At 49.5% G+C, this 57,671-nt stretch carries 53 protein-coding genes (1 of these 53 cut by a window edge); 13 read left to right on the forward strand and 40 right to left on the reverse strand.

What is annotated here, in order from left to right:
• Positions 1–77: 77 nt before the first annotated feature.
• The 6 genes from CWI84_RS00840 to bioB form a co-directional block, all read right to left on the reverse strand.
• Positions 78–1,436 carry a class II 3-deoxy-7-phosphoheptulonate synthase gene (locus tag CWI84_RS00840; protein WP_126840681.1) on the reverse strand — a complete coding sequence of 453 codons (1,359 nt, stop codon included), beginning with the start codon at positions 1,434–1,436 and terminating at the stop codon, positions 78–80.
• Positions 1,437–1,527: 91 nt separating this feature from the next.
• Positions 1,528–2,406: a protease HtpX gene (gene htpX / locus CWI84_RS00845; RefSeq protein ID WP_126840682.1), complete on the reverse strand. Its 879-nt coding sequence runs from the start codon at positions 2,404–2,406 to the stop codon at positions 1,528–1,530.
• A 51-nt stretch (positions 2,407–2,457) separates the two neighbouring features.
• Complete coding sequence (bioD, locus tag CWI84_RS00850) at positions 2,458–3,174, reverse strand: dethiobiotin synthase (RefSeq protein ID WP_126840683.1); 717 nt, start codon at positions 3,172–3,174, stop codon at positions 2,458–2,460.
• A 5-nt stretch (positions 3,175–3,179) separates the two neighbouring features.
• Positions 3,180–3,947, reverse strand: coding sequence for a methyltransferase domain-containing protein (locus tag CWI84_RS00855; protein WP_126840684.1), 768 nt, complete (start codon positions 3,945–3,947; stop codon positions 3,180–3,182).
• Positions 3,944–5,113, reverse strand: a complete 1,170-nt coding sequence (locus CWI84_RS00860) for an aminotransferase class I/II-fold pyridoxal phosphate-dependent enzyme (RefSeq protein WP_157980975.1) — start codon at positions 5,111–5,113, stop codon at positions 3,944–3,946. Before CWI84_RS00860 ends, CWI84_RS00855 begins: the two co-directional genes overlap by 4 nt.
• A 6-nt stretch (positions 5,114–5,119) precedes the next feature.
• Positions 5,120–6,160 (reverse strand): biotin synthase BioB, encoded by a 1,041-nt coding sequence (gene bioB, locus CWI84_RS00865; RefSeq protein WP_126840686.1) that lies wholly within the window; start codon positions 6,158–6,160, stop codon positions 5,120–5,122.
• Between the two features lie 114 nt (positions 6,161–6,274).
• On the opposite strand from bioB, the gene bioA reads away from it, so the two are divergent.
• Complete coding sequence (bioA, locus tag CWI84_RS00870) at positions 6,275–7,585, forward strand: adenosylmethionine--8-amino-7-oxononanoate transaminase (RefSeq protein ID WP_126840687.1); 1,311 nt, start codon at positions 6,275–6,277, stop codon at positions 7,583–7,585.
• Here bioA and CWI84_RS00875 read toward each other — a convergent pair.
• Complete coding sequence (locus CWI84_RS00875) at positions 7,561–7,932, reverse strand: hypothetical protein (protein WP_157980976.1); 372 nt, start codon at positions 7,930–7,932, stop codon at positions 7,561–7,563. The two genes, bioA and CWI84_RS00875, sit on opposite strands and share 25 nt — an antisense overlap.
• Positions 7,933–8,032: 100 nt before the next feature.
• On the opposite strand from CWI84_RS00875, the gene asnS reads away from it, so the two are divergent.
• A complete protein-coding gene (gene asnS, locus CWI84_RS00880; protein ID WP_126840689.1) occupies positions 8,033–9,433 on the forward strand; it encodes an asparagine--tRNA ligase in 1,401 nt (466 codons plus the stop codon).
• Positions 9,434–9,454: 21 nt separating this feature from the next.
• Here asnS and CWI84_RS00885 read toward each other — a convergent pair whose 3' ends face one another.
• Positions 9,455–10,030, reverse strand: coding sequence for an NAD(P)H nitroreductase (locus CWI84_RS00885; protein ID WP_126840690.1), 576 nt, complete (start codon positions 10,028–10,030; stop codon positions 9,455–9,457).
• Positions 10,031–10,135: 105 nt separating this feature from the next.
• On the opposite strand from CWI84_RS00885, the gene sppA reads away from it, so the two are divergent.
• Both sppA and ansA read left to right on the forward strand, forming a co-directional pair.
• On the forward strand, positions 10,136–11,989 hold the full coding sequence (gene sppA, locus CWI84_RS00890; RefSeq protein WP_198674460.1) for a signal peptide peptidase SppA: 1,854 nt from the start codon (positions 10,136–10,138) through the stop codon (positions 11,987–11,989).
• A gap of 53 nt (positions 11,990–12,042) precedes the next feature.
• The gene (gene ansA / locus CWI84_RS00895; protein ID WP_126840691.1) at positions 12,043–13,056 is read left to right on the forward strand and encodes an asparaginase; all 1,014 of its coding nucleotides are present in this window, start codon (positions 12,043–12,045) and stop codon (positions 13,054–13,056) included.
• Here the strand turns inward: ansA and CWI84_RS00900 are convergent.
• The 17 genes from CWI84_RS00900 to rluC all read right to left on the reverse strand — a co-directional run bounded on the left by CWI84_RS00900 (position 13,053) and on the right by rluC (position 26,439).
• Positions 13,053–14,546, reverse strand: coding sequence for a bifunctional 2-methylcitrate dehydratase/aconitate hydratase (locus CWI84_RS00900; RefSeq protein ID WP_126840692.1), 1,494 nt, complete (start codon positions 14,544–14,546; stop codon positions 13,053–13,055). The two genes, ansA and CWI84_RS00900, sit on opposite strands and share 4 nt — an antisense overlap.
• A gap of 312 nt (positions 14,547–14,858) precedes the next feature.
• A complete protein-coding gene (locus CWI84_RS00905; protein ID WP_126840693.1) occupies positions 14,859–15,650 on the reverse strand; it encodes a TatD family hydrolase in 792 nt (263 codons plus the stop codon).
• Positions 15,651–15,653: 3 nt separating this feature from the next.
• The gene (locus tag CWI84_RS00910) at positions 15,654–15,980 is read right to left on the reverse strand and encodes a hypothetical protein (protein ID WP_126840694.1); all 327 of its coding nucleotides are present in this window, start codon (positions 15,978–15,980) and stop codon (positions 15,654–15,656) included.
• Positions 15,981–16,001: 21 nt separating this feature from the next.
• Positions 16,002–16,868 (reverse strand): DNA polymerase III subunit delta', encoded by an 867-nt coding sequence (locus tag CWI84_RS00915; RefSeq protein WP_126840695.1) that lies wholly within the window; start codon positions 16,866–16,868, stop codon positions 16,002–16,004.
• Positions 16,865–17,485 carry a dTMP kinase gene (tmk, locus tag CWI84_RS00920; RefSeq protein WP_126840696.1) on the reverse strand — a complete coding sequence of 207 codons (621 nt, stop codon included), beginning with the start codon at positions 17,483–17,485 and terminating at the stop codon, positions 16,865–16,867. The genes CWI84_RS00915 and tmk overlap by 4 nt, the downstream gene beginning before the upstream one ends.
• Before the next feature lie 7 nt (positions 17,486–17,492).
• Positions 17,493–18,503 (reverse strand): endolytic transglycosylase MltG, encoded by a 1,011-nt coding sequence (gene mltG / locus CWI84_RS00925; protein ID WP_126840697.1) that lies wholly within the window; start codon positions 18,501–18,503, stop codon positions 17,493–17,495.
• On the reverse strand, positions 18,488–19,249 hold the full coding sequence (gene pabC / locus CWI84_RS00930; protein ID WP_126840698.1) for an aminodeoxychorismate lyase: 762 nt from the start codon (positions 19,247–19,249) through the stop codon (positions 18,488–18,490). The genes mltG and pabC overlap by 16 nt, the downstream gene beginning before the upstream one ends.
• Positions 19,250–19,389: 140 nt before the next feature.
• A complete protein-coding gene (acpP, locus tag CWI84_RS00935; RefSeq protein WP_126840699.1) occupies positions 19,390–19,629 on the reverse strand; it encodes an acyl carrier protein in 240 nt (79 codons plus the stop codon).
• A 119-nt stretch (positions 19,630–19,748) separates the two neighbouring features.
• Positions 19,749–20,483, reverse strand: a complete 735-nt coding sequence (gene fabG, locus CWI84_RS00940) for a 3-oxoacyl-ACP reductase FabG (RefSeq protein ID WP_126840700.1) — start codon at positions 20,481–20,483, stop codon at positions 19,749–19,751.
• 11 nt (positions 20,484–20,494) lie between these two features.
• Positions 20,495–21,424, reverse strand: a complete 930-nt coding sequence (gene fabD, locus CWI84_RS00945; RefSeq protein ID WP_126840701.1) for an ACP S-malonyltransferase — start codon at positions 21,422–21,424, stop codon at positions 20,495–20,497.
• 6 nt (positions 21,425–21,430) lie between these two features.
• Positions 21,431–22,390: a beta-ketoacyl-ACP synthase III gene (locus tag CWI84_RS00950; protein WP_126840702.1), complete on the reverse strand. Its 960-nt coding sequence runs from the start codon at positions 22,388–22,390 to the stop codon at positions 21,431–21,433.
• 8 nt (positions 22,391–22,398) lie between these two features.
• Positions 22,399–23,424: a phosphate acyltransferase PlsX gene (gene plsX, locus CWI84_RS00955; RefSeq protein ID WP_126840703.1), complete on the reverse strand. Its 1,026-nt coding sequence runs from the start codon at positions 23,422–23,424 to the stop codon at positions 22,399–22,401.
• A 7-nt stretch (positions 23,425–23,431) separates the two neighbouring features.
• Positions 23,432–23,602, reverse strand: a complete 171-nt coding sequence (gene rpmF / locus CWI84_RS00960) for a 50S ribosomal protein L32 (RefSeq protein ID WP_006955319.1) — start codon at positions 23,600–23,602, stop codon at positions 23,432–23,434.
• A gap of 16 nt (positions 23,603–23,618) precedes the next feature.
• Positions 23,619–24,146 (reverse strand): 23S rRNA accumulation protein YceD, encoded by a 528-nt coding sequence (yceD, locus tag CWI84_RS00965; RefSeq protein WP_126840704.1) that lies wholly within the window; start codon positions 24,144–24,146, stop codon positions 23,619–23,621.
• A gap of 50 nt (positions 24,147–24,196) precedes the next feature.
• Positions 24,197–24,793: a Maf family protein gene (locus CWI84_RS00970; protein WP_126840705.1), complete on the reverse strand. Its 597-nt coding sequence runs from the start codon at positions 24,791–24,793 to the stop codon at positions 24,197–24,199.
• Positions 24,783–25,469, reverse strand: a complete 687-nt coding sequence (locus CWI84_RS00975; protein ID WP_198674461.1) for an HAD-IA family hydrolase — start codon at positions 25,467–25,469, stop codon at positions 24,783–24,785. Before CWI84_RS00975 ends, CWI84_RS00970 begins: the two co-directional genes overlap by 11 nt.
• Before the next feature lie 10 nt (positions 25,470–25,479).
• A complete protein-coding gene (gene rluC / locus CWI84_RS00980; protein ID WP_126840707.1) occupies positions 25,480–26,439 on the reverse strand; it encodes a 23S rRNA pseudouridine(955/2504/2580) synthase RluC in 960 nt (319 codons plus the stop codon).
• A gap of 540 nt (positions 26,440–26,979) precedes the next feature.
• Here rluC and rne point away from each other — a divergent pair.
• On the forward strand, positions 26,980–29,973 hold the full coding sequence (rne, locus tag CWI84_RS00985; RefSeq protein ID WP_126840708.1) for a ribonuclease E: 2,994 nt from the start codon (positions 26,980–26,982) through the stop codon (positions 29,971–29,973).
• 43 nt (positions 29,974–30,016) lie between these two features.
• Here rne and CWI84_RS00990 read toward each other — a convergent pair whose 3' ends face one another.
• The 12 genes from CWI84_RS00990 to gyrA all read right to left on the reverse strand — a co-directional run bounded on the left by CWI84_RS00990 (position 30,017) and on the right by gyrA (position 43,552).
• Entirely contained in the window at positions 30,017–30,331 is a 315-nt protein-coding gene (locus CWI84_RS00990) for a ComEA family DNA-binding protein (RefSeq protein ID WP_198674462.1), read from the reverse strand.
• A 59-nt stretch (positions 30,332–30,390) separates the two neighbouring features.
• The gene (locus tag CWI84_RS00995; protein ID WP_126840709.1) at positions 30,391–32,142 is read right to left on the reverse strand and encodes a M1 family metallopeptidase; all 1,752 of its coding nucleotides are present in this window, start codon (positions 32,140–32,142) and stop codon (positions 30,391–30,393) included.
• Between the two features lie 114 nt (positions 32,143–32,256).
• A complete protein-coding gene (gene pyrF / locus CWI84_RS01000) occupies positions 32,257–32,952 on the reverse strand; it encodes an orotidine-5'-phosphate decarboxylase (protein ID WP_126840710.1) in 696 nt (231 codons plus the stop codon).
• Positions 32,953–34,110 (reverse strand): lipopolysaccharide assembly protein LapB, encoded by a 1,158-nt coding sequence (gene lapB / locus CWI84_RS01005; RefSeq protein ID WP_126840711.1) that lies wholly within the window; start codon positions 34,108–34,110, stop codon positions 32,953–32,955.
• A complete protein-coding gene (locus tag CWI84_RS01010) occupies positions 34,104–34,379 on the reverse strand; it encodes a lipopolysaccharide assembly protein LapA domain-containing protein (RefSeq protein ID WP_126840712.1) in 276 nt (91 codons plus the stop codon). The genes lapB and CWI84_RS01010 overlap by 7 nt, the downstream gene beginning before the upstream one ends.
• Positions 34,380–34,447: 68 nt before the next feature.
• Positions 34,448–34,738, reverse strand: a complete 291-nt coding sequence (locus CWI84_RS01015) for an integration host factor subunit beta (RefSeq protein WP_126840713.1) — start codon at positions 34,736–34,738, stop codon at positions 34,448–34,450.
• A 46-nt stretch (positions 34,739–34,784) separates the two neighbouring features.
• Positions 34,785–36,461: a 30S ribosomal protein S1 gene (gene rpsA / locus CWI84_RS01020; protein WP_126840714.1), complete on the reverse strand. Its 1,677-nt coding sequence runs from the start codon at positions 36,459–36,461 to the stop codon at positions 34,785–34,787.
• Between the two features lie 128 nt (positions 36,462–36,589).
• Positions 36,590–37,282 (reverse strand): (d)CMP kinase, encoded by a 693-nt coding sequence (gene cmk, locus CWI84_RS01025; protein WP_126840715.1) that lies wholly within the window; start codon positions 37,280–37,282, stop codon positions 36,590–36,592.
• 107 nt (positions 37,283–37,389) lie between these two features.
• Positions 37,390–38,676 (reverse strand): 3-phosphoshikimate 1-carboxyvinyltransferase, encoded by a 1,287-nt coding sequence (aroA, locus tag CWI84_RS01030; protein WP_241968694.1) that lies wholly within the window; start codon positions 38,674–38,676, stop codon positions 37,390–37,392.
• A 3-nt stretch (positions 38,677–38,679) separates the two neighbouring features.
• Entirely contained in the window at positions 38,680–39,783 is a 1,104-nt protein-coding gene (gene hisC / locus CWI84_RS01035; protein ID WP_126840716.1) for a histidinol-phosphate transaminase, read from the reverse strand.
• A gap of 50 nt (positions 39,784–39,833) precedes the next feature.
• Positions 39,834–40,919, reverse strand: a complete 1,086-nt coding sequence (gene serC, locus CWI84_RS01040; RefSeq protein WP_126840717.1) for a 3-phosphoserine/phosphohydroxythreonine transaminase — start codon at positions 40,917–40,919, stop codon at positions 39,834–39,836.
• The gene (gene gyrA, locus CWI84_RS01045; RefSeq protein ID WP_126840718.1) at positions 40,919–43,552 is read right to left on the reverse strand and encodes a DNA gyrase subunit A; all 2,634 of its coding nucleotides are present in this window, start codon (positions 43,550–43,552) and stop codon (positions 40,919–40,921) included. The genes serC and gyrA overlap by 1 nt, the downstream gene beginning before the upstream one ends.
• A 149-nt stretch (positions 43,553–43,701) precedes the next feature.
• On the opposite strand from gyrA, the gene ubiG reads away from it, so the two are divergent.
• From ubiG to CWI84_RS01075, 6 genes are all read left to right on the forward strand, one after another.
• The gene (gene ubiG, locus CWI84_RS01050) at positions 43,702–44,415 is read left to right on the forward strand and encodes a bifunctional 2-polyprenyl-6-hydroxyphenol methylase/3-demethylubiquinol 3-O-methyltransferase UbiG (RefSeq protein ID WP_126840719.1); all 714 of its coding nucleotides are present in this window, start codon (positions 43,702–43,704) and stop codon (positions 44,413–44,415) included.
• The gene (gph, locus tag CWI84_RS01055) at positions 44,415–45,077 is read left to right on the forward strand and encodes a phosphoglycolate phosphatase (protein WP_126840720.1); all 663 of its coding nucleotides are present in this window, start codon (positions 44,415–44,417) and stop codon (positions 45,075–45,077) included. The genes ubiG and gph overlap by 1 nt, the downstream gene beginning before the upstream one ends.
• A gap of 395 nt (positions 45,078–45,472) precedes the next feature.
• Positions 45,473–47,815 (forward strand): class 1a ribonucleoside-diphosphate reductase subunit alpha, encoded by a 2,343-nt coding sequence (gene nrdA / locus CWI84_RS01060; protein ID WP_126840721.1) that lies wholly within the window; start codon positions 45,473–45,475, stop codon positions 47,813–47,815.
• A gap of 21 nt (positions 47,816–47,836) precedes the next feature.
• On the forward strand, positions 47,837–48,967 hold the full coding sequence (gene nrdB / locus CWI84_RS01065; RefSeq protein WP_126840722.1) for a class Ia ribonucleoside-diphosphate reductase subunit beta: 1,131 nt from the start codon (positions 47,837–47,839) through the stop codon (positions 48,965–48,967).
• A gap of 5 nt (positions 48,968–48,972) precedes the next feature.
• Positions 48,973–49,233: a class I ribonucleotide reductase maintenance protein YfaE gene (gene yfaE, locus CWI84_RS01070; protein ID WP_126840723.1), complete on the forward strand. Its 261-nt coding sequence runs from the start codon at positions 48,973–48,975 to the stop codon at positions 49,231–49,233.
• 113 nt (positions 49,234–49,346) lie between these two features.
• Positions 49,347–49,613, forward strand: a complete 267-nt coding sequence (locus CWI84_RS01075; protein WP_126840724.1) for a GrxA family glutaredoxin — start codon at positions 49,347–49,349, stop codon at positions 49,611–49,613.
• A 76-nt stretch (positions 49,614–49,689) separates the two neighbouring features.
• Here the strand turns inward: CWI84_RS01075 and hrpA are convergent, their stop codons facing one another.
• Together hrpA and CWI84_RS01085 are read right to left on the reverse strand one after the other, a co-directional pair.
• Positions 49,690–53,595: an ATP-dependent RNA helicase HrpA gene (hrpA, locus tag CWI84_RS01080; RefSeq protein WP_198674471.1), complete on the reverse strand. Its 3,906-nt coding sequence runs from the start codon at positions 53,593–53,595 to the stop codon at positions 49,690–49,692.
• A 51-nt stretch (positions 53,596–53,646) separates the two neighbouring features.
• On the reverse strand, positions 53,647–54,063 hold the full coding sequence (locus CWI84_RS01085) for a CBS domain-containing protein (RefSeq protein ID WP_126840726.1): 417 nt from the start codon (positions 54,061–54,063) through the stop codon (positions 53,647–53,649).
• Positions 54,064–54,245: 182 nt separating this feature from the next.
• Between CWI84_RS01085 and sbcB the strand changes: the two genes are divergently transcribed.
• Together sbcB and CWI84_RS01095 are read left to right on the forward strand one after the other, a co-directional pair.
• The gene (gene sbcB / locus CWI84_RS01090; protein WP_126840727.1) at positions 54,246–55,682 is read left to right on the forward strand and encodes an exodeoxyribonuclease I; all 1,437 of its coding nucleotides are present in this window, start codon (positions 54,246–54,248) and stop codon (positions 55,680–55,682) included.
• A gap of 42 nt (positions 55,683–55,724) precedes the next feature.
• Positions 55,725–57,344: a GMC family oxidoreductase gene (locus CWI84_RS01095; protein ID WP_126840728.1), complete on the forward strand. Its 1,620-nt coding sequence runs from the start codon at positions 55,725–55,727 to the stop codon at positions 57,342–57,344.
• 4 nt (positions 57,345–57,348) lie between these two features.
• On the opposite strand, the gene CWI84_RS01100 is transcribed toward CWI84_RS01095, so the two are convergent.
• Positions 57,349–57,671, reverse strand: partial view of an efflux RND transporter permease subunit gene (locus CWI84_RS01100; protein ID WP_126840729.1) — the 3' portion only. The gene runs 2,008 nt beyond the window's last position; the window shows 323 of its 2,331 coding nt (coding positions 2,009–2,331); its start codon lies beyond the right edge, outside the window; its stop codon occupies positions 57,349–57,351.

A 57,671-nucleotide genomic window follows, 5' to 3' on the forward strand; every position in this document is an offset into this window, starting at 1 on the left:
TAACTCCTTTAACGATGTCGACTGTAGTTGTATAGACATCCGTTAGTGTAACCTAAACTATGCTGTTGCTCTAGTTCCTAACCCTTTCCAGCACGCGCTTTTTTTAATGATTCGGCAACCAAAAATGCCAGCTCTAACACTTGGTCAGCGTTCAAACGCGGATCGCACTGGGTGCGGTAACGTTGCTCAAGATCTTTTTCACTGATGCAATAGGCGCCACCGGTACACTCGGTGACATCCTCCCCGGTCATTTCTAGGTGAACGCCTCCCGGGTAAGTCCCTTCCGCTTCATGCACTGCAAAGAATTGGCTGAGTTCTCGATTAATGTTGTCAAATGAACGCGTTTTTAGGCCGTTATCGGCTTTTACCGTATTGCCGTGCATCGGATCGCTTGACCACACTACGTGGCGGCCTTCGCGTTTTACCGTACGTACCAATTTCGGTAGGTTTTCCGCTAATTTATCTGCACCCATGCGGGTAATCAGGGTTAATCGACCACTAATGTTTTCCGGGTTCAATGCGTTAATTAACTGCAGTAATTCCTGCTCCGTGGTTGTTGGCCCAATTTTTACCCCTATTGGGTTATGAATACCCCGCATAAACTCAACGTGGGCATGGTCTAATTGCCGCGTTCTTTCACCAATCCACACCATGTGCGCGGAACAGTCGTAAGGTAGACCGGTTAAAGTATCGGTGCGAGTTAATGCTTGTTCATAGGGTAATAGCAACGCCTCATGCGAGGTAAACAATTCGGTTTCGTGAATGGTTGCATTGGTTTCACTGTTTATCCCCAATACTTCCATAAACTTCAATGCCGACTGAATTTCTTCAGCAATTTGCAAGTAGCGCTCTTTCATCGGATTAGCCTGGATAAAGCTCATATTCCACTTATGAACTTTATGCAGGTTTGCTAACCCGCCCTGTGCGAAGGCTCGGAGCAAATTTAACGTTGCTGCAGAGTGGTGATAAGCTTGGATCATGCGCTGCGGGTCAGGTTGCCGAGCCGCAGCAGTAAAATCCGCTTGATTGATGATGTCGCCACGATAACTCGGCAACGACACACCATCGATGGTTTCTTCATCGCTCGAGCGCGGTTTAGCGTATTGCCCAGCCATCCGTGCCACTTTGGTTATTGGGCAGGATCCGGCGAAGGTCAACACAATCGCCATTTGCAAAATCACTTTGAAGGTATCGCGAATTTTTGGTGCGTTAAAGTCTTGAAACGACTCAGCACAATCACCGCCTTGTAACAGAAACCCTTGACCTTGTGAGACCGCGCTAAGGTGGCGTTGTAGTGCCCGAGTTTCTTCCGCAAAAACTAACGGTGGGAACTGTGCCAACTGTTGCTCAACGGCACGTAAATGCTCGGCATCGGGATATTGTGGCTGTTGTTGAATTGCTTTATCGCGCCAGCTACGCGAACTCCATTGCGTCATAACACATTGATCCAATCACATATTTCGAAGCTCGAATGTAGCGAGGATAGGCGCGCTTCGCAACGCCTATCCTAGACCTTTCGGGACTTACTTAATAACGATGTTGCTGTAATGCAGCAATACGTGCGGCTAAAGGCGGATGACTACTAAACCATTGGGCCAAGCTGGAACGCTTGCCATTAATGCCAAACGCCAACATGGTGCCGTCTAACCGCGATTCTTGAGCCCGTTGTAGGCGTTGCAATGCGGCAATCATTTTTGCTGGGCTTTCTAAATGTGCCGCTCCAGCGTCTGCGCGGAATTCTCGATAACGCGAGAACCACATAACGATCAGACTCGCTAAAATGCCGAACACCAGCTCCAACGCCATCACAATACCGAAGTAGGCAAAGGTACCAAGACCTTGCTGGCTATCGTTGCTACGCGTCGCATTATTAATAGCGCCAGCAATAACCCGCGCAAAAAACATCACAAAGGTATTCAATACGCCTTGAATCAAGGTTAGGGTCACCATATCGCCGTTAGCGATGTGTGAAATTTCGTGGGCGAGAACCGCCTCTACCTCATCTTCCGTCATCTGCTCAAGTAATCCGGTGCTCACCGCAACTAACGATGACGACTTACTTGCCCCAGTGGCAAACGCATTGGGCTCTGGAGACCGATAAATAGCCACTTGTGGCATCGGAATGCCAGCCTTTTTGGTTTGCCGAGCAACGGTGTTCAGCAACCAGCTTTCGCGAGCATCGCGAGGGCGTTCAATCACTTGTCCACCGACCGAACGCAGCGCCATCCAACGCGACATCAACAAAGAAATTAAGGCGCCGCCAAAGCCAAAAATGGCACAGAAAAACAATAAACCACCGGTGTTTTGCACAGAAAAGCCGAACCAACGGCTTAACACCGAATAAACCACGCTAAGTACCAACAATACTGCGAGGTTGGTTGCCACAAACAGCAGTATCCGTTTCATGGATTACACTCCTAACAACTGATAATAACTGGATATGGCGCTATTTTAGCCCTATTTCAATAGCGCTTGTCTAACTTTTTTTACATCGATTGCACGGCTGAACTCCATACTTGTCCAAGCCTCGTTAAAGTCCAATAAACCGATGTTTGGTGACGCTAAGCTGCGTTTTAGCGTCGCAATATTTTCCGCTTGATACGGCATTGGGTTGGGTGTCGTTTGCACCCCAATCCAGCCAATGCACTCAGCGCCATCGGCGGCGATGGCGAGCTCGGTTAATTTAGCATGGTTAAGGCAACCAAGTTTCAACCCGACAACCAGTATGACTTTTGCTTTCGCGGCGGCAACCACCTCAGAAAGGTAGCGTACTGGCTGTTGTTGGCTATGACTGAGCGGTAAGCGCCAACCTCCGGCACCCTCAATTAACGCGACGTCAGCCGTAGACTGTTGTCGCAGACGCTGAAACTGTTCAAGGACTTCGGCATTACTGATAGTGATTTGCGCTTCTTCGGCAGCAATATGTGGCGCAATCGCAGGGACAAATGCCCAGGGATTTACCGCTGTATAATCCATTGCTTCACTGCAATGTGCGCGTAAATAGCGCGCATCACTGTTTTGCCATTGGCCATCGATGTTTTCACAGCCGGTTGCCAAAGGCTTCATCGCCAAGGTGCGCAGTCCCGACGCGTTTAGTGCATTGAGTAGCGCTACGGCGGCTACCGTTTTCCCGGCATCGGTATCTGTTCCGGTTACAAAAAGTAATTCGGCCATGATTTTTAGTTAACCTTAACGCTGCCTGTAATGTCTAATATCTGCCACTCAAGAGAAATCTGATTATCGTTCCCGGCGGCCTTTTGGGCTTGCTGTTGCCAACGTTTTAATTGTCGAGGGGTGAGTAAGCCGCGCTCTGAAACACCATGATAGGATGCGCCAACGCCACGAATACTGCGCATGGCGTCAGTCAGTGTGGGGAAATGTTGTTGTTCAGTACGTAGATGCATTTCGACTTCTGGAAACACGGCTGCGACTTGCGCATGCAATAGTGAAACCTCAGCAAATCGCATCACTCGCGGACTGCCGGTGGCGTGCAGTGCACTGCTGCGCAAGCTACTAAATGTTCCTGCGGCCAATGTGTTTATGGTAATGCGCCCACCGGGCATAACTACTCGGCGAATTTCACGCAGGACTTGGCTAAAGTCTTCCGCCCATTGCAGTGAAAAATTGGCAAATACCCAGTCAGCACTGTCGTTTGCTAACGGTAAATCCTCAAAGTCGGCTTTCAGCCAGGAGCCACCATTATAGGTTTGCTGTGCTTGAGTTAGCATGGCGGCGGCGATATCAATGCCGGTGTAGGTGTTAGCTCGTTGCCGCAAGGTGAGAAACTGTGAGCCAGGGCCGCACCCCAAGTCCAACACATGTTGGGCATGAAAATCTTCGGGTAAATAGTTGAGGAGCTGCTGCGCCGCTGCTGCTTGTTGGCTGGCATGCTGCTGGTATTGCTGCGCGGCGGCAGAAAATCGCCGTTCAATAAGCTGCTTATTCAATGCTGAATCCCCTCATCACGCAAAACCTTGAAACCACGTTCTAGCGCAGCGAAAGCCTCGTTGCCGTGTGCAGCAGATACACAAAATCGCACTCGAGCGCTCCCCTCTGCAACGGTGGGTGGGCGAATAGCAACGGCCCAAACCCCTTGCTCACGCATCACCTCTGCGCAGCGGTTGGCGTTCTCGCTAGAGCCCATTATTGCGACCTGAATGGCAGATTCAGAGGCCACAGTCGCTATACCGAAATGCTCAAACAGTTGCCGCATGCGGTGAATGTTTTGTTGTAACCTTTGGCGCGCTTCGATACCTTCTGCGGTCACAAGCCAACTAATCACTTCAAGCAAAAACGCCGCTTGTGAGGCAGGCATCGCGGTGGAGTAAATGTACTCGGGGGCAAATTGTTGGATCGCATCAATGGTCTCTGCATCGGCGCCGATGAAGGCACCGTGGCAGCCTAGAGCTTTACCAAAAGTGGCGGTATAAACTGCATCGTTTGGCATTTTATGAGGGGCCACAATCCCCCTCCCAGCTTCACCCAGCGCTCCGATACCGTGCGCATCATCAAGTAACAAACGCGCTTGGTATTGGCGTGCTAGACGAATCAACTCAGCCACTGGTGCCTGATCGCCATCCATACTGAAAACGCCTTCGCTAACGATCCACTTACCAATATTCGACGGTTCTCGGTGCAACCATTGTTGTAACTGGCTGGTGTCATTGTGGCGAAAGCGACGAAAGCGCTTACCCGATTGTTGCATGCCGCTGATCAACGATGCATGTACTAAGCGGTCGGCAAAGATTTTTTCATCTGTTTCAGGTAGCAATGCTAAACAGGCTTGGTTGGCGGCAAAACCACTACTCATCAACAATACGTGCTCTGACCCTAGCCATTGCTGCAACCGTTCCTGCAGCGCTTGATGTGCTGTAGAATGGCCAGTCACTAAGGGCGAACCGCCGCTACCACTTCCCCATTGCAGGACCGCCTGCGCGGCCAGTTGTCGCAGCTGGGGATGGTCGTTAACCGCCAAATAATCATTGCTAGCAAACTGCCAGTATTGTTTACCGTCAACCGCCACACGCCCCGCTTCACTGTGACCGCGAGCGCGTAATCGCCGATATTGGGTTGAATGACGCCGCGCGGTTAGGCGCTGAAGCAACTCTTTCACCGTCAGTTACGACGCATCATAATATTTGACTGGTTGCTGTTGTTCGGTCAGCGCGTCATTAATCACCGCCTGATGAATATCATCATCATAACCATGGTGTTGTTCTGGGCTAATACCTAAGCGCTGAAATAAACGCAAGTCCGCGTCTGCTTCAGGGTTGGCAGTGGTTAACAGTTTTTCACCGTAGAAAATGGAGTTTGCGCCGGCCAAGAAACTTAATGCTTGCAGTTCGTCGTTCATATTTTCCCGCCCGGCAGAAAGGCGAACGTGACTTTCTGGCATTAAAATGCGAGCCACCGCAATGGTGCGGACAAATTCAAATGGGTCAAGATCGTCGAGGTTTTCAAATGGCGTACCTTTAACCTTAACCAACATATTGATTGGTACACTCTCAGGGTGAAGCGGTAGATTTGCTAGCTGTACTAAAAGCGATGCCCGATCATCAACACTTTCTCCCATGCCGACAATGCCGCCGGCGCAGACTTTCATCCCCGCATCGCGGACATTTTGCAGAGTATTCAAACGGTCGCTATAGGTACGGGTAGTGATAATGTCACCGTAGAATTCAGGTGAGGTATCAAGGTTGTGATTGTAGTAGTCCAGTCCAGCTTGTTTCAGTGCTTGCGCTTGTTCAGGCGATAGCATGCCAAGCGTCATGCAGGTTTCTAGGCCCAGCTTTTTGACCCCTTTTACCATTTCGATAACGTAAGGCATGTCACGATCTTTCGGATTACGCCATGCCGCGCCCATACAAAAACGGCTGGCGCCCAATGATTTTGCATGCTCTGCCTCGGCGAGCACTTTTTCCACAGCCATCAAGCGTTCACGATCGAGGCCGGTATGGTAGTGGGCACTTTGCGGACAATACTTACAGTCTTCTGGGCACGCACCGGTTTTAATCGAAAGTAAGGTGCTCACCTGAACTTCATTCGGGTTGAAGTGTTGGCGATGGACAGACTGCGCACGGAATACCAGATCATTAAATGGCATTTGTAGCAGTTGTTTGACCTCGTCGACGGTCCAATCGTGACGCAATTCGCTCGACATTAGAAATTCCTTTGATTATCTGGGCTATATCTCGACTAGGATACTGAGGGACGGTACACTGTCAACTTAAAGAATTATCATAAGTTTACAACCGATTAAAATGTGAGCGGATTTATGAGTATAGCGTTCGGCGACGCGTTTTTACCTAATGCCCAAGCGATTGATAAAGAACACCTCTGGCATCCATATACCTCAATGATTGATCCATTGCCTACCTATCCGGTAGTTGCTGCAGCAGGCGTTGAATTAACGCTCGCGGATGGCCGTCGGTTAATCGATGGTATGTCCTCTTGGTGGGCAGCTATCCATGGCTATAATCACCCGCAACTCAATGCGGCTGCTCACCAACAAATCGATCAAATGGCGCACGTCATGTTTGGCGGTATTACCCATCCACCAGCGGTGGCATTGGCAGACCGCTTGGTTAAGATAACGCCGGCGCCGCTTCGCCGCGTCTTTATTGCAGACTCAGGCTCCATCAGCATTGAAGTGGCGATCAAAATGGCGGTGCAGTATTGGCAAGCGCGCAAGGAAACCGCTAAGACCGAGTTGCTCACCATTCGCGGTGGCTATCACGGTGACACGTTCGCCGCCATGTCGGTTTGTGACCCGGTAAACGGCATGCATCATCTGTTTAAAAATACCCTTATTCCGCAACGTTTTGTGGCTCGCCCCGAAACGACCTTCGAGCAACCGTGGGATGACACTGACATCGCTGAACTAGCGCAGCAGTTAGCGCGCCATCATCAGAGCATTGCCGCAGTGGTACTTGAGCCGATTGTTCAAGGCGCGGGAGGTATGCGCTTTTATCACTCGCAGTATTTACGCGAGGTAAGGCAACTTTGTGACCGTTACGACGTGTTGTTGATTGCCGACGAAATTGCTACAGGCTTTGGTCGCTCTGGCAAACTGTTTGCCTGTGAGCATGCGGCAATCAGTCCAGACATTATGTGTGTGGGAAAAGCATTGACCGGAGGCTATATGACCCTGGCCGCCACGTTAACCACGGACGACGTTGCGCTAACCATTAGCCGAGGTGAAGGCGGCGGCGCATTAATGCATGGTCCAACATTTATGGGTAACCCACTGGCCTGCGCCGTTGCGGTCGCAGCTATCGACACACTGATGGGTTCGGACTGGCAAAGCCGTGTAGCGGCTATTGAACAACAATTATGCACTGAACTGTTGCCATTAAAGCAGCTTCAATCGGTGGCGGATGTGCGGGTGTTAGGCGCCATTGGTGTGGTTGAAATGCGCGAAAATATCGATGTTGCAAGCGCGCAGCAGCAGTTTGTCGAAGCTGGGGTGTGGATTCGACCTTTTGGCCGCCTGCTCTACATTATGCCGCCTTACATTATTAATGCTGAGCAATTAAGCCGCTTAACCCAAGCGATGGCAGATTATGCTAACGACGTCATCGAGTAATAGACTAACGCGCCGCCACTGGCAAAAATTAAAATCCAGAGGTTTAACCATAAGTGGTGGCGACTTTCTTTGTACAACAGAATATTTAGGCCAATACTAATAACGCTGAGTAAAAAGCCCATAAACATCGAGCCAACAAATAAGTCGCTGAGGGTTATTTGCCAGTACTCGCGGACGCTAATCCCGAAAAATTCGGTCAAAATGGTATCGGGCTCTGGACGGGCGTAGTGAAATACAATCGCGGCGATAATGAAAAAGCCCCACCCAGCAAGATTGGTCAACGCCAATACGTGTAACCAAAATTTTGCGGTTAATAAGTCCTTGGGGTGCCCTACTTTCATCATCATTCCTGTTGCTAAAAGTGCTTTGCTACTTGAGTCTGCGCCAAAGCAAGGTAACATAGCAAGACTTATCTTTTAGTTTTTCATTGTTGGAGTAATAACGTCAATGTCATACGCTTCTGTAGCTGAAGTGCTCGGCGGCAAGATTGCTGTCGACTCGCAGATCACGGTACGTGGCTGGGTTCGTACAAGACGCGACTCAAAAGCGGGTATTTCTTTCATTAATATTCACGACGGTTCGTGCTTTGATGCATTGCAAGCGGTTGTGCCTGCAGAATTGTCGAATTATGAGAATGAAGTGCAGAAGCTAACCACTGGCTGTTCTATCGCTATTACTGGCGTTGTTGTTCGCTCTCAGGGCAAAGGTCAATCGTTCGAGTTGCAAGCGACCAACGTCAGAGTGTACGGCTGGGTAGAAGATCCTGACACCTATCCGATGTCGCCCAAACGCCATTCAATGGAATATTTGCGTGAGTATGCTCATTTGCGGCCTCGGACCAATATTACTGGCGCCGTAATGCGGGTTCGTCACACCCTAGCACAGGCAATTCATCGCTTTTTTGATGAGCGCGGTTACCTGTGGGTCAGCACCCCTATTATCACGACCTCCGACTGCGAGGGTGCGGGAGAAATGTTCCGGGTCTCGACCTTAGATATGCTCAACGTCCCTAAAACTGAAGATGGCAAAGTGGATTTTAGCCAAGACTTTTTCGGGAAAGAGGCATTTTTGACAGTTTCAGGGCAGTTGAACGTAGAATCTTATGCGTCTTCGTTGTCAAAGGTGTATACCTTCGGGCCGACATTCCGTGCCGAAAACTCCAACACCAGTCGTCATCTCTCGGAATTCTGGATGGTAGAGCCAGAAGTCGCTTTTGCGGACCTTAATGATATTGCTGGCTTAGCCGCAGATATGTTGCAATACGTTTTTGCTGCAGTGTTGCGTGAGCGCCCTGATGACATGGCATTTTTCGCACAGCGTATTAAGGCGGATGCGGTAGAACGTTTGCAAGCAATCGTCGACAGCGAATTCGTTCATATGGACTACACCGACGCCATTGAAATTTTGCAAAACTGCGGAGAAAAATTTGAATACCCGGTTGAATGGGGTGTCGATTTGCAGTCAGAACACGAACGTTATTTGGCAGAGAAACATGTTGGTGGTCCCGTTATTCTGAAAAACTATCCGCGCGACATTAAAGCCTTTTACATGCGCCAAAACGAAGATGGCAAAACCGTTGCAGCAATGGATGTATTGGCGCCAGGTATTGGTGAAATTATCGGTGGTAGCGCCCGTGAAGAGCGCTTGGATATTCTTGATAAGCGGATTGAAGAAATGCAGCTGCCAAAAGAAGAATATCAGTTCTACCGCGATTTACGCCGCTACGGCACAGTTCCACACGCAGGCTTTGGTTTAGGCTTCGAGCGCTTAGTGGCTTACGTTACCGGCGTGCAAAATATTCGGGACGTCATCCCGTTCCCTCGCGCACCGAAAAGCGCAGCCTTTTAAGCCATACCCTATTGCTGGCGACTATTCGGTCGCCAGCGTCACTAGGGACTTGGGATTTAAGAAAAACCCTGATGGATCTTTTTCTGGTTTAATCGGCGTCGGCACTGCTGGTGTACCAATGTACAAGAATCCTACTATCTCATCATCATCGCCGCATTCTAGCTGCTCTCGTACATAATCGTCTTCCGCCATCCAACCGGTGCGCCAAATTGCGCCTAAACCTTGGGCGAATGCCGCTTGCTGCATCGCCATAGTGGCACAGGCGGCACTGCATAATTGCTCATTGCGCGGCACTTTATCGTGGGCACGGTACTGCAAACAACAGGCAATAACTAACGGCGCGCGAAACGGTATTTGCCCGGCTCGCTCAACAACGTCGTCCGAGTATTCGCGGTTTAGTGCGGCTTGTTGAAAAACATCCCCCAGTAACTGCCGGTCTGCCCCAGCGAATTCAATAAAACGATACGGCGTTAGCGCCATATGATCGGGCGCCCGTACCGCGGCACGATGAATCAGTGTCAATTGCTCTGCGCTTGGGCCCGGTTCCATTAGCCGCGGCATCGACGAGCGTTGCGTTAACAAATCCAATGCATCCATGACTACCCCTTAATGATCATGCTTAGTTACATTCTTCCGCTGGAACATTGTAGGTCGGTCAGTTATTCTGCGACACTGAAAAAGTTCCAGTTGAAGTGAGTGGTTATGAAATCTCTGCGTGCAATGTTCGGCTATTTGTGGCGGTTTATCAATGGCATTCGTCGTGTCATCGTAAACCTCGTGTTCTTTTCAGTACTTGCCGCGGTATTGATTTTTCTGTTCCACGATGAAGAGCCGATTGTGGTGCCCGATAACGCCATCTTAGAAGTTAATCCGGTGGGTACGTTGGTCGAGGAACTGACCTATAAAGACCCGTTGGCACAATTTTTTGATCGTGCGTTTCATCAACAAGATGACCGGCCCGAAGTATTGGTGACTGACTTAGTCAAAAGCATAGAGAACGCGACCAATGACGAGCGTATTGGCGCGATTCATTTAGACTTGAGTGCGTTGTTTCCAAGCGGTATCAATAAGCTAAAAATGGTCGGCCAGGCACTGCAGAAATTCCGCGAAGCTGGGAAGCTGGTGATTGCATCGGGGGACTTTTATAATCAACAGCAATATTACCTAGCGTCTTACGCCGACAAAGTGTATTTGAATCCGATGGGTTCAGTAGAACTCGATGGCTTTAATTACACGCAACTGTATTTTAAAGACTTGCTCGATAAGCTAAAAATCAATCCACATATCTTTAAAGCCGGTAAATATAAGTCTGCGGTCGAGCCTTTTATTCGGAATAACATGTCAGATGAAGCGCGCGAGGCTAATCAGGCATTGTATGGTGAAATGTGGCAAAGTTTTGTCGCTGATATCGAAGCTAACCGCGACATTAGCCCTATGATTACCAGCGGTAGTTTAAGCGACTACGAAACCGCATTTACTGAAGCCAATGCCGATACCGCCAAAATGGCGCTCAATACAGGCTTAGTCGATGCCTTACTGACCCGTTCAGAGTTGCGCGCAGAACTCATCAACCTGTCAGGATACGATGAGGACGAGGAAAGCTATCGTAAAATTGGGTTTCAGCAATACCTTCACGCGCCGAGTGTTGAACAAATTTTGCCCGACAAAGATAAACCACAAATCGCCGTCGTTGTTGCGCGTGGTCAAATCGTTAATGGTTCGATGAAGCCCGGCATGATTGGTGGCGACAGCACAGCCGCACTATTGCGTAAAGCGCGGTTGGATGAGAACACCAAAGCGGTGGTGTTACGTATTGATAGTCCTGGTGGCAGTAGCTTTGCTTCGGAAATCATTCGCCAAGAAGTGTTGGAATTGAAAAAAGCGGGCATCCCTGTTATCGCCAGCATGAGCAGTGTCGCTGCTTCTGGCGGCTACTGGATTGCAGCCAGTGCAGATCAAATCTGGGCAGCGCCTACAACCATTACGGGCTCTATCGGGGTGTTTGGCATGTTCTTTACGGTAGAAGACAGTTTAAATGCCATTGGTGTACACGCGGACACCGTGCAAACGACCGATATGCAACCGATCACCAACGTCACTGCCCTACCGGAACAACAGCAAGCCATACTGCAGCGTTCAGTAGAAAATGCGTATCAGAAATTTTTAAACATCGTTGCCGATGGTCGAGGCATGTCTGTTGAAGCAGTGGACGATATCGCCCAAGGTCGTGTTTGGACAGGGCGCCAAGCGCTTGAGCGGGGCTTGGTTGACCACTTGGGAGACTACGATGACGCTATCCAAGCGGCGGCAAAATTAGCAGAGCTGGATGACTATCGCGTTAAAACCATTAAGCAAGATGTATCGACGCGGTTTAAGTGGATGATGGAGCTTTCCTCAGTTGCCAGCACTCTTCTGCCTGATGCCGGCCAAGCCAATGCCAATAATTGGTTAGTCCAACAGGCGCAGCAATTATTCGACAGTGCTGCACCGTTAGGTCACTTTAACGATCCTCAAGGGGTTTATTCTTACTGTGCGTTATGCCTGCAACCACGTTAAACTAAGGCCAATACCTTTATTGGCGGAAAAACTGAGGGGTTGGAGAGCCTGAGATGACGAAAAAGCGCATTTACGTTGCCTACACCGGTGGCACAATTGGAATGAAAAAATCGGCCCAGGGCTATGTTCCTGTGGCCGGCCATTTAGGTGAATGCGTCCAACGGATGCCAGAATTTTTTCGTGAGGAGATGCCAGAATTCACCATCAACGAATACCAGCCGTTGATGGACTCCTCGAATATGGCGCCGCGCGATTGGCAAGCTATCGCCGACGACATAGCCACGCATTATCATGACTACGACGGCTTTGTGATTTTGCATGGCACCGACACCATGGCGTATACCGCCTCAGCACTGTCGTTCATGTTTGAAAATCTGGACAAGCCAGTGATCGTCACGGGTTCGCAAATTCCGCTTGCCGCTTTACGCTCCGATGGTCAAACGAACCTTCTTAACGCGCTTTACATTGCCGCCAATTACCCCATTCATGAAGTCAGCTTGTTCTTCAACAATACGCTGTACCGCGGAAATCGAGCGACTAAAGCGGATGCCAACGGCTTCAACGCTTTTGCGTCACCAAATTTTCCAGCGTTGCTAGAAGCCGGCATTCAAATAAAGGTGCAAGCAGGTAAAGTTGTGCCGATTGGCAAGGCTGAGTTAAATGTCACGCCAATTACGCCGCAACCGGTGGGTGTGGTTATGCTCTACCCAGGCATCTCTGCAGATATCATCGAGAACGTTATTAAGCAACCTGTTAAAGCATTGATTATTCAAAGCTATGGGGTTGGCAATGCGCCCCAAGATCCAGCCTTACTCAATAGCCTTAATAGCGCCATTCAGCAAGGCTTAGTTGTGGTAAATTGTACCCAGTGCTTTCGTGGTCGGGTCAACATGGATGGCTATGCAACTGGCAATGCGTTGGCCGAAATTGGTGTCGTTAGCGGCGCCGATATGACCATTGAAGCAGCACTCACTAAGCTTCACTATCTGCTTTCACAACCGTTAAGTCCCGAGCAGATCCGGCAACAAATGACCCAAGATCTGCGCGGGGAACTGAGCAGCAATTAAGTCGCTTTCTGGGTCCAAAGCGTTAACCACTCATTAACCGGTGTAGCCAGCAGCGCCTGATGATCGTCGTAGCTGGCAAAAATCCTATCCGCTTTTTGGCGCGGGAATTGGGTCAGCAAATTGCGATAAAACTTATCCGCAAGCACAGGTATCCCCTCCTCGCGACGACGTCGATGGCCAATCGGATACTCCACCGCCACTTGCTCGGTGCTACTGCCGTCGCTGAAGGTTATCTGGATGGCGTTAGCAATTGAGCGCTTTTGCGGATCTAAGTAATCCTTTGAATACTGGTCCGATTCAACGACCACCATTTTCTCCCGTAAACGATCAATTTCGGGATGTTGTTGGTGGTATTCATCTTCGTAGTGATCGGCAGTAACCTCTCCCTCCAATAGCGCCACCGCTGTCATATACTGCAAACAATGATCGCGATCTGCCGGGTTGGCTAAATCGCCCTCTTTAGAAATAATCCGAATAGCTGATTCGTGGGTTGTCAGAGTGATTTTCTCAATCTCTTCCACTCGATCCACCACTTCAGGATGCAGCTTAACGCCTGCCTCACAGGCTGTTTGGGCGTGAAATTCGGCTGGAAAAGACAGCTTAAACAAAATATTCTCCATCACATAGCTGCCAAAATCGCGATCGAAGCTGAATTGCCACTGTTGTTTGGGTTTGAGCTGTTGGTCGCTATTGCGTTTGTTGAATAAGACCTCGTAAAACCCCCATTGTGGCGCGGTCAATGCACCTGGCACGCCCATTTCGCCACGCATTGCAATGTCGGCCAAGCGCACTGCGCGTGAGGTCGCGTCGCCAGCAGCCCAGGACTTACGAGAGCCCGCATTTGGGGCATGGCGGTAGGTCCGTAAAGCCTGGCCGTCCACCCAAGCATGCGATATCGCGGCCATTAGCTGCTCTCTGCTACCCCCCATAAGCCAAGTTGCAACAGCCGTTGAGGCCACTTTAACCAGCACCACATGGTCTAAACCCACACGATTGAAACTGTTTGCTAGCGCCAGAACTCCCTGAATTTCATGGGCTTTAATCATAGCTTCTAGGACAGTTTTCATTGTTAACGGCGCTTTACCTGCGGCGACACGTTGCTGCGATAGGTAGTCACAGACGGCGAGAATAGCGCCGAGATTATCTGATGGATGGCCCCATTCCGCTGCAAGCCAAGTGTCGTTATAGTCTAGCCAGCGGATGATACAGCCAATATCCCAAGCGCTTTTCACCGGGTCCATGCGATAGTCGGTGCCAGGCACGCGCGCGCCATGGGGAACCTGAGTCCCTTCAACCAGTGGGCCCAAATGTTTAGTACATTCTGGATAGCGCAACGCTAGCATGCCACAACCGAGGGTATCGGCTAGGCAATGCCTTGCAGTTTGCCACGCTTCATCAGACTCAACGTTGTAATTCAGCACGTAGTCAGCAATATCTTGTATGACGTGATCGTAATCAGGACGTTTATTCGCTTCTACCGTGGCAGACATAATCACTCCTCGTTGAAAAATGCGTGCTATTTAAGTCTACGAGATAACTGAGATTTTGCTCACAATAGGCAAAAAAAACCCGGAACCAATCCAGATTGTTCCGGGTATAGGGGAATGGCTCAATGAAGAGCCGTGCGCTAACTCATGATGCCACAATGATTGTGGAAATTTTGAGCAGTACACACAAGCATAGACAACTTTTTAAAAAATGGAAAATTTTTCTTTGGAACTTTTAACCTCATGAAAAGTAAAGATTTTGTAAAAATTCTACAAAAATTAATCACAGCTTATTCGCGCTTTATCCCCAGCTTTTTACACATGCTGCTTGAACAACTCATTGAAGTTATTGGTGGTCACTTCGGCCACTTCTTCAATGCTTACCCCCTTCACTTCTGCCAGACACTTCGCGACATCTGCGACATAGGCTGGCTGGTTTTGTTTGCCGCGGTGCGGCACCGGCGCAAGCCAGGGACTGTCAGTTTCAATCAACAGGCGCTCTAACGGCAATGCTTTAGCCGTCGCACGCAATTCTTCAGCATTACGGAACGATAAAATGCCGGATAAAGAGACGTAAAAATCCAATTCATCGATGGCTTGTTGGGCCATTTCAAGCGACTCGGTAAAACAATGCAGTACGCCCTTACACTTCTCCGCTTTGCCTTCCTTCAGAATCGCCAAGGTGTCTTGTTGCGCATCTCGGGTATGAATAATTAATGGCTTCTTCAGCGTATTTGCTGCAGCAATATGCTTAGCAAATGCCTGCTGCTGAATGGCTTTGCTATCCGGGTCGTAAAAGTAGTCTAACCCGGTTTCGCCGACAGCGATGACACGAGGGTCCGCGCCTAGTTCTACCAAGGTTTTATAGAAATCATCTGCAGGGGTTTTCTCATCTTTAACGTACAGTGGATGCAAGCCACAAGACAACGATACGTTATCAAACGGCTCTACCGCTGCTGCCATCGGACGAAATTGGTCTAGCGTGACACACACGCAAAGCATGTGGCGTACGCCTTTGCGTTCGGCATTCTTTACGATTGTTGCTAGGTCTGTGCCTAACTTATCGGTATCGATTTTATCTAAATGGCAATGGGAATCGACAAACACAGATTACTCCGCTAATTGCTGTAATAACTGTAACCAACGGCGCTCGCTCGCTTGGCTATCCGCCTGTTGCTGATGCTGAGTGAGCGCCTGTCGGCTAGCGACATTTTCATCGCAACATTGTAACACGAGCAAGTGCTTATGCTCGACGTTGCCGACGACCCAAATCACCTGTGCGGCGAACGGCTCAGTCAATCCGCTAAGATTGACCTGCATCATTGTACCAAGCCCTGCTCCACGCTCGGCGCAGGTTAAGCACCAGAACGTAGGACTCGAGAAGTGCCCTAAAAAGCCCATTGTTTGTGAGTCGAGTTGCAGATATAAAGCGGCCATTTACGCTCCTGAGAAGCGGATTTAGCCGTTTAGTTTAGCACGCAGTGATTGCCATAATTGCCGCAGTTGGTTGGCTATCGCCAAACCGGCAATGTGGAAAGACTGGCGCTTAATCACTGCCAGCTCGCGTTGGCTGCGTAAAATTACATCAGCGTGGTGGGGATAACGTTTATGGTGCGCGCTTAAGTCGTCTGCCAAGGCTGGCATGGTGAGCGCTTGAAAGGGTGCTCGATGTGCAACTTTTAGCCAATCACTGAACAGCCATTCGGTGATCACCAGCCACTCCTGTGCGGCAGATTTACTGTCCAAACTCGGCAACAACTGTTTACCCTGCAATGCTGCAAGTAATTGTTGCGCATGCGCACGTTGCTCATCGGTTATCGTTGCGTGGTTATCTGCACGGCTTAATACGATTTTCTGCAAGCGACTGCGAATGGTCGGCAATAACAAGCCTTGGCGTTTCGCAGTGATCAACCAGTAACTATTTTGTGGTGGCTCTTCTAACATCTTTAATAAGGCATTAGCCGCCGCTTCTGTCATCCGTTCCGCCTGATAAATGACCACGACTTTGTTACCGCTTTGGTTGGCTGTCTGGTACAAGTTCTGGCTTAACTGGCGAATACTATCTACCCCAATGCTGGCCTTGTCATCGTCACTGACCACTTGTAAATCGGGATGATTTCCGGCGTTGTAGAGTTCGCAGGCTTTACATTGACCACAGGCCTTTCCACTAGGCCTTTGGCATAACAAGTAGTTCACCACTTGCTCGACAAACACGTCGCTTCCTAACTGCTTATCCCAGTTAATGCTGTAGGCGTGGGCCAGACGATGTTGTTTTGCCGCCGCAAGAAAATTCATCCATGGCTGCTTTAACCAAGCGTAGCTCATATAAAAAGTTGCTCTTCAATTGCCCGTAAAATGTCTTTATGCACTGCCGGCATTGGTTGGTTGGCATCAATCACCACAATGTTTGGCTCACGTGCCGCAATGGCTAAATAGTGGCGCCGAGTGCGTTCAAAAAACGCTAATGATTCTTGTTCGATACGGTCGAGCTCTCCGCGCTCTTGCGCGCGTTGTAAACCAGTTTCGGCATCTACATCCAGTAACAGGGTCAAATCTGGCGCGAAGTTTCCTAGGGTCAGTGACTTTAGTGCTTGCAAGCGCTCGTCACCAAGCTCCCTGCCACCACCTTGGTAGGCACGAGAACTCAAGTCATGGCGGTCGCCGATCACCCATTTACCGTTCTTCAAAGCGGGCATAATCACGTTTTCCACAAGCTGAACCCGGCTCGCGTACATCAGCAACAGTTCTGTAGAGGGGCTAATGTACTCTTCCCAAGAACGTTTTACCAGTTCTCGCAGCGCTTCAGCCAACGGTGTTCCACCCGGTTCACGAACCGTTTCCAATGGAATGCCCTTGGCCTGTAAATGGGAAAGTATGGTGGCGATTGCCGAGCTTTTACCCGCGCCCTCAAGGCCCTCAACTACAATAAACTTTCCTTGCATAGCGTGATTACTGTCCTTTTTGATATTTATTAACCGCTTTTTGGTGTTCCGCTAGCGTCTTTGAAAACACGTGCTGGCCATCGGCGTTCGCCACAAAATACAAATAATCGGTATCTGCCGGTTTTGCCGCCGCTTGTAACGATGCGATTCCCGGCAGCGCGATAGGCGTTGGCGGTAACCCATCAATACGGTAGGTATTGTAAGGTGTTCGTTCGCGCAGGTGGGCGCGAGTCAGGTTCCCGTCAAAATCCTTTATACCATAAATTGTGGTCGGGTCAGACTGTAGCCGCATACCTTTACGCAAACGATTAGCAAACACCGATGCCACTAACTCGCGTTCACTATTCAAGCCCGTTTCCTTTTCGATGATCGAGGCTAAAATTAGCAGTTGGTAAGGAGTGTCTACGGCACAAGGCGCTGCGCACTGCTGCCAGGCCTCCATCAGGTGTTGATGCATGCTTTCATACGCATGTTGCAGTATATCCCAATCACTACTACCTGCCTGATAAGCGTAGGTCTCGGGCAGTAGGAGTCCCTCGAGGTTGTGAAATGCTCCGTCGCTTAACCGCTCTGCAATAGCCGTCATCGATAATCCTGCGGTATCGTGAGTTAAATGCGGCGCCTGCTGCAGTGTCGCCAGTGCTTGGGCGGCGGTTTGCCCCTCAATAACCGTCACTTGGAACAACATTTGTTCGCCGTTTATCAGTTTGCCCCAAAATGTCTGCCAGTCCGTCGCGGCAGCAAATTCATAGTAGCCCTGTTTAATTGGTCCTAATTGGCCGCTTAACTTCGCTAACCAATAGTGTAGTCGTGCAGAACTGATGAGTTGTTGCTGTTGCAGACGCATCAATACATCGCGACTGGTGTCACCACGCTCAACCGCAATAACTAATGGCGTGTCTTCTGACACAGCTAAACGTGTTTGCGGATAGTAAGATCGTAACGCGAAGATTATCGCTAAAACGATAACAACAACGGTAAATAACAGCGCTAACGCCGATTTTATTGATTTAAGCATAATTCCCAATCTTTATAATCGAGCACTTCTAACGCGCGGCCATCAAGCTGTGCAATCGGTTGAATACCTCGCACACAATTACACAAGAACGCTTGTTCCGCTTCAGCAAGATGTTGGCAAGGAAACTCTGCCACTTCCACCTCGCCCATTAAGCCGCTACTCAGCAACTGTTGTCGTGCAATCCCGTTAACTCCGGCACCACTTATTTGTGGTGTATGCCAGCGGCCGTTGACGCGCCAGAATAGGTTGGCTTGGACCCCACCATAAATTTGCTGGTCATGATCAGCCACCCACAACTGACATTGGCGCCGTTGTTGTTCTTGGCTTAATAGCACCTGTTCCAAGCGGTTCAAGGTTTTTATACCGGCCAGAAGTGGCTGTATACTCAGGGTTAATTCCGCTTTAAACAGGTTTAGCGGTGTGGGAGCTGGCAGTTGCAAAGCCTTGCCATTCAAGTAAATATGGCTGCTGATATCGTCACTATAGCCATAGCCTTGGGTGGAATCACCACGAGTGACGATCACTTTCAATACGCCCTCGCCGATTTGCTGCGCACGGTTACATGCTGCGGTGCTTAGCTGTTCCGGATCAAAATTCGGCATCAGCAACTGTGCTTGTGCAGTGAGTAAGCGGTTTAAATGCTGAGGCCATAAACACAATTGCCCTGCCCGCACTCGTACGGTGGTAAAATGGCCGTCGCCGAACTGTAAGCCACGATCAGTGGCTTCCGGGAAGCACTCTTCCACACTCTGCTCCTTGAATTAGACTGCTCGCCATTTGTACCATCATCACCGTAAAAATCCTAGCTGCCGGAATGCCAATTGGCCGATATTCGGGCATAAAAAAAGGCGGATAATCATCCGCCCTTTCTAGCACTACCTAACGATTAGTCGTCAGAGTGTGCTTTAACGTAATCAATCGCGGCTTGAACCGTTTTGATTTTTTCTGCTTCTTCGTCTGGAATTTCGGTCTCGAATTCTTCTTCCAGAGCCATAACCAGTTCAACAGTATCCAATGAATCTGCACCCAAGTCGTTTTCAAAAGAAGCTTCTGCTTTTACTTCTTCTTCTTTAACGCCCAGCTGCTCAATGATGATTTTCTTTACGCGTTCTTCGATATTACTCATGGTATTAAAATCCCTCAATAGTGTTCGCGAGAGTGAAAAATTGGCTGTAGTTTAGAGAAACCGACAGCATTAATAAAGCAAAAATTGCGATTATGCCGAGAGGTCGTACCCCTACACGGTTAAATCATCGCCATTCCACCATTCACATGGATGGTTTCACCAGTGATATAAGCGGCGCCAGGGCTCGCTAAGAATGCTACAGCAGCAGCGACTTCTTCCGGCGCACCTAAACGTGCAGCGGGAATATTAGCAAAAATTGCCGATTTTTGCTCTTCGGTCAATGCTTTTGTCATATCGGTATCAATAAAGCCAGGAGCTACACAGTTCACGGTAATGCCGCGCGCAGCCACTTCTTTTGCTAATGACTTAGTGAAACCGGTTAAGCCCGCCTTCGCGGCACAGTAATTGACCTGGCCTGGGTTACCCGTTGTTCCAACCACCGAACTGATATTAATGATGCGACCTTCACGGCGCTTCATCATGCCGCGAATAACAGCTTTAGCGAGGCGGAATACAGCCGTTAGGTTGGTTTCGATAACGCTATCCCACTCGTCTTCCTTCATTCGCATCATCAAGTTATCACGAGTAATACCCGCGTTATTGACTAAGATATCGATACTGCCGAATTGTTCCTCGATAGCTTTCAATACCTCAGCAACTTGCTCGCTATCCGTTACGTTCAGCGCCATTCCTTTACCGTTGTCGCCAAGGTATTCACTGATCGCTGCCGCGCCATTTTCTGAGGTTGCCGTACCAATGACTTTTGCTCCAGCAGCAACCAGTTGTTGTGCAATGGCTTTACCAATCCCACGACTGGCGCCGGTAACGAGTGCAACTTTGTTTTCCAAACTCATAAACGATTCCTTTACCCTTTTAATGCTTGCAGCGCATCAACCGTATTCAACGGTGTGCACGTTAACTGCTTATCAATACGTTTAACTAGGCCGCTTAACACTTTACCTGGGCCAACCTCATAACTCTCGGTAACCGCCATAGCGGCTATTTTTTGTACCGACTCAGTCCATCGTACTGGTGAGTATAGTTGTCTAACTAGCGCATCACGAATGGCGTCTTCCGCCATCGCCGATTCCACATCAACGTTATTAATGACGGCGATTTTTGGCTGGGCAATACTAATTTCCGCCAATCGTTGCTTTAATTGTTCCGCCGCAGGCTTCATTAATTCACAGTGAGATGGCACGCTCACGGGCAACGGCAACACTCGCTTAGCGCCCTTTTCTTTTAACGCTTCACCAGCACGCGCAACCGCCGCTTTATGGCCAGCAATGACCACTTGCCCTGGCGAGTTATAGTTCACTGGCGCCACAACTTGGCCTTGCTGAGCTTCAGCACAACACTGCCGAATAACGTCGTCATCAACGCCTATAACTGCCGCCATCGCACCCTCACCCTCTGCAACCGCCTGTTGCATAAACTGGCCACGATCGCGTACCAGTTTTACTGCATCTTCAAAGCCCAAAGCGCCTGCACAAACTAACGCAGAGTATTCGCCAAGGCTGTGTCCGGCCATTACTGTGACGTCAGCTAACCCTTCGGCAACCGCCGCTTTATACAAAGCAACGCTTGCGGTTAACAACGCCGGTTGAGTATTCTCGGTTTGATTGAGGCGACTATCAGGACCATCTTGAACCAACGCCCACAAATCGAACCCTAGAGCATCACTGGCTTGGGCGAAAGTGTCTTTAATTAATGACGTATGCTCAGCAACATCTGCTAGCATACCGACGGTTTGCGATCCCTGTCCGGGAAACAATAATGCTTTACTCATCGTCATTATCCTTTAAAACGTGACTAATGCTGAGCCCCAGGCGAATCCACCACCAAAGGCTTCTAATAATAATCGGTGACCCCGTTTAACACGACCATCGCGCACGGCAACATCTAGGGCAATGGGTACCGATGCAGCAGAGGTGTTACCTGTGTAATCCAAGGTCATAATAACCTGATCCATCGGCATCCGTAATTTTTTTGCGGTAGCGGCGATAATTCGGCGGTTCGCTTGATGCGGAATTAACCAGTCTAATTGATCTGCGGACAGGTTGTTGTGTTTCAAGGTGTCAGTGACCAATTCACTGAGTTTGGTAACGGCGACGCGAAACACTTCATTACCACGCATATACATCCAACGGTCGCTGTCTTCCGAACTATCGCGGGTCGCTTGTTTAGCCCCCAATAATTCGGTGTATTCGCCGGCACTATATATGTGTGTTGAATGAACGCCAGGTTGCTCACTGGCTGACAACACCACAGCTCCAGCGCCGTCGCCAAACAATACTAAGGTATTACGATCTTGAGGATGACAAAGCCGCGCCAAAACATCGCTACCGACAACTAACACGTTTTTACACTGGCCTGATTTAATATATTGGTCGGCAACACTGAGGGCGAAAATAAACCCAGAACACGCCGCTCCGACATCAAAGGCTGGGATGGTGCTAATACCTAGTTGCTGTTGGATGTAGCAAGCCGCGGAGGGAAAAGCATGTTCAGCAGAGGTGGTTGCACAGACAATCATATCGACATCTGTTGCGGTTAACTCTGCCATTTCCAAGGCATTTTTCGCAGCCAAGGTTGCCATCGAGTGCACCGTTTCTGTTGCACTCGCTATACGCCGTTCACGAATGCCGGTTCGCTCACGGATCCATTCATCGGAAGTGTCGACACGCTGCTCAAGTTCAGCGTTAGTTAAGCGTTGAGACGGTAAATAATGACCCGTTCCAACGATTCGAGAAAATGTCATGATAGCTTTTACGCTTGTTCTAAGAGAACGGACTCTACCCGACTTTTAATTTGTTCAGGCAGCTCTTCGCGTGCTTCAGTCACCGCCTGTTGGATAGCACTATAAAATGCTTCACTGTTGGCACTGCCGTGACTTTTTATCACCACGCCGCGTAAGCCTATCAAACTTGCGCCGTTATAGTGGTCGGGCTTCAACCAATCCCATGACTGCTGAAGCTTTTTCGAAAATAACCGAAAAAACCAGCGATATGCCCAATGGGAAGCAATTGTCGATTTTACGTTGGCAACCAGAAGCTCTGCTAAGCCCTCGCAACTTTTTAGCGCGATGTTACCAACAAAACCATCACAGACAATCACATCAGCTTTGCCGGTAAACATATCGTTACCCTCAATAAAGCCGATATAGTCTACCGCCTCCGATGATTGCAGCAGTTGTGCGGCATGGCGTACCACGTCGCTACCCTTAATTTCCTCTTCCCCCATGTTCAGCAATGCCACCCGAGGTTTACTGATAGCAAGGGTTTGTTGTGCTGCGACTGAGCCCATAACGCCAAACTGGAATAGCGTATCGGAATCGCACACCGGGTTTGCACCCAAATCAAGTAAATACGATTGGCCACCACGCTGATTCGGTAGCGCCGTCATCAACGCCGGGCGTAATACGCCGGGTAAGGTTTTTAACACAAAATAGGCTTTGGTCATCAATGCGCCGGTATTGCCGCCACTAACGACACCTTGGGCGTGACCATCGGCAAGGAGTTCGAGAGCCTTGCGCATTGAAGACTCAGGTTTTGCACGCAGTGCATAGCCAGGCTTGTCCGCCATAGTAACAACGTCCTCTGCATGGACGATTGAAATGGCTGGATGATCGTTGAGAGCTTGGCTTTGAAGGAGTTGTTGCAGCTCTTGTTGGCGGCCAACAACAGCAAACTCGACATCGGGGAATTGGGAAACCGCCTTTTTTAGTGCGGCAATAACAATAGAGGGGCCATGATCGCCCCCCATTGCATCAATTGCTAAACGCAATTTTATCACTCAATAATTACTTATTGACGACTTTACGACCCTTGTAGTAACCGTCAGCAGTGACATGGTGACGACGATGAGTCTCACCTGAAGTCGAATCTACCGACAGTGTAGGGCCGCTTAATGCGTCGTGTGAACGGCGCATGTCGCGCTTTGAACGACTTTTACGATTCTGTTGTACAGCCATTTACGCTATCTCCTGGTTATTTACGCGTTAATTCTTGCAACACCGCGAATGGGTTTTCAGATTTGGCTTCTGCCTCTTCGTCAATTTCGCCCCACGTCATGGCGTCGCGATCTACCGAACATTCACTTGGCTCGTGCTTCGGAACGAGTGGCATTGCCAAGATCAATTCATCCTCAATCAGCCCATGCAAGGCAATCTCACCAAATTCATTGGGTTCGATTGCTTCATAAGCCTCTGGAAAATCTTCTGCTGTCTGCTTTTGAGTCACGGGAGCATACGCAAACTGTGCCTCAATAGCAACTGCCAGCGGTTCACCACACCGTTCGCATTTGACGCTGGCTTCGACACTGGCCTTACCGCTAAAAAACATCAACCCTTGCGGGTCTGTGCCAAAACCTATTTCAACAATAGGATCCTGACTCGGTTCAAGCAGCAATTCTTGAAATCGTTTCAACGTTTGTGCAGGGACCACGCCGTCATATTGTGCACGCTTAACGGCACATTTAACCGGGTCGACCTGTACGGGTATACGAACATTTTGCATAGCGGCCGAATAGTAAAGGAATTACGGGTCAAAAACAAGGGTAATTTGCGCTAACCCGCCAAGGTTAACGGGTTTATCTGGTGTTTTCTTAGCATTTCAAGCAACCGGATGGTTGGCAAGCCGATCAACGCGTTCGGGTCGTCGCCGACCATGCGTGTAAACAAACTAATCCCAAGCCCTTCACTTTTAAAACTGCCAGCACAGTTTAGCGGCTGTTCCAACCGCACGTAGCCGGCAATTTCCTCATCCGTTAACGAACGAAACTCAACGCTGAATGGCTCCACCACACTATCCATCTGCTGTATGCCTGAGTGGTATAACGCCAGACCGGTCAGAAAAGTTACACGCTTCCCGCTGCAGCGTTGTAGTTGTTGTCGAGCATTGGCCTCGCTACCTGGTTTACCGAGAATCATCCCGTCGCATACCGCGACTTGGTCCGAGCCAATGATTAATGCTGCTTTATTTAACCGTTCAGCTACCGCCAACGCTTTTTGTTGCGCCAACCTTAACACCAGTTGTTCCGCCGACTCATCCGCCCGCGCGGTTTCATCAATTTCCGGCTTACAGACCTGATAAGGCAGGTGCAACTTATCTAATATCGCGCGGCGGTACGGTGAACTGGAGCCGAGAACGAGTTCAACTGACATGGCTAAGATCCTCTGGTGATTGCGGCAGTACGGTTTCGAGGTAATGGTGCAAGGCAGCGGGTGAATCTACCACCGTGCTGGCCCCTGCAGCTAGCAACTGCGCATGACTATGCACGCCATAGCTGACCCCGATAGCGGTAACGCCAGCATTCTTCGCCATTTCCATGTCGTAAATAGAATCACCTACCATAATAGTACGCGCAGCGCTGGTTTGTGCCTCATTAATGAGTTGTTGCAACATTAACGGGTCTGGTTTCCCCGCCGTTTCGTCCGCTGTTCGGGTTGCGACAAAGTGGGTATGTAAGGACGTCTCTGCTAAAACGCGGTTAAGGCCGCGCCGTGCTTTGCCGGTTGCAACTGCTAACAGGTGATGCTTTCGCAAGCTGTCGAGCATCACTTCAATACCGTTGAATAACGGCGTTGGGGTTTGGTTAAAAGTGACATACTCATCGCTGTAGCGACGAATAAATTGGCGTAATTGTGGCTCAGCTAAACCACCGAATAGCTGTTCGATGGCGGGCGCCAGGCTTAAACCAATAATGTGTTGTACATCGGTTGCTAGCGGAACTGGAAGTTCTAGCGCTTTAGCGGTGGCTTGCATCGACGACACAATTCGCCCCACTGAGTCCATCAGTGTGCCGTCCCAATCGAAGATTATTAGGTGTTTTTGGCTCATCAGTGACCTACTACATAACGGTTAGACGGCTGAGTACCGTTTCTAAAACAGTATCTAAAGGCGCTTCAAATTGCATCGCCTTACCCGTTTTCGGATGATTAAAACGCAACTGCCAAGCATGTAAAAAGAGTCGATTCAAGCCGCGCTCCGTCATCATCTGGTCGAACTTTTGGTCACCATATTTCGGGTCGCCGGCAATAGGATGGCCGGCATGAAGCGTATGAACACGAATTTGGTGCGTGCGCCCAGTAATCGGCGATGCTTCCACTAGCGTTGCTTCCGCATAACGACGATAAATGCGAAAAGCAGTTTCTGACGGTTTGCCCTGTTCGTCTACGCGAACAATACGTTCACCACTCTGCAGGGTATTCTTTTTCAACGGTGCGGCAACTTTGCGGGTGGTTTTCTGCCACTGTCCGCGTACCAGTGCTAAATAGCGTTTATCCACTTGCTTATCGCGCAACTGTTGATGCAGCACGCGCAGCATCGAACGCTTCTTCGCGACCAACAGCAAACCACTGGTATCGCGGTCTAGGCGGTGAACCAGTTCTAGCTGTTTACTATTTGGGCGCAGCGCGCGAAGCCCTTCAATCAACCCGAATTGCAAACCACTACCGCCATGCACTGCCATTCCTGATGGCTTGTTAATCACCATGAAGGCGTCATCTTCGTATAAAATGGCGCTTTCAAGTTGTTGTACTTGCTCTAACTTACTGGACGGCAAAGGCGCTTTTTCTTGCACTTTTACCGGTGGAATACGTACCTGGTCGCCCACTTGCAACTTATAGTCTGGCTTACAGCGCTTTTTGTTCACCCGCACCTCGCCTTTGCGGAGAATGCGATAAACAAGCGATTTCGGCACGCCTTTCAATTGCGCGATGAGATAGTTGTCGATGCGCTGCCCAGCGTGACCATCGTCGATGGACTGCCACTGCACTTGGCGCTGTTCGGTAGTTACGGCTTTGTTCATGGCGCGTAGTTTATCACTTAAAAAGCGGTGACGGAAAACAAATTGGCTCTTGTAATGGCACGGCTTTTCGTGGAATAATTGCGTGTCAAAAACCGCCAAGGGGCGGTCTGATTAAACGAAAAATGATTCGCGAGATCTGATAGACACTGTCGGCAACAACAGGTCCACATCAGCATACGGTGAACGCACCGAGATGTTGAAGGCACGGAAACGTTGAAATATTACGCCACAGGTCAAGCTCAGGTCTTAAGTTGAAATCGCGGCAATATGGCACGTGAAAATAACGTCAAGCCGCAGAGTGTTCGACACTAATTTATTCGGCTTATCCATTCAGTAATGGGTAGCTACTACGTAAGCCATGCACGTTGTGACGCATGGTCGTCAGCAACCAAGTCAGACATAGCGGAGGACAGACAATGTGTTTTTACATCCTATCCCCTATGCCGCAGGCTAATTGCTTACAAAAGTAACGAATGCGTTAATTGCTCGAACGTTTTTGCGAACGTGTCATATTGTGGCCCAATACATTGAGTCACAAAAATGAAGAGAATGTTAATTAATGCCACGCAGCTTGAAGAGTTGCGTGTAGCGTTGGTAGATGGCCAACGTTTGTACGACCTAGATATTGAAAGCCCTGGCCATGAGCAAAAGAAGGCCAACATCTATAAAGGTAAGATCACTCGCATCGAGCCCAGTTTAGAAGCCGCGTTCGTTGACTATGGCGCTGAGCGCCATGGCTTCCTCCCGCTAAAAGAAATTGCCAAAACCTACTTTCCTGAAGGCTACACGTTCCAAGGTCGTCCCAACATTAAAGAAGTTGTGTCTGAGGGCCAGGAAGTTATCGTCCAAATCGATAAAGAAGAACGTGGCCAGAAAGGTGCAGCGTTAACCACGTTTATTTCACTAGCCGGTAGCTATTTGGTGCTTATGCCAAACAATCCGCGCGCGGGTGGAATTTCTCGACGTATCGAGGGTGATGAGCGTTCGGCGTTAAAAGAAGCGTTGTCAGAATTAAACCTGCCTGCCGAAATGGGCTTAATTGTTCGTACCGCCGGCGTAGGAAAATCGAAAGATGAACTGGAATGGGACCTTAACGTATTGATGCACCATTGGCAGGCGATCACCAAAGCCGCCAATGAGCGACCTGCTCCGTTCCTTATTCACCAAGAAAGTAACGTGATTTTCCGCGCACTGCGTGACTACTTGCGACGTGATATTGGCGAAGTACTGATCGACAGCAAAAAAGTTTACGACCAAGTTCGTGAGCACATTCAACTGATTCGCCCCGATTTTGTTCAGCGCGTGAAACAGTACGAAGGCGATGTACCACTGTTCAGTCACTACCAAATCGAAAGCCAAATTGAATCAGCGTTCCAGCGTGAAGTGCGCCTGCCATCAGGGGGTTCTATCGTGATCGACCCCACTGAGGCACTAACGTCGATCGATATTAACTCATCACGGGCCACTAAAGGTGGTGACATTGAAGAAACCGCCCTGCAAACCAACTTAGAAGCCGCAGAAGAGATCGCTCGGCAGCTACGCTTACGCGATGTTGGTGGCTTGATTGTTATCGACTTCATCGATATGACACCGGCACGGCATCAGCGTGAAGTAGAAAATCGCTTGCGCGACAGCGTTGCACAAGACCGTGCGCGTATTCAAGTATCAAGGATTTCGCGTTTTGGTTTGTTAGAAATGTCACGGCAGCGCCTTCGCCCATCATTGGGTGAGTCCTCTAACCACGTCTGCCCGCGTTGCTCTGGGCAAGGCACTATCCGTTCAAATGAGTCGCTAGCACTGTCTGTGTTGCGCTTGATTGAAGAAGAAGCCATTAAAGACAACACCATGCAAGTGCATGCGCAAGTGCCGGTGCCGGTTGCGACCTACTTATTGAATGAAAAGCGCCAAGCGTTAGGCAAAATTGAAGGCCGTCACGATGTTCGTGTGGTGATCATCCCTAACCACCATCTTGAAACGCCACATTTTGATGTGTTGCGTATACGTGATGATGAAGTTCCAGAAGAAGCCAGTTTTGAACTGGTACAGAAGCCAGAACAAGAAGCGTCTGTCTCGATTACATTAAGCAAAGATAAAAAGTCGTTAGAAGAGCCAGCAATTAAAGGCTTAAAAGCGCCGGCCGCACCGCCAGTACAAGCGACACCGGTAACCACTGGACCGTCTCTGTTAAGTCGCTTATTGAAGAAAATTGCTGACTGGTTTAGTAGCGACGAAGACAGCAAAGACAAAAATAAGGGTCGTGGTAACCGTCAGGGTCAACGTAACGGCCAGAACAACCGTCGCCGCAATAACAATCGCCGTGGTGGACAACGCTCTCGCCAACGTAATCGTCGCGACAACCAAGGTACTAACAAAGACGAAAGCACGGCACAAACCACGACGACTGAGAGCAATAAGCCGAATCAAGAGCGTACTGGTGAAACCCGCGGGCGTAATCGTCGCGGTCGTGGTCGCGGCCGTAACCGTCAACGCCAAAACAGCGACGCTCAAAACGCCAATCAAGCAACAACCAATGAAGCTGTAGCGCAGGAGTCTGCGGATAAGGCTGAAGTAGCAGAACAGCAACAACAGCGTGCGCCGAAACCTCGTCGTGCTCGCAAACCTATTGAAAAATCGGTTCGCATGAAAGCACAGGAAGCCGAGCAAGATAGTCAAAATGTCGCACCCGAAGCTGACGCGCCGCAGAATGCTCAACCGCAAGCCAACGCGAAAGCAGAAACGCAAAGCCCGGCAAAAGCTGAGCAAAGCCAACGCAAAGTCGCCGCGGATGACGCTGACAGCAAAGCACAGGGTCGAGCCAACGATCCAAGAATGCAGGCTGCGGCAGAGAAAGTGGCGCAACAACAGAAAACTGACAACGCAGCAACACAAGCGGTGGAACAGCAGACTGAAGCGCCAACAGCAGCGACAGACGACACAGCGCCACAATCTCCCGCTCAGCCAACGTCTGAACAGCAGGAACTCAGCGCAGAATCGGTTGCTAGCGATAGTGAATCAGATACTACTGAAGAACGTACACCACGTAACCGTTCACGTCGCTCACCGCGACACATGCGTGCGGCTGGGCAGAAACGCAAACGTGAAAAGCAAGAAGCAGAACACGCTGAGCCGAGTGATGACAGTGCGCCAACCGCGGCTGACGAAGCCCAGCCTAATGAGGCAGCAACGGATCTAACGCCTGCATCAGAAGCACCTGTAGATAAGCCAGAAGATGCGGTAGAAGTGGTTGCTGCAGAAGTGCAGACAGACACCGTTGCTGCGGAAGCTCCGGTTGCCCAAGCGCAAAGTATGGATGTTAGCAAGCCGGTATTACCGCAGCGGGAAATCAAAGGCCAAGCGTTCGCGCCAATGACAAAAGCGGTTAGCCAGCCTCGCCAAGGTGAATTCCGAGCCTTCGGCATTGCTGCTGACAGCTCGCGTAAAGCCATCGCGAAGTCTTCGCAGATTGCATCAATTCATTCGGCGAAATCTACTGCATCAGCGGCAATGGCAAAGTGTGAGACACCACTGTATTAGGCCCTAAAAGCGACTCGCCGGCGATAATGCCGGCGAGCGTGTTTTACTTTAAGCGTAAATTAGCCTTATTCTTTTCCAGCGTCCGCTGGCCTATTCCTTTCACCTCCAATAACTGTTCTAGCGAAGTAAATCCCCCTAGTTTTTCGCGCAGGGCGACGATTCGCTCAGCCTTTCTCAATCCGACACCGCGCATGGCAGCGGCTATAGCCTCAGGTGAAGCAGTGTTAATATCAATACTCTCGTCAACGGTTTGTTGTTGAGGAACAGTTGCAGCCTGAAGCGGCAGGACCACACTGCTACAGGTTAACGCAGCGGCTAAGGCCACGCTGGTAAGGTATTTGTTCACGGTCATCGCCATAGTTCACTCCAAAAAAAAGCGCTGCATCATTGCAGCGCTTGTGACTATAGTTTCCCGCTCTACTGTTGCGATGTTTTGTTACGATAATCCGCAAACTCTTCAATGTATTCGCGCTGTTGGAGTACGGCGAAATCGGGATCGGCGGTGACATGACTGCGGCTATCTGGCAGCATAATTGTTTGCGGTTGTTTGTTTGCATTCACCCGCACCACCTTGCCATCAATCCGAATATTAACCGGCATCGGGAATGGCGAGCTGGATTCGGTCTGCCAATATACCGTAAGTTGTTTACCATCGCGTTCAGTGACTAACTTTGGTAATGCCGCTTGGTACAAATAGGTATCAAAAAACCATTGGTAGTTTTTTCCGGTTTCCTCGTTAACCGCATCGATAAAACGTTGAGAATCAGCGAAGTACGGTTTGAAGTTTCCAGGTTTCGGATCGTCACGGTCATACACCAACTGCTTGGTTGCTGCGAAAAACGCTTGATCACCAATCAACTGCCGTAGCGTATGCAGAACCCAAGCCCCTTTTGCATAGATGTCCGAGCCTGGACCACGACCATTTTGATAAACGTCATCTTCTGTCATTGAATGGTTAGAGACCAAAGGATACTCATTGATCAAGCCCTGACGGAGCTTGTACATTTCTGCATCGTAAGCCATTTTGCCATGCAAATATTCACTGTAAAGCGGTTGCATATAGCTACCAAAGCCTTCGTGAAGCCACATATGATCCCAGTCGGTATTCGTGATCTGATTACCGAACCATTCATGCGCGAGCTCGTGTTGCATTAACCAGTCATAACCATATGGACCCTTTTTGTAACCGTTTCCGTAAGCATTGATGGTCTGGTGTTCCATCCCCAAATGAGGCGTTTCAACCACGCCCATCTTTTCTGCATGAAACGGATATGGACCGATCATGTCTTCAAAAAAGTTAAGCATTTCGGGAAACTCTTTATACAGCTCTTTTGCTTTTGCTTCGTTGCCCTCTAGGTAATAAAACACCATCGGGTAGTCGTTACCGTAACGGCTATGATAGGTCGATTTTAGGGTTTTATAGGGGCCGATATTCAGTGCAATCGCATAGGTATTGATAGGTTCATCTGTATGCCAAATGTAACGGCTCCAGTCACCATCCTGAACGACGTCTTGCAGCATGCCATTACTCGCAGCTACTAAGCCTTTTGGCACGGTAACGCGAATAGTGGCACTTTGCGGCTCTGCCATGGGATGATCGATACACGGCCAAATCAGATCGCAGCCTTCCCCTTGTACTGCCGTAGCAATCCAGGGTTTACCATCTTCGGTGTGGCTCCAAACAAAGCCGCCGTCCCACGGCGCTTTTTCTGCTACATGGGGAACGCCATGATAACTAATACCAAGCTTAACTGTGTCTCCTGCAGCGATGCTTTGCGGTAGGCTCGCTGTCACTTGCCCTTGCTGATGCGTAAATTGGCCAGTGGGCAATGCTTCACCATTAACGGTAACCCCATCCAGTTGGAACAGATCATCAAGATCAACGACCAGTTTTGAGCGCTGACGATCGGTTTTTAGGGTCAGCACGGTAGTACCAGAAACTGCCCGCTGCTCCGGCATCACCTTTAATGCGATATCTGCATCGACAATCGTAATGCCCTGCTGATCGGCACTTAAGGTACCACCTGAACTCATCGTATAGCTACGGTCTAACGCGTTGGAATCAGCCGCGCTAACTGCTGAGGGCGACGTTGAGCAGGCGCTTAATAACGCGACCGCAGTCGCAGATAGCGCAAAAGAAGCAAGGGATTTTGTCGGGCGTATTTTCATAGTCAGACACCTATTGTTATTAAGTGCCTTAACCTTCGAGAAAATTACGTAAGAATGCAATCATTTACACCACCACTTGCGACCAATAGACCGCAAGTGGCGATTGCTTGCGAGTTATTCAATACTCGCTAGAATTTGTTCAGCACTCTCGCGCGGATTGGGCGCTTGTGTGATGGGGCGGCCGATAACCATCGCATCAACGCCCCAACTGAGCGCCTGCTCTGGCGTAACCACACGTTTCTGGTCATCGTTACTGGTTCCTTGCGGACGAATACCAGGCGTCACTAACAAAAAGTCTTTGCCAAACCGTTGTTTCAAGGCTTGCGCTTCAAGTGCAGAACAGACTACCCCATCAAGCCCTGCTTTATGGGTGAGTTCAGTGAGAGCCATGACCTGCTCAGCAACCGCTAAGTTAATACCTAACTCGCGCAAATCGTCGTCTGAGCTACTGGTTAATACTGTGACCGCGATCAGTTTTGGAGCATTTTTGCCGTAGGGTTGCAGCGCTTGTTTCGCCGCTGTCATCATTGCACTGCCGCCACTGGCATGTACATTAACGATATCAACGCCTAGCTCAGCGGCCGCGGTAACGGCTTTGGCAACGGTGTTAGGAATATCATGAAATTTCAAATCGAGGAAAATCGAAAAGCCCTGCTTGATCCATTCGCGAATGGGTTCTGGACCATAGTAGGTGAAGAACTCTTTACCCACTTTTAACCCCACACCTAAACCTTGTAACTGCGTTGCCCATTGTTGTGCTTGGCTCAGGCTATCGGTATCTAACGCGACATAGACTTTAGTTAACGACATTTATTCTCCATCCAGTCCACTGATTGGTTTACTCGTTGCCCAGGCCTTACAGGATGGGCAATGCCAATATAAGGTTTGTGCTGAAAAACCACATTGCCGGCACTTGTATTTCGGCCGTTGCTTAATTTGCTGTTCGACCATAAATTGCAGCATCACCAAGCTGTCTCGCGCGCGCCCAACATCTGCTGCACGAATATGAAAATCCATCAGTTGATGGAAGCCGCGCATGGTTGGATGCTTGCGTAGGGTTTGCTCAATAAATTGCTCAGCAGCCTCTACCCCATTCTCTTCGGCAATAAGCTCCGACAGCATAATTGCGGCAGAACTAGAGCCAGCATACTGAAGGCACTCGTGCAAAAATGTGACTAAGCCGGCGCGGTCACCTAAATAGTCAAAGGATTCTTTTATTAATGGTAAGGCTTCAGCAATAAAATCGGCATCTTGATGCAAGATCGGCAGTAACCGTTTAAGCGCTTTTTGGTACTGCTGTTGCGCAAATAACGCATGCCCAAGCGCCAGAGAGGCTCTGACACATTGAGAGTCGTGGTCGAGCGCCTTCAGGTAAAATTTAGTCGTGGATTGTTCATCGTTCTGTTGTTCGGCCAGTTCGCAGTACAACTGCGCAACCACACGATGCACCGATTTATCGTTTCGGCTAAGACGCAGCGCCACTTTAATGGCCTTGTCCCACTCGTGGGTAGCCTCATAGATTTCAAGTAAATGGCCACGGCTGGCTTGCTGAAAGTCTTTATGTTGCTGTAATTCGGTAAACATTTGTTCAGCACGGTCGTAAAGCCCTGCTGAAAGATAATCTTGGCCTAATTCGTACATGGCCATGCGCCGATCAGACTCTTCTAAACTCGGGCGGGAGGTGAGGTTCTGATGAATTTTAATGGCGCGTTCAATTTCCCCACGGCGGCGGAACAATTTGCCGAGCGCCCAGTGGGTCTCTAGCGTTTCGGAGTCTACATCGAGTAACTCCACGAACAAATCGACGGCTTTATCCGGTTGGTCCGAAAGCAGTAAATTAAGTCCGGTAACATACTGTTGTGAAAATTTCTGTTGCTCGCGTCGCCCTTCACTGCGGACACTGTTGCGACCCATAAACCAGCCATAAGCTGCGGCAACAGGAAGTAACAGGAACAACAGTTCTAACATGCGCTATCCGTTGAGTCTTTTTGCAGACGCTGGAGTTTTTTCTCAGCCCGCGACGCTTTAATGCGCCATTTCCAGTTCGATAACAGCATCATCAGCAAACCTAAACCAATACCAATGGCTAAAAAATAGGCCATTAGCTCAGCGACAGTGAGTTGCTTCTGAACGAAAAGTAGATTTACGGTGACCGATTGGGGGTTATTTGCACCAAAAGCGATGGCAAATAAAAGCACCGTAATGATGGGTAGTAAAATCAGCAAACGCTTAAGCATCACAGTCCTTGCAGCCCTAAAATAAAAAACGGCCTGCCAGTATAGCACGCCGTTTTCCTATCCATTGACTAATTTTGACCGCCGTTATCCACGCGTTCTCTAAGTGCCTTGCCGGCTTTAAAGTGCGGAACGTATTTCCCTTGCAACGACACTTTAGCGCCGGTCTTAGGATTACGCCCCACTCGTGGTGCACGGTAATGAAGTGAGAAGCTACCGAAGCCTCGGATTTCGATACGGTCTCCCGAACTGAGAGTCTGTACCATTTGCTCCAAAACATCTTTTACAGCAGCTTCCACTTCACGAGGGGGAAGGTGCTCAAACTTCAGTGCTAATCGCTCAATCAACTCTGACTTGGTCATCGCCCTTTTCCCTCCTCACAATATCCAGCTGGATATTGTTTTACTATTAGTCGTCTGACTTCGCTGCTTTGAAAGCGTCAGCCATTGCGCTGTTAATACCAGCTTTTTCTTGCTGCTTATTAACTTGTTCAACGGCTTCTTTCTCTTCAACTTCGTCTTTCGCACGAATTGACAGGCTCAACGTACGGTTTTTACGATCCACACCCATGAAGCGCGCTTCAACGTTATCACCAACGCTTAACTCTGTGCTTGCGTCTTCAACACGCTCGCGTGCGATGTCTGCTGCACGGATGTAGCCTTCAACGCTGTCCGCCAATTCAACTTTAGCACCTTTAGCGTCAACTTCGGTAACTTTACCGTTAACGATAGCACCTTTTTTGTTTGCCGCTAGGTAATTGTTGAATGGGTCTTCTTCAAGCTGCTTGATGCCTAAAGAAATGCGCTCGCGCTCTGCGTCGACTTGCAATACAACGGCAGTAACTTCTTCGCCTTTTTTGTATTCGCGAACCGCTTCTTCACCGCTAACATTCCAGTCGATGTCAGACAAGTGAACGAGGCCGTCGATGCCGCCGTCAAGACCGATGAAGATACCGAAGTCAGTAATAGACTTGATCTTACCAGAGACTTGTTCACCTTTGTTGTGGTTCTTCGCGAACTCTTCCCAAGGGTTCGGTTTGCACTGTTTAAGGCCAAGAGAAATACGACGACGCTCTTCGTCGATTTCCAATACCATAACTTCAACAGTGTCATCCAAGTTAACCACTTTAGATGGGTGAACGTTTTTGTTGGTCCAATCCATTTCAGATACGTGAACCAAACCTTCAACGCCTTCTTCGATTTCTACGAAGCAGCCGTAGTCAGTCAGGTTGGTTACGCGGCCAGTAAGACGTGTGCCTTCTGGGTAACGGTTAGCGATATCTGCCCATGGATCTTCACCCAACTGCTTAAGGCCAAGTGATACACGAGTACGCTCGCGGTCAAACTTAAGAACCTTAACCAAGATTTCGTCACCAACATTAACGATTTCGCTTGGGTGCTTAACGCGTTTCCAAGCCATGTCAGTGATATGCAGAAGACCGTCAACGCCGCCCAAGTCAACGAACGCGCCATAATCAGTAAGGTTCTTAACGATACCTTTAACTTCTTGGCCTTCTTGCAAGTTCTCAAGCAATTCTTCGCGCTCGGCACTGTTTTCTTTCTCGATAACAGCACGGCGAGAAACCACAACGTTGTTACGTTTCTGGTCAAGCTTGATCACTTTGAATTCTAAGTCTTTGTTTTCCAGGTGAGCCGTTTCACGTACTGGACGCACGTCAACTAATGAACCTGGTAAGAATGCACGCACACCGCCTAAGTCGACAGTGAAACCGCCTTTGACCTTACCGCTGATAATACCGGTAACCGTCGCATCATCTTCGTAAGCTTTTTCCAGCTGCAGCCATGCTTCGTAGCGTTTCGCTTTTTCGCGAGATAAGATCGTTTCACCGAAACCATCTTCAACAGCGTCAAGTGCTACGTCGATCTCATCGCCAACGGCAATTTCAACTTCGCCTTCCGCATTACGGAACTGGTCAGCAGGAATTGCGCTTTCAGATTTCAGGCCTGCGTCGACTAAAACAATGTCTTTCTGGATAGCAACGACAGTACCTTTAACGATTGAGCCCGGGCGAGTTTCGATCTCTTTTAGGCTTTCTTCAAACAGCTGTGCAAAATTTTCTGACATAGTAAATTTACTTCACTTTTAATGACGTCCACCAAACAATCCTGTTTTAGCGGGGTTATTTAAATTATCCACTTGCATCCTTGCAGCAGATCCCTAAATAAGATGACAGACGTGTAACCGCCACTCACCTACTTAGTTTGAGACAATTTGCTATGCGCAAATGTCATTACCTGTTCCAAAACCTCTGCAATCGGCATTGCCGTTGAGTCAACGGTCAAAGCATCCTCTGCGGGTTTTAATGGCGCCACGCTGCGATTCATGTCGCGATCGTCACGCTCTTTGATTTCGTTTATTAATTGTTCAATATTAGCATCAAATCCAGCGCCCTTCAATTGCTCAAAACGCCGTCTGGCGCGTTCTTCAGCACTGGCAGTTAAAAATATCTTAGCATCGGCATCTTTGAACACCACCGTACCCATATCGCGACCGTCCGCAATCAATCCCGGAAGCTCGCGAAAGCCGCGCTGGCGGCGCAATAGCGCTTCCCTTACTCGCGGCAGCGCAGCGACTTTAGAGGCCATATTACCCACCTGTTCAGTGCGAATGGTCATGGTGACATCTTCGCCCTCAAGAATAATATGCGTTAGCGCATTGTCTTCTTCGGTCACAAACTTCACATCGAGGTGGGCTGCTAACGCCACCAAACTTTCCTCGTTATCCGGGGTAAAGTCGTGGTGAATCGCTGCCAATGCCAAAACGCGATAAATCGCGCCACTGTCTAACAAGTGCCAGCCAAGCTTGTCTGCCAATAATCGGCTTATCGTGCCTTTGCCCGAACCACTGGGTCCATCAATGGTGATCACAGGAATATGGCTTGTCATAACATCCTCTAGGTTGCACTGCAGACGCAGTCATTCGGCGCGCAATTATACGCACTTGTAAAAAAATTGCATCATTGATCAGGAATTGCGCAACACCGTAACGTCAGTTAATGACAAAGACGTGAAAACTCGGCAAAAAAGTGAGGATAGGTTTTAGCAACACAATCAGGGTCTTCGATGGTGACGCTAGCGGGCGAAAATGCGCAAAGTGCAAAACACATCGCCATGCGGTGATCATCGTAGGTCGCAATGCTGGCGTCCTGCCACTGCGTTGGCGGTGTAATACAGATACTCGAGCGGGTGGTGGTGACCTGCGCACCCAGCTTCGTCAATTCATTCGCCATTGCGCTAAGTCGGTCAGTTTCCTTCACCCGCCAGTTAGCCACACCGTAAATTTCGCTAACGCCATTAGCAAACAATGCCAGCGGCGCAAATGTCATTGCGGCATCTGGAATATCGGTGCCATCATGCTGCATCACGGGTAACGGCAGCTTTGCATCGCGGCTGACAATCAGCGATTGATGCCGATATTCAATGTTTGCCCCCATTTGTTCAGCGATAGCGGCAAAGGCGATATCGCCTTGTATACTGTGCTTACCGACACCAACAATTTCTAGCGGACCGCCACCCAGCATAGCCGCCGCAATCCAATACGAGGCTGCACTTGCGTCGCCCTCTACCCATACTTCATCGGCCGCACGATACTGCTGTCCGCCAGGAATATGAAATTCGGCATCGTTGATTTCATTAATGGTAATACCAAACTCTGCAAGCAGCTTACAGGTGAGCGTAATGTATGGCCGAGAAACAATTTCCCCGGTAAGTTGAAGGACTGAATCTTGCGCAAGCAGTGGCAACGCCATCAGCATGGCCGAAATGTATTGGCTGGAAACATTACCTTTGATGGTGAAATGGCCACTTTGCAGCCCACCTTTTACCGTCAACGGCGGAAATCCTGCCTCACCTTGATAGCTGATAGCGGCATTTCCTTGCTCCAAACAGTCGACTAAATCTGCAATTGGGCGCTGTTGCATGCGCGGATTGCCGGTGAGCTGATACTCCTGCTGCGCTGTTGCGCTCAAAACGGCTAACAGAGGTCTCATGGCGGTGCCGGCATTACCTAAGTCTAGTGTCGCAGACGCTTGCGTCCAGCGACCGCCGTTGCCATGAACAACAACGCTATCTTGTTGCTTCTCGAGCCTAACCCCCAACGCGGTTAACGCCTCCATCATCCGCGCCGTATCATCACTGAACAACATATTCTGCAATGTCACTGGCCGCTGGCATAACGCCGCCATTAGCAACGCTCGGTTAGCGATACTTTTTGAGCCAGGTAGAACGACTTTGCCCTCGGCTTTTGACACCGAGGGCAATAGATAAGATGAACTCGACAAGCGCTAGCCTCGAAGTTTTTTCATGGCCTGAATGAAGGCGTCATTTTCTTCTGGCAGGCCGATACTGACACGCAAATGACGTGGCAATTGATAGCCTGCTACTGGGCGCACGATCACACCTTCGTGTAGCAGTTGCTGATAAAGCTCAGCGGCATCATCGCCCACTTCAATGGTCAAGAAGTTGCCGTATGAAGGAATGTAATTCAGTCCCTGCTGTTCGCAAAATTCGGTCAACTGCTGCATACCTTGGCGATTGATTTCGACCGAACGCTGAATATAATCATGGTCGTCTAACACCACTTCTGCCGCTTTCAACGACAATGAATTCATATTGAAAGGCTGGCGAATGCGGTTCATCAAGTCCGCAACATCAACATGCGAGACCGCATAACCGGCGCGCAATCCAGCCAGGCCATAAGCTTTTGAGAACGTCCGGCTAACCACTAAATTAGAGTGTTCAGCAACCCAATCCGTCGACGGCGCGCGCTCCGCTTCCGGAACATACTCGTAATAAGCCTCATCAAGCACCACGATCACATGTTCAGGCACTTTTTCCACAAACGCTTTTAGCTCCGCGGTGGTCAAAAAGGTGCCAGTGGGATTGTTCGGGTTAGCAATAAATACCATCCGCGTTTTTTCGTTAATCGCCGCCAGCATGGCATCTAAGTCGTGGCCATAGTCTTTCGCTGGAACCGCCACCGGTGTCGCACCAATTGCCTGGGTCACTAACGGATAAACCACGAAAGCGTGTTGTGAGAACACCACTTGGTGTTCTGGACCAACGAACGTACGAGCCAGAATCTCTAGTACGTCATTTGAGCCATTACCCAAAGTAATTTGCTTGATGTCTACGCCATGCAATTCTGCTAACCGTGACTTTAAGTAATAACCGTTGGCATCAGGATAGCGCGGTAAATCGGCCAATTCCGCAGCCAACGCTTGCTTTACTTTACTGCTGAGCCCTAGCGGGTTTTCATTAGACGCCAGCTTAACCACTTTGGTTAAACCAAGTTCACGTTGCAATTCGGTTACTGGCTTTCCTGCTTGATACGGCTGCAATTGTCGAACACCTGGGTTCGCCAATTCGGAAGCATTGAAAGTACTCATAGCGGTTACATCCTTCGGTCTTATTATTTCTGTGATCGGGTATCGTTTTGTTAACCGTTTGCCCGTTCAAACGTTTTCATGAAATCGATTAACGCCTCTACTCCAGCAACTGGCATTGCGTTATAGATACTGGCGCGCATACCGCCGACAAAGCGGTGGCCTTTTAGCCCGACCAAACCCGCTTCGCGAGCTTCGCGTAAAAACCGTTCGTCTAGGCTATCGTCGACGAGCTGAAAGGGTACATTCATTATCGAACGATAGTCAGTATGCACGTGGTTATGGTAGAACTCGCTACTGTCAATAAAGCCATACAATAGCGCCGCTTTATGGCGGTTTTGCTGCCCCATGGCAGCCAAACCACCCTGCGCTTTAAGCCACTCAAACACCAGCCCCGACAAATACCAAGCAAAGGTGTTCGGCGTGTTATACATCGAGTGGTCTTTCGCCTGAATGGCGTAATCCATAATCGAGCAGAGCGAGGATTGCGGCTGACCTAACAGCGATTGCTTGACGATGGCAATCGCAAAGCCTGATGGTCCGATGTTCTTCTGCGCACCCGCGTAAATAACACCAAATTTTGATACATCAAGCGGCTCAGACAGAATATTCGACGACATATCGGCAACAATGGGTGCATTAACCTCTGGGATTTGATGCAATGCAATGCCATCAACGGTTTCATTCGGGCAATAATGGAAGTAAGCCGCGTTATCGCTTAATTGCCATTGCTCAGGCAGCATAATGGCTTTGCCGCCGGCACGTTGCTCGGTAGAACCGACAACATTCACCTTGCCAACGAATTTTTTCGCTTCCCGAATCGCATAACCTGACCAAATGCCGGTATCAAGATAGTCTACCGTGGCTTCCGGACCAGCAATATTTTGCGGTACGGCAGAAAACTGCCCGCGACCACCACCCTGCAGAAACAGCACATGGTAATCGTCTGGCACCGCCATCAAATCCCGTAAATCCTGCTCTGCTTGTTGCGCGATGCGAACATACTCGGGGTCTCGGTGACTGATTTCCATCACCGATAACCCCAAGCCATTCCACTCTAGCAGTTCTTGCTGGGCGCGTTTCAACACCTCTTCAGGTAATGTTGCAGGCCCGGCAGAGAAGTTGAAAACGCGGCTCATTATGCTTCGTCACCCTCTGTTGGAGTCTCATCGCTCGCTGCTGCTGGGGTTTCTTCGCCCTCAGCCAATTCAGCGAGTTCCTCTTCATCATCGATTTCGTCAATCCGCTGCAAGCCGACAACCAGTTCGTCATCGCCGGTGCGAATTAAGCGCACGCCTTGGGTATTACGACCAACCACCGACACCTCGTTAACACGAGTTCGAACTAACGTGCCTTTGTTACTGATGAGCATAATTTGGTTGTCGTCGATCACTTCCATCGCGCCAACCACTGCACCGTTACGCTCGCTCACTTTAATCGACACAACCCCTTTGGTTGCCCGACTTTTCGCTGGGTAATCTTCGATTGGCGTACGTTTACCAAAGCCATTTTCGGTGACGGTAAGAATAGCTGCTGACTGACCGTCTTCGTACTCACGTGGCACAATCAGCGATACGACATGTTGCTCTGGCTCCATGCGGATACCACGAACCCCCGTTGCCGTACGTCCCATTGAACGCACTTGTGACTCATCAAAACGGACCACTTTACCGGCATCAGAAAACAACATGATTTCACTTTCACCGTTGGTGATATCCACGCCAATAAGCTCATCGCCTTCGACCAGGTTCAAGGCGATAATACCGCCGTTACGTGGCCGCGAATATTCCGTGAGCGGGGTTTTCTTAACCGTACCGTTGCGAGTCGCCATGATCACAAACTTATCTTCTGGGTAGTCACGGGTTGGCAAAATGGCGGTAATTCGCTCTTCCGCCTCTAGCGGCAACAAGTTAACAATTGGTTTACCGCGTGCGGTGCGTGTAGCTAACGGCAATTGGTAAACCTTCATCCAATAAATTCGACCACGGGTCGAGAAGCACAAGATGGTATCGTGGGTATTGGCCACCCATAACCGTTCAACGAAGTCTTCATCTTTCATTCGCGTTGCGGCTTTACCTTTACCGCCGCGGCGCTGCGCTTCGTATTCGGTTAACGGTTGATACTTCACGTAACCTTCGTGCGACAGCGTCACCACAACGTCTTCTTCGTTAATCAAGTCTTCCATGCTGATGTCGTGCGCCGCAGCGGTAATTTCAGTACGTCGGGCATCACCGAACTCGTCGCGAACCGCTTCGAGTTCTTCACGAATCACTTCCATCAAACGCTCAGAGCTGCGCAAAATATGGAGTAGCTCTTCAATTTGTTCGAGCAACGATTTGTATTCGTCCAAAATCTTTTCGTGCTCTAGACCGGTCAGTTTGTGCAACCGTAAGTCCAAAATCGCTTGCGCTTGGTCGTCGGTTAAGCGGTATTCTTCGCCGTGGATACCATACTCTTCTGGCAGGTGGTCAGGTCGCGCTGCGTCTGAACCGGCACGCTCTAGCATTGCTGCGACTGCGCCCAGTTTCCAAACTTGCGATACTAAACCGGCTTTCGCTTCTGCCGGCGTAGGTGAACGCCGTATCAGCTCGATCACCTCGTCAATATTAGCCAGCGCGATCGCCAAACCTTCTAGAATGTGCGCTCGCTCACGCGCTTTGCGTAATTCGTAGACTGAACGGCGGGTAACAACTTCACGACGATGCAGAATAAAGGCATCGAGCATGTCACGCAGGTTAAACAAACGTGGCTGGTTTTTGTCCAGCGCCACCATGTTCATACCAAACACAACCTGCATCTGGGTATTCGCATACAAGTGGTTCAATACCACTTCAGCAACGTCACCACGACGAATTTCGATAACGATACGCATACCGTCTTTATCAGATTCGTCACGTAGCCCGGAAATCCCCTCAATGCGTTTGTCTTTAACCAACTCTGCAATCTTTTCAATGAGTTTGGCTTTATTCACTTGGTAAGGTATTTCGGTCACGATAATCGATTCGCGACCGGATTTTTCGTCAACTTCAACCTCAGCTTTGGCACGCAGGTGAATACGCCCACGCCCGGTTTTATAAGCCTCGATGATGCCGGCGCGGCCTGAAATCGACGCCGCTGTAGGGAAATCTGGCCCCGGAATATACTCCATCAGTTCATCGACGGTAATTTCCGGATTTTCGATCATGGCCAACGAGCCATTGATGACTTCAGTCAGGTTATGTGGCGGAATATTCGTCGCCATACCCACCGCAATACCGGACGAACCGTTGACTAATAAGTTTGGAATACGAGTCGGCAGAACATCAGGAATGCGTTCAGTACCGTCGTAGTTATCAACAAAATCGACCGTTTCTTTATCTAAATCGGCAAGTAAGCGATGGGCAATTTTGGCCATCCGAATTTCGGTATAACGCATGGCCGCGGCAGAGTCACCATCGACAGACCCAAAGTTACCTTGGCCGTCTACCAGCATGTAACGCAGTGAGAATGGCTGAGCCATACGAACGATAGTGTCGTATACCGCACTGTCACCGTGAGGGTGATATTTACCGATAACGTCACCAACCACACGCGCGGATTTTTTATATGGCTTATTGAAGTCGTTGCGGAGTTCGTTCATCGCGAACAAAACGCGACGGTGAACTGGCTTCAAACCATCGCGAACATCGGGCAAGGCCCGCCCTACGATTACGCTCATGGCATAATCAAGGTAAGAACTTTTCAGCTCGTCTTCGATATTTACCGGTACTACTTCTCTGGCAAGATCGCTCATATGATTGTCCCTAAAAGATCTGCGAGTTCGTTGTTATTTTAATTCTGCCATTGTAACCATACCTGACCCGCCACGCACCCTCTTTTTCTTTTTTGGGTGGTCAGGTAGACTGACCGCCCCCTGCGGCAAAATCAGAGAGCATCGAGGCCATGACATCAGAGCACACCAACAACGTTGATCCAAAGGAAATTGAGAAGTTTTCCGCAATCGCTTCGCGGTGGTGGGATACCGAAGGTGAGTTTGCTCCTTTGCACAAAATTAATCCGCTCCGGACACAGTTTATCCAGGAGCAAAGCCACGGGTTGTTTGGTAAAAAGGTGCTTGATGTTGGCTGTGGTGGAGGCCTGTTGGCGGAGGCCATGGCCAAACACAAAGCGGATGTCACCGCCATCGATTTGGCACAAGACTCGCTGCAGGTTGCCAAACTTCACGCCCTCGAGTCTGGGTTAACCATAGACTATCAATGCATCGCCGTAGAACAGTTAGCACAGCAACAGGCGGGACAGTTTGACGTCGTCACCTGTTTGGAAATGCTTGAGCACGTTCCCGATCCGCAAGCTATCGTCGCGGCGTGTGGGCAGTTGCTAAAACCCGGTGGTGTCGCCATTTTCTCGACGTTGAATCGCAATCCGAAATCTTGGTTACTGGGCATCGTAGCCGCAGAGTATATTCTGCAGTGGGTTCCCAAAGGAACACATCAACATCAACGTTTCATTAAGCCGTCAGAGCTACTGCGTTGGACCGATGCGGCAGGATTGCATGCCAAAGCCATGAACGGTTTAACCTACAACCCTTGGGGTGGTTTCGCACTGCATCCGACAGATGTTGATGTCAATTACATCGTCGCGCTGGAAAAACGCTAATGATAGAAACCACAGATAAGCCGCAAGCGGTATTATTCGACCTTGATGGTACGTTGTTAGATACCGCGCCAGATTTGGGCGCTGCGCTTAATCAGGTGTTACGCGACCACGGCCAAGCAGAAGTAGCGGAGCAGCATTACACGCCGTTAGCTTCGCACGGCGCCAAAGGACTTTTACAACTGGGCTTCGGCGAGTTTTACCACGCCAATCAACAAGCCCTTCGGAAGGCTTTTTTGGCCGCGTACCAAAACAATATTGCCCAGCATACCCGGCTCTACGACGGTGTAGAGGAAGTACTGAACGGGCTTGCTGAACGCCGTATTAAGGTCGCCATTGTCACTAACAAGCCGGCATTTCTCACGGAACAACTACTGCCCTACTTTGCTTCGCTCGCGACTATCGACGTTGTGGTAAGCGGCGATACCCTTGCTGAAGCCAAACCATCGCCAGCGCCTTTGCTCTATGCTGCTGAACAATTGGGTGTTGATGCCAAACAGTGTTGGTATGTTGGCGATGCCGAACGTGATATGCAGGCAGGCAAGGCAGCCGACATGCGAACCGCCTTGGCTGAGTACGGCTATATTTTACCCGCGGAGCAGCCCGAAAAGTGGCTAGCCGACCACCGCTTAAAACACCCAACCGAATTACTGGCGTTGCTTTAAGCGACAAGTTCAAGCGCTATCAGTGAATCGCTGCTGCAATCTTTAGACCACAAGATATAGTGGTCTTTAGCAAAACACAGTCGCACCCCTTGTGTTTTGGGCGTTAGATTATTCTCCTTTAAACAGCCTTTTTAATCGAAAAAAATATTATTAAAAAATTCAACATTTGTCGCAGCGTAAGCTCCGCAAAGGGTTGCAATAAATCAAGCCCAGCGACCCCAGTTTTTTTCTCTTTTTTTCACTCCGCGCGACTTGATCAAGCTGCGCCTTACGCCTAGCATACGGGTTAATCAACAACCCCAAGATATTGTGTAAAAACCGTACTGAACAACAAATCAACACTATATCTAGTGGCTACAAATTAATAACAAACATACAAGAGTCGAGCGCTAACCATGAACCAACAGCTATTTGTCACCAAACGCAGCGGCGAACGCGAACCGTTGAACTTGGACAAAATCCACCGAGTGATTTTGTGGGCAGCAGAAGGTCTTCACAATGTCTCCGCCTCACAAGTGGAAATTAAGTCTCACATTCAGTTTTACGACGGTATAAAAACCGAAGACATTCACGAGACCATCATCAAGGCTGCGGCTGACCTGATTTCGGAAGATGCGCCCGACTATCAATACATGGCTGCGCGCCTCGCCATTTTCCATCTTCGCAAAAAGGCCTTTGGTCAGTTCGAACCGCCGCGGTTATACGACCATGTGCGCTCGATGGTGGAATCAGGCCGCTATGACAAACATTTGTTGGAAGACTATAGCCAAGCTGAATTCGAAGAAATGGAAGACTTCATCGATCATTGGCGTGACATGAACTTCTCTTACGCTGCGGTGAAGCAATTAGAAGGTAAGTATTTAGTCCAAAACCGCGTCTCTGGAGAAATTTACGAAAGTGCCCAGTTCTTGTATGTGTTGGTGGCGGCGTGCTTGTTTGCTAACTATCCGAAAAACGAGCGGATGGACTATGTTCGTCGCTTCTACGACGCTACTTCAACCTTCAAAATTTCGCTGCCTACGCCAATCATGTCTGGTGTTCGTACGCCAACGCGTCAGTTCAGCTCTTGCGTACTCATCGAGACCGGCGACAGCTTAGATTCGATCAACGCCACCGCGAGCGCGATTGTGAAGTATGTGTCACAGCGTGCAGGGATCGGTATTAACGCCGGTCGCATCCGTGCTTTAGGTAGCCCTATCCGCAACGGCGAAGCCTTCCACACCGGTTGTATCCCATTCTACAAATATTTCCAAACGGCTGTGAAAAGCTGCTCGCAAGGCGGTGTCCGTGGTGGTGCAGCAACCCTATTCTACCCGCTATGGCACTTAGAAGTAGAAAGCCTGTTGGTGTTGAAAAATAACCGTGGTGTTGAAGAAAACCGTGTTCGCCACCTAGATTACGGTGTGCAATTTAACCGTTTAATGTATCAGCGTTTGATCAAAGACGACTATATTACATTGTTTAGTCCTTCAGACGTACCGGGGCTTTACGACGCATTCTTCCAAGATCAGAACGAGTTTGAACGGCTCTACGTGCAATATGAAGCGGATGACAGCATTCGTAAAAAACGCATTAAAGCCATTGAGCTGTTTGGTTTATTTATGCAAGAGCGAGCAAGCACCGGGCGTATTTATTTGCAGAACGTTGACCACTGCAATACCCACAGCCCGTTTGATGCTAAAGTCGCGCCTATCAAACAGAGTAACCTGTGCTTGGAAATTGCTCTACCGACCAAGCCATTGGCGCATGTTAATGACGAAGAAGGCGAAATTGCGCTATGTACCCTGTCAGCATTTAACCTTGGCGCTATCGAGTCGTTAGACGACTTAGAAGGCTTAGCTGAACTGGCCGTTCGCGCGCTGGACAGCTTATTAGACTATCAAGAGTACCCGGTGCCCGCGGCACGTAACGCGACCATGAACCGTCGTACCTTGGGTATTGGTGTGATTAACTTTGCCTATTACCTAGCAAAACACGGTGTACGTTATTCTGACGGTTCTGCTAACGGCCTCATTCATAAAACCTTTGAGGCGATTCAGTACTACCTGATGAAGGCGTCGATGGAATTGGCAAAAGAGAAAGGTGCTTGTCCGAAATTTAACGAAACCACCTACTCGCAAGGCAAAATGCCAATTGATACGTACAAGAAAGATGTGGATGCGATCTGCAACGAGCCACTGCATCTTGATTGGGATCAGTTGCGCAAAGATATTCAGCAACACGGCATGCGTAACTCAACGCTATCGGCGCTGATGCCGTCAGAGACCTCGTCGCAGATTTCTAACGCAACCAACGGCATTGAGCCGCCGCGTGGCTACGTCAGTATCAAAGCCTCAAAAGATGGTGTAACTAAGCAAGTTGTACCGGACTACGAGAACCTTAAAGACCAGTACGAACTGTTGTGGAGTATTCCAAATAACAAAGGTTACTTGGAATTGGTGGGCATTATGCAGAAATTCGTAGACCAGACCATTTCTGCCAATACCAACTACGACCCAGGCAAATTTGATGCCGGCAAAGTACCGATGAAACAGTTGTTACAAGACTTGCTGTACGCCTACAAACTGGGTGTAAAAACCATGTACTACCACAACACCCGTGACGGTGCAGCGGATAACCAGTCAGACTTAGCAGCGAAGATGGCGAAGCACTCGCCCAAAACGGCAGAGCAACTTGAACAACAAGCGGCTGTGATTGAAGAAGATGATGATTGCGCCGGCGGCGCTTGCAAAATTTAATCAATAGGACGCATTTGAATTATGTCGTACTCAACGTTTAATCAGGAACAAACGAACCCTTTAGCGGAACCGATGTTTTTCGGTAACCCGGTGAATGTGGCCCGATATGACCAGCAAAAGCACAGCATTTTTGAAAAGCTTATCGAAAAGCAAATCAGCTTTTTCTGGCGTCCTGAGGAAGTCGATGTAAGCCGTGACCGTGTCGACTTCGATAAACTGACCAACAGCGAAAAGCATATTTTTATTTCTAACCTAAAATATCAAACGTTGTTAGATTCAGTGCAGGGTCGCAGTCCAAATATTGCCCTGCTGCCGATTGTCTCTATCCCGGAGTTAGAAACGTGGATTGAGACGTGGTCGTTTTTCGAAACCATTCACTCGCGCTCATATACCCATATTCTGCGGAATTTATTCTCTGATCCGAGCGAAGTGTTTGAAGACATCGTGATTAACCGCGAAATTAAAGTCCGTGCTAACGATATTTCACGTTACTACGATGACTTAATTTTCCATACCCAGCTTTGGCAAACCCATGGCGAAGGTGAAGTGGAAGTCGACGGCAAAACGTATAACATCAGCCAACGCGAACTGAAGAAAAAGCTGTTTTTATGCATCAACTCGGTGAATGCATTAGAAGCCATTCGCTTTTATGTCAGCTTCGCCTGTACCTTTGCTTTCGCCGAACGTGAATTGATGGAAGGTAACTCAAAAATCATCCGTCTGATTGCTCGCGACGAAAACTTACACTTAACTTCAACTCAACACATCTTGAACTTATGGCAATATGGCGAAGATGATCCAGAGATGAAGGAGATTGCTGAGGAACTTCGCGAAGAAGCTAAGCAAATATTCATGACCGCCGTAGAGCAAGAAAAGCAATGGGCACATTACCTCTTCCGTGACGGTTCTATGATCGGTCTTAACGAGAGCATGCTGTGCCAGTACGTCGAATATATTGCGAACCTTCGGATGGAGGCCATCGGCTTTGACGCACCATTCGAACAACGCTCTAACCCACTACCTTGGATGAACAAGTACTTGGTATCAGACAATGTTCAAGTGGCGCCACAAGAAGCGGAAATCAGTTCTTACTTAGTGGGACAAATCGATAGCGAAGTGAGTGCCTCCGATTTAGGCGATTTTGATCTGTAACGCCAATGTCGAATTCTTTTAAAGTGGTAGTCAACGGTCAGCAAACGCTGACCGTTGATGCTTCCGAGGGCACACTTTTAGACGCTCTCGAATCGCAACAAGTTGAAGTACATTACCACTGTCGTAATGGTTTTTGCGGTGCCTGCCGGACTAAATTAAAAAGCGGCAGCGTCAGCTATATCAATGAGCCCTTAGCATTTGTCAGGCCTGGAGATATTCTACCCTGTTGTTGTGTGCCAACCTCAGACTTAGAAATCGACCATTAATCGAAATTTTCGATAACAGATATCGCTCGACTCCATTGTCAATGTCCCCTGCAATTAGCGATAATACGCCCACGCCATTAGGCAACAGTTAATCAATTAAGGAAGGTGAAACAATGTTTACCGTGATTTTTGGCCGTCCAGGCTGTCCATTTTGCGTACGTGCCAAAGATGCTGCCGAGCAGTTGAAAGCAGACCGCGACGATTTCGATTATCGCTACGTGGACATTCATGCAGAAGGCATTTCCAAAGCAGACTTGGAAAAAACGGTCGGTAAGCCGGTTCATACCGTACCGCAAATTTTTATCGATGAAACCCACATTGGTGGCTATACCGAATTCGAAGCCTACGCGCGTGAACACTTAGGATTATTTGCCGCTTAAATTACTACTTTAGCGCGTCAAATCATCCCAAGACGAAGCCCTGCTAGTCACGCACTAGCGGGGCTTTTTAATGGCCTCAGGATTCACTGACTTCAGCAAGCGCTTGTTTGACCCGTTTTTCGGAGATGGGATAACGCGTTCCGAGCGTTTGAGCAAAGAACGACACCCTCAACTCCTCGATCATCCAACGAATTTCGCGTACCTCATCGGACAATGGCAGATGCTTCGGCTGTTTCTCACAAAGGGCCTGATAACGCTGCTGTAACTCGTTCAAGGTAAGAGTATGCAACCGATCTTTGTTGGCATCTACCCGCAACTTCTCTTGCCGACGTTGTAATGCTTTTAAGTAACGCACAATGTCAGCGAGTCGCTCAGCACCATGGGCGACCACGAATCCAGGGAAAATCAAACCATCCAGTTGTGCTTTCATATCAGCATGCGATTGCACCTGTTGCAGCGACACATTGCCTTTTAGACGCTTTTTAACCTGTTGTGCGATCACCAAGCATTGTTCAACCGAACTGGCGATCGCTTCTACCTGATCGTTCAATTCCGCTCGAACATGCTCTTTCGCCGCTTCGTAGCGTTCGCCATCGCGTACTTGTTGATAATCAACCAACAGGTCAACGGCAGCGGCAATACAATCTTCTATCAGAGCATCGACCTTGCCCCATGGGTTAAAGTACATTGCTAACTTGGTTTTGTTCGACAAAGCCTTTTGCAAGTGTTTACGTGGCGACGGTATTTCTTTTAATAACAACGCCCTGACACCCTCGCGATGTGCCTGTTGCGCTTTTAGTGGGTGATCAAAAATGGCAATTTTCAACGCTTGCTTAGCCACGGTTAGCGCTGGATAAGCGCGTATTTCGTAACCTTGATGACGCTCTCGCGTCTCTTCCGGCAACTGCCCAAAGTCCCAACGTTCAATAGCCTGCTTATGCCAATCTGACTGTTGGCTAGATTTTTCTAAGCGTTGTTTTACTTTGCCGGATAGTCGTTGTTGTAGTTCGCTTAAATCTCGACCTTGGGCGACCACTTTTTGGTTATCAACAATGCGAAAGTTCATCCGCAGATGCGGCGCTAAACTCTGTATATCCCAGGCATCTTCGTCGATCGTAACCCCGGTCATTCGCCGCAACTTCGCGCTCATTGCGCTAAGTAATTCGCCATCGTACGGGCGTAAGTCGTCCATTAATGCTTTGGCAAAGTTTGGTGCTGGAACAAAATTCTTGCGCCATTGCTTTGGCAAAGACTTTATCAGCCCTACCAACTTCTCTTCCCGCAAAGCCGGAATGTGCCATTCAAATTCTGTCGCATCCACTTGGTTTAGGAGCGCCAGCGGAATTTCTACCGTCACTCCGTCGTCTTCTGCAGTAGGCTCAAAGTGGTAATGTAATGGCAAACGGATACTGCCATGTTGCCAATGGTCCGGATAATCTTTTTCGGTAACATGGGAGGTGTCACCACCGATTAAATCATCGCGCGTGAAATACAGACACTGCGGGTGACTTTTGACCGCCTTATGCCACCAGCCGGCGAGTAATTTTTCGTTGTAGATACCGTCGGGAATATGCGAATCGTACGCGTTAAACAGCTCTTGCTCATCGATCAAGATATCGCGCCGCCGGGATTTGTCTTCGAGCGTCTGAATTTCCTCAATTAGCGCTAAATTATGGGTAATAAAAGGTAACTTGCGTTGAAGCTGCGCGTGTACCAACGCTTCCCGAATGAAGATTTCCCGCGCCTCGGCCGCCGCAATCGGACCATACTGAACCCGACGCTTGGGTACGATGACCAAGCCAAATAAACTGATCTGTTCGTCGGCGACCACACTGCCCTGCTTCTTCTCAAAACGGGGATTGTGATAACGCCGATTGACCAAATGTAATGCTTCACGTTCAACCCACTCTGGTTCTATTGCCGCATTAACGCGAGCGAACAGCTTAGAAGTTTCCACTAATTCGGCGGTCAATACCCACTTCGGTGGCTTACCAAACAGTTGTGAGCCGGGAAATATGTGGAAATGGGTCTGGCGCGCACCAATATACTCGTGGCGATCATGCTTTTGCCCGAGTTGCGATAACAACCCGCTAATTAACGCCCGATGAATGGCTTCATAGGATGCCGGCTCTTGGTTTATTGCAAACCCTAACTCACGCACTGTTTGCCGGGTTTGGGTATAAATGTCCTGCCACTCGCGCAAGCGCATTACGTGCAAAAATTCGCGACCTAGTTGCTTGCGAAACTGATTCCCCGAGAGCGCCTTCTGACGTGCTTTTACATAGTCCCAGAGTTTCAGAAACGAGATGAAATCCGAGTCTTTATCGGCAAACCGCTGATGCTGCTCATCGGCTTTTTGCTTCATATCCTGAGGCCGTTCGCGCGGATCCTGAATACTCAGCGCGGCGGTGATCACCATGATCTCTCGCATGCAGCCGTAATCTTTTGCCGCCAACACCATCCGTCCAAGACGAGGGTCTAGTGGTAAGCTTGCAAGTTGACGCCCTAACTGGGTAAGTTTAACGGTTTTATGTTTGCGCCCCGTCTCTATTGCATTGAGTTCTTCTAATAAATTCAAGCCATCACGGATATACCGCTCATCCGGCTTTTGCACGAACGGAAAACGACGAATATCACCTAGCCGCAACGCCGTCATCTGCAAAATAACCGCAGCCAAATTGGTGCGCAGAATTTCTGGGTCGGTATATTCTGGACGCTGCTCGAAATCCTCTTCACTGTATAAACGAATCGCGATGCCCGGCGCCGTGCGACCACACCGACCTTTACGCTGATTAGCGCTGGCTTGCGACACTGGCTCAATCGGCAGGCGTTGCACTTTGGTGCGGTAACTGTAGCGGCTAATACGCGCGGTGCCCGGATCAATGACATAGCGTATGCCTGGCACTGTTAATGAGGTTTCCGCAACGTTGGTGGCAATAACAATTCGGCGTGCCGAGCTAGACTGAAAAATACGGTTTTGCTCATGGGTCGATAAGCGTGAATAAAGCGGCAAAATTTCCGTATTGGGTAGCGTTAAGTCGCCAATAGCGTCGGCAAAATCACGAATCTCGCGTTCACCACTCGCGAACAGCAAGATATCTCCCGGACCTTCGCTCTGCAGTTCAAGAACGGCCTCATTGACCGCGTCAGTTAATTCGCGTTTCGCGCCAGTGCTATTGTCGAGTGGTCGATATCGTACCTCAACGGGGTAGGTGCGCCCGCTCACCTCCACTACTGGAGCATCATTAAAATGTTTTGAGAAACGCTCTGTCTCAATGGTTGCTGAGGTGATGACGACTTTTAAATCGGGCCGCTTGGGCAGGATCTGGTGAATGACGCCGAGCAAAAAGTCGATATTCAGGCTGCGTTCGTGCGCCTCATCGATCACTAGCGCGTCGTACTGCAACAGCAACGGGTCACGTTGCAACTCAGCCAACAAAATACCGTCGGTCATTAATTTAATGGCTGTGAGTTCGCCTGTTTCATCGGTAAACCGCACTTTATAGCCGACTTGCTCTGCATAGTGGTCTTTCAGCTCATCTTGCAGGCGTTTGCAGACACTCCTTGCCGCCAAGCGCCGCGGTTGGGTATGCCCCACCATGCCATTGCGGCCGTAACCTAGCTCGAGCAGCATTTTTGGAATTTGCGTGGTTTTACCCGAACCGGTTTCACCGGCAATCACCACCACTTGATGTTCGCGCAAGGTTTTCAGTAACGCTTGGCGCTGCTCCGATACTGGCAATTGTGGCGGATACTCGAGGTGAAAATGCTGTTGTTGCCGCAGTTGCCAGCGTAACTGAGCTTGTTCCGCGTCTTCGACGATTTGCGCAATGACCACATCACGCCGCGCCTTGTCGGTAATTTTTTTACTACCACGCATGCGCGCGCGCAAAACCGCGGCATCTGCCCGGCTACATTGGTCTAAAGAAAGTGAGGTTTCTGGCTCAGTTTTTCGCTCTACTTTTCGCTCTACTTTTCGCACAACCACGTCATCACCGCACTACTAAAAAGGTTGCCATTATTCTACCTGAGTTTAGTGCTTGGGATAACCGTCATGTAGGTGAATATCCAACGCGCGCAAAACATCGGTACGGGTAATTATGCCGACCAATTGTTGGCTGTGATTCAACACCGGGTAAATTTTCGGCTTTTCTAGCGTCATGCGTTCTGCCAAGTCGACGATCGCGTCATCTTCATTCACGGTTAATACTGGGTGAAACATGCAATCTGCAACGGTCGCAGTTTGTTCTTGGTGGTAGACCCCTTTGAGGAGTGCCGCAATACAGTCTTGTTCAGATAAAAAGCCGATGACATTGCGTTCAGCATCAATCACCGGGCCGCCACGTTGGCGACTCTGGAGCAGACGTTCTACAGCCGCCTCCACGGCTAACTGCGAAGTAAATACCACAGGATGACGGTTCATATAATCGCTGACTTTAACGGATTTCATCGCCTTCGCTCCATTGCTCGAAATCTTCGGCACCCAGGCCCTGTTGCCATAAGTGTAGCCAAAATTAGCCAAATAAAAACGTCGGTTAGCTGGCTCAAGCGGTGAAAAACTCGGCACATGGCTGTGCCGCTCTGAGGGGATGTTTGCTATGATGCGGAAAACCCAGAATAACAAAGAGACTCATGCCGACAGCACCACATGACGCACAGCCTAGCTTTTACTGGCACGATTACGAAACGTGGGGAGTGAACCCATTAGTCGACCGCCCTGCACAGTTTGCGGGTATTCGTACCGACGCGAGCTTTAATCCAATCGGTCGCCCACTAAATGTCTATGCCCAACCGACACCCGACTTTTTACCGCACCCAGAGGCCTGTTTAATTACTGGCATTACGCCGCAATTAGCGCTTCAACAAGGGACGCACGAGGCGCATTTTGCACAATTGATTGAGGCCGAGTTCTCGCAGCCAAACACAACGGTGATCGGGTATAACAATATTGCCTTTGATGATGAGGTCACCCGGGCGTTATTTTACCGCAATTTCTACGACCCTTATCAGCATACCTGGCAGCACAATAATTCGCGTTGGGATCTGATTAATGTGGTGCGTGCTTGTTATGCCTTGCGTCCTGACGGCATTGTCTGGCCTCAGCATGATGATGGGCGAGTGAGTATGAAACTGGAGCATCTGACACAAGCAAATGGAATCGACCACGGCCAAGCCCACGATGCTATGTCAGACGTTTACGCCACCATCGGAATAGCGAAATTGATTGCCACAAAACAACCTAAATTGTGGAACTTCGCTTTTGGTATCCGCAAAAAAGCGGCAGTCAACGATTTATTCGTTTGGCACAGGCCTGAACCCTTAGTCCACGTTAGTGGCTTTTATGGCGCGGACAAACGTTTTTTGTCGCTGTTGCAGCCGGTGGCGTACCATCCGCAACAAAAAGCCCAAGTCATCGCTTGGGATTTACGGCATGATCCGCAGCAATTTCAACACCTCACCGCCGAGCAATTAGCCGAACAAACGTTTCAGCGGCGGTCGCCCGAAAATCCGGGCACAGGACTAACGACGGTGCATACTGGACGGTGTCCGTTCTTAGCGCCGCAAAAAACCCTAGGTGCCGAGTCAGCGCAAGCGGCGAATATCGATGTTGCCGAATGTCAACGCCGGGCACAGTGGCTATTTAATAACCCTCAGTTTAAAGAGTTACTGATTGCGTGCTTCGAGTTACCGCGCGATATGGAGCAGCCAAGCGATGTTGATCAACAGTTGTACAGTGGTTTCTTCTCTGAACAAGACAAGCAGAATATGCAGATCATTCGCCAAGCCGCGCCAGAGCAATTGGCGGCCTTGCAACTCAATAGCGATGATTCGCGCCTGCCGCAGTTATTGTTCCGCTACCGGGCGCGGAACTTCCCAGCGACACTCAACGATACCGAGTTGGCACGCTGGCAAGGCTTTTGTCGAGACCGTTTAGAACACCCGCCGCGCGGCGCGCTGTCTGCCCAAGACTTTGTTTTAGCGTTAGAAAACCTTGCGGAACGGCATCAAAACGACGGCCAAAAAATGGCCTTACTAAAATCGCTGTATGACTATGCGGCACAGCTTTGATGTGGTACAAAAAAGCATCACCTTTTGCTGTTAAGCGCCACATTGAGCAACCAATATCAACGTTACCACTATGACTATGTGATTGTCGGTGCCGGCTCTGCCGGCAGCGTTCTAGCTAACCGGCTTTCGGCTGACTGCAGCAAGCGCGTGCTGTTACTGGAGGCAGGTGGCAGCGATGGCGGCTTGTTCTCATCGATGCCCGCGGGATTTGCCCGCTTCATGCATTCAGCCAAACACAATTGGTTATTCCGCAGCCTTCCAACAACTGACAGCACTGTCAGCAAGGGTCATTACACCCCGCGCGGCAAAATGCTCGGCGGCAGCAGTGCCATGAACGCCATGATTTACACCCGCGGTGCACCCAGTGATTACGACCAATGGGCGCAACAAGGCTGTGAACAATGGGGCTACCAGCAGTTGTTGCCGTACTTTATTCGCAGTGAAGGCAACCAACATATTCACGATGCCTATCATGGCAACGATGGTCCGCTGAAAGTATCCCGTCAACAACCATTTTACCCCGTTTCTCAGCAGTTTTTAGCGGCCTGCGCAGAAGCTGGCATAGCCCCTAACCCGGACTTTAATGGCGCGCAATTAGCCGGTTCCGGCGCGTTCCAATTCACCATCAATAACGGTCAACGGTGTAGCGCTTATAAAGCCTATGTGAAGCCCATCCGCAAGCGTGAGAATCTCAGCATTCTCAAGGAATGCTTGGTCGAACGGGTGGTGTTCTCAGGCAAGCGTGCAACCGGTGTATGCTTTCAGCGCGCCGGTCAGCGGTTTATTGCCGCCGCAGAAAAAGCGGTGATATTGTCAGCCGGTACCTTTCAGTCACCGGCTATTCTCGAACGCTCTGGTATTGGTTCAAGTAAAAGGTTACATCGGCTTGGCATTGAATGTTTAGTCGATAACCCAAATGTTGGCGAAAACTTACAAGAGCACGTCGATATTTGTCTGCACTATCGCAACGCAGCAAAGGACGGCCTCACTCTTACCCCTTGGGGTTTATTGAAGCTCACGCCTGCCCTTCTACAATACCTTACTCGGCGGAGCGGTCAACTTGCCCATTCGCTAGCAGAAACGGGGGCATTTTTGCGCAGCAGTGACAGCGTCGAAACGCCAGATATTCAACTGCACTTACTGCCAGTCATGTTTAATGACAGTGGCTATGATTGGTGGCCCACCCTTCAGCATGGCTTTACCTGCCATGTCTGTTTGTTACGCCCACAAAGCCGCGGCTGCAGCCACATTGATAGCAACCGTGCGAGCGCTAAGCCGCGGATTGACTATCAATTTTTACAAACGGCACAGGATCGGCAGCGACTGGCGCAAGGCGTACGCCAAGCGCATAGCATTATTAGCCAACCGGCTTTAGCTAAACATAATGGCGGCGCATTGTGGGATATTGATGCACTAACTGATGCGCAACTGTTCGAGGGGTTACGCGCCCGTGCCGGGCTCATTTATCACCCCGTAGGAACATGCAAAATGGGCGTTGATGACAGCGCGGTGGTTGACCCAAGCTTGCGCGTGAAAGGTACCGAAAAACTGTATGTGGTCGATGCGTCGATCATGCCGACGATCATATCGGGCAATACCAACGCCCCAACCATCGCCATTGCAGAAAAAGGCGCCGACATCATCACTGCCGACGCCCATTAGCCGCTTATGCGCTGTTACGACCTATTCTGAAAAGTCGCGCCAAAGCTGGAATGAGAATCAACGCGCCCAGCATATTCCACAAGAACATGAAGGTGAGCAATATTCCCATATCAGCCTGGAATTTAATCGGCGAGAAAATCCAGGTAGCAACGCCAATAGCCAAGGTTAAACCGGTAAATCCAACGGCTTTACCGGTATTGGCCAACGCATATTGGTAAGTTTCATAAAGCGGTAAGCCACGCTCGAGCGCCTCTTTCACGCGGCTGTAAATATAGATACCGTAGTCGACACCGATACCGACACCGAGTGCAATTACCGGTAATGTCG

The organism is Idiomarina tyrosinivorans, assembly GCF_003987475.1.
GTDB classification, from domain to species: domain Bacteria; phylum Pseudomonadota; class Gammaproteobacteria; order Enterobacterales; family Alteromonadaceae; genus Idiomarina; species Idiomarina tyrosinivorans.

Bases quoted from the DNA above. Each gene is read 5' to 3' on its own strand.
- yceD (WP_126840704.1), bottom strand. From the start codon at position 24,146: ATGCAAAATGTTCGTATACCCGTACAGGTCGACCCGGTTAAATGTGCC.
- CWI84_RS01085 (WP_126840726.1), bottom strand. From the start codon at position 54,063: ATGAAATCCGTTAAAGTCAGCGATTATATGAACCGTCATCCTGTGGTA.
- rpmF (WP_006955319.1), bottom strand. From the start codon at position 23,602: ATGGCTGTACAACAGAATCGTAAAAGTCGTTCAAAGCGCGACATGCGC.
- sbcB (WP_126840727.1), top strand. From the start codon at position 54,246: ATGCCGACAGCACCACATGACGCACAGCCTAGCTTTTACTGGCACGAT.
- tmk (WP_126840696.1), bottom strand. From the start codon at position 17,485: ATGCAAGGAAAGTTTATTGTAGTTGAGGGCCTTGAGGGCGCGGGTAAA.
- CWI84_RS00995 (WP_126840709.1), bottom strand. From the start codon at position 32,142: ATGAAAATACGCCCGACAAAATCCCTTGCTTCTTTTGCGCTATCTGCG.
- acpP (WP_126840699.1), bottom strand. From the start codon at position 19,629: ATGAGTAATATCGAAGAACGCGTAAAGAAAATCATCATTGAGCAGCTG.
- ansA (WP_126840691.1), top strand. From the start codon at position 12,043: ATGACGAAAAAGCGCATTTACGTTGCCTACACCGGTGGCACAATTGGA.
- rluC (WP_126840707.1), bottom strand. From the start codon at position 26,439: ATGAACAAAGCCGTAACTACCGAACAGCGCCAAGTGCAGTGGCAGTCC.
- ubiG (WP_126840719.1), top strand. From the start codon at position 43,702: ATGACATCAGAGCACACCAACAACGTTGATCCAAAGGAAATTGAGAAG.
- pyrF (WP_126840710.1), bottom strand. From the start codon at position 32,952: ATGTCGTTAACTAAAGTCTATGTCGCGTTAGATACCGATAGCCTGAGC.
- fabG (WP_126840700.1), bottom strand. From the start codon at position 20,483: ATGAGTTTGGAAAACAAAGTTGCACTCGTTACCGGCGCCAGTCGTGGG.
- CWI84_RS00970 (WP_126840705.1), bottom strand. From the start codon at position 24,793: ATGTCAGTTGAACTCGTTCTCGGCTCCAGTTCACCGTACCGCCGCGCG.
- CWI84_RS00875 (WP_157980976.1), bottom strand. From the start codon at position 7,932: ATGATGATGAAAGTAGGGCACCCCAAGGACTTATTAACCGCAAAATTT.
- CWI84_RS00900 (WP_126840692.1), bottom strand. From the start codon at position 14,546: ATGTCTGCCACGGTAGAAGCGAATAAACGTCCTGATTACGATCACGTC.
- gph (WP_126840720.1), top strand. From the start codon at position 44,415: ATGATAGAAACCACAGATAAGCCGCAAGCGGTATTATTCGACCTTGAT.
- CWI84_RS00975 (WP_198674461.1), bottom strand. From the start codon at position 25,469: ATGAGCCAAAAACACCTAATAATCTTCGATTGGGACGGCACACTGATG.
- nrdA (WP_126840721.1), top strand. From the start codon at position 45,473: ATGAACCAACAGCTATTTGTCACCAAACGCAGCGGCGAACGCGAACCG.
- sppA (WP_198674460.1), top strand. From the start codon at position 10,136: ATGAAATCTCTGCGTGCAATGTTCGGCTATTTGTGGCGGTTTATCAAT.
- CWI84_RS00950 (WP_126840702.1), bottom strand. From the start codon at position 22,390: ATGACATTTTCTCGAATCGTTGGAACGGGTCATTATTTACCGTCTCAA.
- rne (WP_126840708.1), top strand. From the start codon at position 26,980: ATGAAGAGAATGTTAATTAATGCCACGCAGCTTGAAGAGTTGCGTGTA.
- mltG (WP_126840697.1), bottom strand. From the start codon at position 18,503: ATGCTTAAATCAATAAAATCGGCGTTAGCGCTGTTATTTACCGTTGTT.
- lapB (WP_126840711.1), bottom strand. From the start codon at position 34,110: ATGTTAGAACTGTTGTTCCTGTTACTTCCTGTTGCCGCAGCTTATGGC.
- CWI84_RS01015 (WP_126840713.1), bottom strand. From the start codon at position 34,738: ATGACCAAGTCAGAGTTGATTGAGCGATTAGCACTGAAGTTTGAGCAC.
- bioD (WP_126840683.1), bottom strand. From the start codon at position 3,174: ATGGCCGAATTACTTTTTGTAACCGGAACAGATACCGATGCCGGGAAA.
- bioA (WP_126840687.1), top strand. From the start codon at position 6,275: ATGAGTATAGCGTTCGGCGACGCGTTTTTACCTAATGCCCAAGCGATT.
- CWI84_RS00990 (WP_198674462.1), bottom strand. From the start codon at position 30,331: ATGGCGATGACCGTGAACAAATACCTTACCAGCGTGGCCTTAGCCGCT.
- CWI84_RS00910 (WP_126840694.1), bottom strand. From the start codon at position 15,980: ATGGCCGCTTTATATCTGCAACTCGACTCACAAACAATGGGCTTTTTA.
- CWI84_RS01010 (WP_126840712.1), bottom strand. From the start codon at position 34,379: ATGCTTAAGCGTTTGCTGATTTTACTACCCATCATTACGGTGCTTTTA.
- CWI84_RS00840 (WP_126840681.1), bottom strand. From the start codon at position 1,436: ATGACGCAATGGAGTTCGCGTAGCTGGCGCGATAAAGCAATTCAACAA.
- CWI84_RS00885 (WP_126840690.1), bottom strand. From the start codon at position 10,030: ATGGATGCATTGGATTTGTTAACGCAACGCTCGTCGATGCCGCGGCTA.
- nrdB (WP_126840722.1), top strand. From the start codon at position 47,837: ATGTCGTACTCAACGTTTAATCAGGAACAAACGAACCCTTTAGCGGAA.
- asnS (WP_126840689.1), top strand. From the start codon at position 8,033: ATGTCATACGCTTCTGTAGCTGAAGTGCTCGGCGGCAAGATTGCTGTC.
- cmk (WP_126840715.1), bottom strand. From the start codon at position 37,282: ATGACAAGCCATATTCCTGTGATCACCATTGATGGACCCAGTGGTTCG.
- CWI84_RS00915 (WP_126840695.1), bottom strand. From the start codon at position 16,868: ATGAGCTACGCTTGGTTAAAGCAGCCATGGATGAATTTTCTTGCGGCG.
- rpsA (WP_126840714.1), bottom strand. From the start codon at position 36,461: ATGTCAGAAAATTTTGCACAGCTGTTTGAAGAAAGCCTAAAAGAGATC.
- htpX (WP_126840682.1), bottom strand. From the start codon at position 2,406: ATGAAACGGATACTGCTGTTTGTGGCAACCAACCTCGCAGTATTGTTG.
- gyrA (WP_126840718.1), bottom strand. From the start codon at position 43,552: ATGAGCGATCTTGCCAGAGAAGTAGTACCGGTAAATATCGAAGACGAG.
- yfaE (WP_126840723.1), top strand. From the start codon at position 48,973: ATGTCGAATTCTTTTAAAGTGGTAGTCAACGGTCAGCAAACGCTGACC.
- fabD (WP_126840701.1), bottom strand. From the start codon at position 21,424: ATGACGATGAGTAAAGCATTATTGTTTCCCGGACAGGGATCGCAAACC.
- bioB (WP_126840686.1), bottom strand. From the start codon at position 6,160: ATGTCGAGCGAATTGCGTCACGATTGGACCGTCGACGAGGTCAAACAA.
- CWI84_RS01075 (WP_126840724.1), top strand. From the start codon at position 49,347: ATGTTTACCGTGATTTTTGGCCGTCCAGGCTGTCCATTTTGCGTACGT.
- hisC (WP_126840716.1), bottom strand. From the start codon at position 39,783: ATGAGTACTTTCAATGCTTCCGAATTGGCGAACCCAGGTGTTCGACAA.
- serC (WP_126840717.1), bottom strand. From the start codon at position 40,919: ATGAGCCGCGTTTTCAACTTCTCTGCCGGGCCTGCAACATTACCTGAA.